Here is a 57,671-nt window from a genome sequence, read left to right on the forward strand (position 1 = left end):
GGCAGGGTATAGGTTTCTCAAAGACAATAAAGGTGAGTTGAAGTTGAGTATTTTTGACCTGCTCAATCAAAACAATGCCATTGGCAGAGCAGTGAATGATGTGGCCATAGAGGATACATTTACAAGGGTGCTTACCAGATACGGGTTGATTTCATTTACCTACATTATTGGCAATTTCAAACAGCAGGAAGAACCTCAGGGAGGAAGACCCTGGAGAGGAGGGGGAGGAAGCAGAACTTGGTAAAAGTAAAAGCCTGGTAAAAATTGCCGGGCTTTTTAATTAAAACTCTGCTTATAATTACAGATCCTTTCCGAAACTTTAAATTTCATGGTTCAAAATGGATTAATTTTAGTCTCCATGAGATTTTTTTTAGGTATTTTTTGGAAAATTCAAAATGAATGAATTAATTGAGGCTATCTTAGTGTAAGTTCTACCTCACCCTATCACCCAACTTAAGGCCAAATGAGCTTATTTCACCTTCAAACCAAAATCGGTCGACAAATTATCAGAGACAATAAAGAATATTTGTATTTCAGTGGTACAGATTATTTAGGAATGGGAACCTCCAAAGAGTTTGAGGACTTGGTTATCCGGGGAATCAAAAATTTGGGTCTTAATCATGGATTAAGCAGAATCAATAATGTTCGACTGAATATATTTGATCAGTTTGAGAACTATTTCGCGGAAAAATCAGGAGCCGATAAGGCCATGGTCTGGAGCAGCGGCTACCTGGCTGGTTATGCTACTGTCAATTACTTGCTGGATTTTACAGATTATATATTTATTGCACCTGATACACATCCGGCGATACTTCCTGAGGAATTGAACCCGGATCCTAATCAGACTTTTGAAGACTGGAAAGAGCATGTCAAGGAAATGTGCGAGACGCTTAAATCGCAGAGGATTCTTATTCTGGCCAATGCTGTAGACCCTTTGAAGCCATCTGTACACGACTTCAGCTGGATTGGTTACCTTCCAAGGAAACATCAATACACTTTTTTGGTCGATGACAGCCATGCTTTCGGTACTGTGGGAGAAGATATATACGGGACTTATAACAGGTGGAAGTTTTTGCCTGTAGAGCTAGTGGTATCAGGGTCACTTGGCAAGGGCCTCGGAATGCCTGCAGGGATCACATTGGGGCCTGTGCAGCAGTTGATAGGTATTGGAAACAGAAAAATATTCCGTTCGGCATCTCCTCCTCCTCAGGCTTATCTATGGGCTTTTTTGCAAGCACAGGATCTCTTTAGGGAACGCTTTCAGACCTTACAGAAAAACAAATCATACTTTAACTCTGTAATCAATAAGATTTCAGGATTAGAAAATGATGCAAACTTTCCTGTATACGCTTTCAAAAATAGGAGGTGGGTCAGTCAGTTAGAAGAGGAAGGGATTATCATCAGTTCTTTCCCATATCCAGAACCTACTGATCCTTGGATCAATAGGATTGTATTGTCTGCCCATCATGAACAGGAGGACTTGGAAAGATTGTATAGAATTTTGGAAAAGATTCAGGGGCAGCTGCAAAAGTCCACTATTCTCACTTGAAATTTAAATAGGTAATTATGCGTTTTCTTGGATTTTTTTCACTTCTACTAGTGTACTTTTTGGTGAGTTGTAATCAAAAAGATGCCGGAATTTTCAAAAACGTTTCTGAAGAATACCCTATTCTGAAGGAAGTTTTGGAAAACGCGGACAAGTATCAGGTACAGATTAAATACACCCAAATAGACCGTAGTGAGAGCAATGACCCTGTTTTTAAGCATTTTGAATTTAACCTTGACGACGGTCGGTATTTTTACCCTGCTTCTACCGTGAAGCTTCCTGTTGCAGTATTGGCTCTTGAGTGGCTTTCCGAGCAAGATGTTTTTGGGCTATCAAAAGAGAGTGCCATGGTCACAGATTCGATAAGGGAATCACAGGTGCCAGCCTTCGCTGATAGTACTTCTGCCAATCTCATGCCCAGCATTGCTCATTATATTAAGAAAATCCTTTTGGTAAGTGATAATGATGCCTATAACAGACTCTATGAGCTTTTGGGTCAGGATTATATCAATCATAAAATGAAGGAAAAAGGTCTGAATCACACAGTGATCAACCATCGTTTGAGTATGCCAATGAGCCCTGAAGAGAACCGTCATTTTAATCCTATAAAGTTTGTGGATTTTGAAGGTCAGGTGATTTTGGAATTGCCGGGCAGGGAAGCATCAAATGCCTATTCTGTAGAAGGGAATCCAAGTATAGGAAAAGCATATGTGAGCGGAGGTGAAAAGGTCTCAGAACCCATGGATTTTACTTTCAAAAACAAGTATGCGCTTTCGGATTTTCATGGCACTGTGATGCGGTTGGTTTTTCCTGAAAAGTTTGATTCGGCACAGCGTTTTCATATCTCGGAAGAGGACAGGCTATTTGTGCTGAAATATATGTCCATGCTTCCCGGAGAAAGTGATTATCCCAAATATGAATTGCCGGAGTTTTATGACAGTTATTCGAAGTTTGTGAAGTTTGGAACCGATAAAAATCCTATTCCTGACAACTTTAGGATCTTCAACAAGACAGGCATGGCTTATGGGCATTTATTGGACGGGGTGTACTTTGTGGACTTCGAAAACAAGGTGGAGTTTTTTGTTTCGGCGGTCATTTATGTCAATGCTAACGAAACCCTCAATGACAACGAGTATGAATTTGAAGAAATAGCATTTCCCTTTTATGCTGAACTGGGAGAATACCTTTATCAGCGGGAGTTGAAAAGAGAAAGAAAGGTAAAACCTGACCTGAGCGAATTTTTATTTTCTTATTGAAAAATATTTTTTCTCCCGCAGATTACGCGGACGGATCCAGAAAAATAGTAAAAAGGTATAAGTTCTCGAGTCTTTGTGATTTTAATAGTATAAAAATTCGACAAAGACCCGAGAACTGAATAGATTGATCAGTTTCCGTGTTCAGCCATGAACTTGTCCAAGTCTTTCAATGTGATTATTCCTTCATAATAGGCCCTACCAAACACCACAGAAGTGACTCCTGCTTCTTTTAGCTTGATGAAATCATCCGTATTTCTCACACCTCCACTAGCTGCCAGACGGATACCCTGAAATTTGTCCACAATTTCCTTGTAAAGATCAAGGTTGGGGCCTTCCATTACCCCATCACGGGTCACATCAGAGCATTTTAGGTACTTTAATCCTCTTTCATAGAAAAATTCTATATGGTCAAAAAGGTCAATTTCGGTTTTTTTCTGCCATCCTCTGACTTTGATTTTGTGGTCGGCAGGATTGGTGTCAGCTGCCATGAAGATTTTTTCACGGCCATAGGACATGATCCACTGGGAGAACCTTTCAGGATATGCAGCAGCTACAGATGCGGCTGTAATGGCATTTGCACCATTTTCCAATGCCTTTAATACGTCACCATCAGTTGAAATACCTCCAGTGAAATCCACTTTGAGGTTGGTATATCCGGTAATGGCTTCCAGGATGTGGTAATTTTTCGGTTCACCTCTCCTTGCACCATCCAGATCCACTAAATGAAGCCAGCGGATTCCATGATCTTCAAAAGCCTGTGCAATTTCTACAGGGTTGTTGGAAATGACTTCCTGTGTCGCAAAGTCGCCTCTTTTGAGACGGACACATTTGCCGTCAATCAGCCATATTGAGGGTATGATATCAAATGTTTCCATTAGGGTAAGATGTGGTCTAGAGTCAAATATAGAGCTGACAATATAACTAAAATAATAAAATCTGTTTTGTCAGGGTACTAAATATAATAGAGAATACGTGGATTTGGTAATTCTCTTCCGAATAGTTTGAAAATTAAAATTTCAAAATAGTGATATTCATGTCAATAACTTAATTTTGAGGAGTTAACTTTTGATGAAGATTCAATAATCAAGTCTTGCAATTTTTCCTTTTGCACCTGAAGCCCAGATGCTACTTTGAGCTTTGTCTCTGAATACTGCATGGAATCCTTCATCTGAAAATTTTTGCCAATTATGTCCTCCATCTTTAGAAAAATCCGATCCGCTTGGACCCACACTGATCAGCCAATGATGAAAAGGAAAATAGGCAACACCAGATTTGTATCCATTAGGTAAATTTCCCTGGGCCAAGTGCCATTCCAACCCTCCGTTTTGAGAAATGACCACGTTTTTTTCTGAAAGGTCTTGCTGAAGATAGTCTCCACCTACTGCAACAAGTACATTACTGCTGATTTTTGCTAAAGAAAATATTCCCTGGGAAGGCTCACCTTGCAAAATCGGAGTGGAAATTTTTCTCCAATGCATTCCTCCATCAGGGGAGAAGTATATGTTGCTTTCTTCTCCGCCTGAGGCAAACCAAATTCTGTTTTCATCTTTGAGTATGGTACTGCCACTGGCCGCAAATGATCCGGCTCCTGATTTAGCTTCCGGGCCCCTTTCACTGACCGTCCAGGTTTCTCCAAGATCATTGGAAGTGATTATTTTCCATGTGTTATTGGCTGGATCTCCTATGAGAACTCCTTTTTTTCTTTGAAAAAACATACCGTCGAAAAAGTCTTCGTCAGTCCCTTCAAATTTTTTCTCCCAGCTTTTCCCTCCATCTTTAGTCTTCAGTATCAACGCAGGCTGACCAGAGGACATGATGATCGCTGTAGAAGCATCTATTCCTTCAATGTCTCTAAAATCTAAAGTGTCAAAACCATTGACTTTTCCGTGTTCCCATGTTTTTCCACCGTCTATAGTCTTTAGCCAAGTGCCTTCTGATCCACTGGCCCAGACCAGGTTTTCAGTCACAGGAGATAGACCTCTCAGAGAAGCTTGCACAGGTGTTTCAAAAACGATCCATCCCTTTGGTGCCTCTATTATGGAGGTTTTTCTGTTTTCCTGACAGGAAAGCAATAAAAACAACATTCCAAGCCAAATCATTTGGATCTTCATAGCCTTTAGGTTTGTATGGTCAAAATATAAACACATACAAATTATGGATTTTTGGAAAGGAAGCCAAAACCTGACAATCTCGACTTATTTATTTGAAGGTTCTAATTTGCTTTTTTATTTAAAACTATCTGCTTTTCTATAGGCTTCTATCAATGCTTTTTCACCTTCTTTGCCTGAGTTGGCAAGACCATGCTCCATTCCCATCACACCTTGGTACCCCTTATTGTGGATAAACTCAAATACCTTTAGGTAATTGATTTCTCCTGTTCCCGGTTCTTTTCTGCCCGGGTTATCTCCGATCTGAATGTAAGCGATTTCTTCCCAGCACTTTTCCATATTAGGGATGATATTGCCTTCATTTCGCTGCATGTGGTATACGTCGTAGAGGATTTTGCAGGAAGGGCTATCCACTGCTTTGCAGACAGCATAGGACTGGTCAGAATGGCGCAAAAACAAATCCGGCGTATCACTCAATGGCTCAAGCACCATGGTCAAGCCGTGTGGTTCAAAGATTTCGGCTCCTCTTTTCAGTGCTTCGATCACATTCCCCGTCTGAATGCCAATCGGGAGGTTTCTTTCAAAAAAGCCCGGCACTACGGTTGCCCATTTGGCATTGACTCTTTTGGCGGCTTCTACCGAAGCCTCGCAGGTCTTGACAAAGGTGTCTACAAATTCTTTCTTCCCGGTAGTCAAAGAGACCTTCCAATTGTCCCCGCCATCTACTACAAATACTCCCATTCTCATCCCCAGCCTTTCAAGCTCCTTACCGATTTTTGTCTGCACTTCTTTGGGCCGGCCAAGAAGTCCATTGTCCTCCAAGGAGCGAAAACCCTGATCTGCCATAAATTTGAGCTGGTCCATCAGGTCATCTCCCGCATGGGCTTTGAACATGCCAAAGTGAGGGGCATAGTCCAAGTTGAAAGTCTTTTCAGGGTTATTTGATAGGGCATAAGCAGAAAGGCTGCTTCCACCTGCAATACTTGCAATGGCTCCGCTTAAGCTAAGATTTTTGATAAAATTCCTTCTTTTCATTTTCAGAATACTTTTGATTTTCCTGGAATTGCATAAGGATAATACCCGTCATCTTTTGGAAGCAATTTTGGGTTGGCGTCCCAAGCCAATGTTTCTGGCATAAGGTCCACTTCAGAATTGATGGCTTCGTCCCAAGTGACGACTTTACCGGAATAGGTGGCATACCTTCCCAAGATAGAGGTCATGGTGCTGTTGGCGGCATTTTCAGCATCGGCAAACTTGTATTCTCCATTTACGATTGCAGCCCAGAGTTCATCATGCTCCACCTGATAAGGGTTTCGGTTGTTTTGTCGGTCATGGTTGTACAGCTCTTTGCCGTTCCGGTCAGTCAGAATACCGTGGTTTCCGGCACTTAGGAATACTGACCCCTTGGTACCCTGAAAACTTTCATCTACTCTGTTTGCTGCTCCCGGGAAGTGCCGGCATTCACTGAAAATCACGGTTCCGTCATCGTAGGTAAAAGTTACAGAATGATGGTCAAAAATTTCTCCATGGTCCTTTCCGGTCCTTACCTGTCTCCCGCCTGTGCCATATGCTTTTACAGGATGGCTTTTTTTGACCCAGTTGGCTACATCAATATTGTGTACGTGTTGTTCTACAATATGGTCTCCGCACAGCCAGTTGAAGTAATACCAGTTTCTCATTTGATATTCCATTTCAGTCTGCCCTGGTTGACGGGCATTGACCCATACTCCTCCGTCATTCCAGTAGACTTGTCCACCTACTATATCTCCGATCTGACCATCATGTATTCTTTTGATGGTCTCCCGATAATTGTCCTGATAGTGTCTTTGAAGCCCGACTACTACATTGAGTTTTTTTCTTTTTGCTTCTTCAGCCGCTGCCAATACTTTCCTGATGCCCACCGCATCGGTTGCTACGGGCTTTTCCATAAAAATCTGCTTGTTTTGTTTTACAGATTCCTCAAAATGAGCAGGTCTGAATCCTGGAGGTGCTGCAAGGATGACCACGTCGGCCATTTTGATTGCTTCTTTGTAAGCATCAAAACCTACGAACTTCCTCTCTTCAGGAACATCTACCTTGTCGGCTCCATATTTATCAAAGATAGGCTGATAGCTTTTGTCAATTCTATCCCGAAAGGCGTCTGCCATAGCCACCAGTTTGATGTTGTGGCCGGTATCGAATGCCTGAAATACAGCTCCTGTACCTCTTCCGCCACATCCAATGACGGCAAGCTTGATTTCATCGGTGCCTGAGGCGTAAGCTCCCGGAATGTTCCAGGGCTGAAGAAAAAGACCTCCTGTAGCCAATGCTGAGGCTTTTAAGAAGTCTCTTCTTTTTTTTGGGTTTTGGTTATTCATGGTTTTGTTGTTATTGGTTAATAATCTGCAATAGGTGCTTTGTTGTAATATGCCCAGATGTCTTGCTCCGAGGGTGTCTTGAGAGGCCTCACTACTCTAAGTCCTACAAAAGGCGCTTCGGGAAACCACCACTGGCTTTTTGGGATCTGGGGATCTATCCTTTTCCACTCAGGAGTGGAAGCAAATCTCTTTGACATTCTCAAGTCTTCAGCTGGACTTTGGTAGTGGCCTCCCCTGATGGAAGAGGGGTACAACTTTTCATGAGGTACAATCGGGTTTACATGGTCAGTCCTATTCTGATAGGCATCTGGAAGGTACTGGTCAGAAGTCCACTCCATTACATTCCCTAATATATCATATAATCCCCAAGGATTGGCTTTTTTTAGTCCGACTTTTTGTGTGGACTGGGCACTGTTTTCAGCATACCAGGCATATTCTGTTAGTTTGCTTTCGTCATTGCCGAAAAAATACTTGGTACTACTGCCCGCTCTGGCAGCGTATTCCCACTCCGCTTCAGTAGGAAGTCTGTAAAATATTCCTGTTTTCAGGTATAGCCATTTACAAAACTGAATGGCGCCATATTGGGTCATTCCTATGGCAGGCATACTTTCTTTGCCCATCCCAAAGGTCATGTCCAGATAAGGGATACTTGGCCGGGTGAGGCCGTCCACACCTTCTGGGAGTGGCTTATCTGCTATTGCTTCTTCATAGTTTTTGTCCAAAAACAGTTCAAAAATATCCCATGTTATTTCATGTGTTCCCATCCAAAAAGGCGAAATTTCAACTGTATGGCTGGGTTTTTCATCATCCAATTCTTCACTGCCCATTATATAGCTACCTGCGGGGATGGGGACCAAGTCGAAACTGACTTCTGAATCAGGTATATGCTGGGTGTAAGGGTCAAAATTGCTGACCATCGTTTTCCATCCGAAAAAAGGGAAGAGAAGTACTCCGATAAAAAGAATAATGCTGAATTTACTTTTGGGTTTCATGTCGGGAATTATTAGACTGAAAAATAGCCCATTCCCAAGAATTTGTAAAGGTTTTACCCCAAATAGAACAAAAAGCCGAGGCTAATGCAAAGAAAGTATGTGATCATGACCCCATTTTTTTCACCACCTCTTTTTTAGGAAATCTAATGCTCCACATACCTCTCAGATCACCCATACTGTGACCGGTTGCCCTGTCTTCCGGATATAACTCATTGATTTTTTCAAGGGTTTTGGGATCGATATCCTGATCTGGTTTCCCATGGCAATTGAGGCAGAGTGCACTTGGGATCTTGATCGCTCTTGAATAAAGCAGTGTTTCCCCATTGTCAAATTTTTGGACGCTTGGTTCGCTTTCTAAGTCATTCTCCATATTGTATACATAAGTGTCCAATATTCCTTCCTCTTCTTCTCTCGGGGCATCCTCCGGATTTCTATAATCAAAAGATACTCTCCTAATCTCAACTTTGTACTTTTCCGACACTTGTTTGAGTATTGGCAAAGCCTCAACATTGCAGAATTCTACCGCTCCGGGGAAGCCTTTTTCAGAGATGGCCTGCTGTAGTGTTCCGATCAACTCTTCCTGGGCTTCTTGGCTTATCTGATTGCCCCATTTGATCGCCGTTTCGATCAGCTCAGCTTCATTGACCTTGGTCACCTTCATGCTTTTGTTGACTTCCTCAAATACCTCTCGGCTTACTCTTTCATTGGAGTTGCATGAGAAAAGGGTGAAAATTACAGGAAATAAGTAAAATATTTTTTTCATGTCCATTTGCTTAGATTCCTAAAAATAAGGCTTAATCAGGAGTTTCTTCAGAGAATTTTGCTCTTTGTAAGATTATTCGGTTAAGTGTTTAGTTTACAATTTCTTCAACTGACAAGAATCAGTTTCATTTTACCTAATTAATCTTATTTTTGTACGTGTCACTCATCTAAACCCATGAAGAAAGCTTTTTGTCTCCTGCTTGTGTTTCTTTTTTTCAAAGAAGTAGTAACGGCTCAATCCTGGAGAAGAGTGGGAGGTTGGGGCAATCAATTTACAGGAATAGTTTGGGTCAATGAAGAGGTCGGGTATATTTCCGGCAATCAGGTTATACTCAAATCCATAGATGGAGGACTCAGCTGGACTGAACAGGAAGCCCCTACCAAAAACAGGATGCTTGCTGTGGATTTTGTCAATGAGACGCTTGGTCTGATGGTTGGTGAAAATGGGCAGGTATACAGGACTACCAATGGGGGCAGCTCATGGCAATTGGTGAATATTGGGACAAGTGTCAGATTGAACAAAGTCAAATTCCTTACTGCAAGTAGGGCATACATTATTGGTGAGGGTGGCGAAACCTACAGATCCACCAATGGCGGGCAATCCTGGGCTAGGCAAAACATAGGCACTAACGCTGACCTTCATGGGCTGTATTTTGCTAATGCCGATACAGGTTATGTAGCTGCCGCAAATGGACAAGTGATCCGGACTTTTAATGGGGGAAATAACTGGTCAAGCAGCAATACCGGTCAAAATATGCCACTGAATGATGTTTATTTTGTAAATGGAAATACCGGGTATGTGGTGGGCAACCAAGGGACCATTCTCAAGACAGTCAATGCCGGCAACAATTGGGAAAGAATCAATTCTGGTACTGAGAGAAACCTGCTTTCTGTGGCATTTAACCGCTCAAACACTAATTTGGGTGTGATTACAGGTGAAAATGCCACGCTGATGAGGACCACCAATGCAGGTCTTACTTTTGATGGTATCAACATCAATAATACCGAAAGTTATGTAGATGTAGCATTTAGGACCAATTCGAATCTTGTTTTTGGGGTAGGGACCAATGGATTTTTGATTTCTTCTACCAATTCAGGACAAAGTTGGTCTCTGAGGCTTTCGGGAAGGGAGATAGATTATACAGGAACTCAATTCAGGACAGCTACTTTAGGTTATATCATAGGGCCAAACGGCAGGGTTTTTTCCACCAACAATGGGGGAAACACTTTGGTGGATAGGTCAAGGCCACTTTCTATTACTTTTAACGGGTTGTTTTTTACCACCAATGCATTCGGTTATATCGCCGGAGACAATGGCAATATCCTGCGTACTACCAATTCTGGCGGCAACTGGACTTCTCTGAATCCAGGTACCAACCAGAATATCAATGGGCTGTTCTTTTTCAACAATAACCTAGGATATGCAGTGGGGAATGCTGGGTTTCTGACGAAAACTGAAAATGCCGGGGTCAATTGGGAAGTCATCAATATTGGAAATACTTCTTTTAATTTTCGTTCTATAGCTTTCTTTGATCAGGAATCCGGCTTACTTACCGGATCGGGTGGTTTTGTGGCCAGAATGGAAAATGACAGCTGGTCGAGGATTGCTTCAGGGACCAATGAAAACCTGAATGCCCTGGCTATTTTGGATGAAACTTCTGCCATCGCAATAGGCAATCGTGGCACCATCATCAAGACTTCTGATAAAGGTGCAAGCTGGAGCAGGATCAATACTTCTTTTAACCAAAATCTCAATGATGTGGAGTTTTTGGACGAATCGGTAGGGTTTATCGCCGGTGAAAGAGGGCTGATTATTCAGACAAAAGATGGTGGAGAAACATGGGAAAGATTGGTGACCTCTACATTTCAGGATTTTACCGGAATCAGCTTCGGTACCTTAAGCAATGGTTTTGCAGTAGGAGAAAAAGGGAGTTTATTCAATTACGACTGTCAGGTTCCGGAGACCCCGACTGTGATTTTTGGTGAAAATAATATATGTCTGAGCCAGCAGGTTTACACAGTACAGGAAGCATTGGAATTGGATACTGAATTTGAGTGGAGAGTAGATGGGGGGAGTATACTTGAGGGCCAGGGAACGTCCAGAATTGTAGTGGAGTGGGATGTCCCGGGAAGAAATGCGGTTTTGGTGAGAGGAAGGAATTTCTGTGGAAATGGAGGCACTACCGGGCTGGAAGTGCTGGTTTCTACAGAGCCAAGAGATATCCCTGAGATTGAAGGGGAAGGAGCCGTATGCTTGGAGAGTTTTATGGAATACAGCGTCCCGGATGTGCCGGGTACCACATTTATCTGGGAAGTCGACGGAGGTCTGATCACCGAGGGGCAGGGCACAAACAGCATCGTAGTGCGATGGATCAATGTCAATCAGCAAAATGTACGGGTTACTCCTTCGAATCCCTGCGGAAACGGAGAAGTTTCGCTCAAAGAAATCATGGTGCAGACTCCGCCTCAGTTGCCTTCTGTCATTGAAGGTCCGGATATGGTAGGATTGACCGAAGAAGTGTATACTGTTACCAATGTAGCGGATGTCAATTATCAGTGGAGAATAAGTGGCCAAGGGGGCAGAATTCTTGATGGCCAAGGAAGCAATTCCATACGGGTGCAATGGGAAAGGGAAGGAGATTTTACGATCACTGTAACACCTGAAAACGGTTGTGACCAAGGGGAGGCACAAACTCTAGCTGTCAACGTCAACTTGATCACTTCTATCATCGAAAGACCAATAGAACAAGCCTCAGTTTCTGTTTACCCCAATCCTTCCAGCGGTGATTTTCACCTTAGTATTAAGGGCATACATGGCGTGAGGAAGATCAGCGTGTACAATGCACTTGGACAGACATTGAATGAAATAAGCCCAAGCGAGGGAGTGGAGCAGTTTAAATTTGAAAATATGCCGAAAGGTCTGCATACCATCAGTATTCAGACCCGTGAGCAGGAGATTTTCAAAAAAATACTTGTAAAATAATTCTCCGTAATTTATTGTACCAAGGGTGGGTTTAAAATCTCCTCAACAGAATAATATACACTATTTTTCTATTATACAGATTAATATTCTGACTAAAAAAAATATAACTAAAGTATTTTAGTCATATTCAAAATTATATTTCACTACTAGTGTTGTTTTAATTTGGGGATTTATGCTGATTTGCAGTATATAAACCCAAATACGATGAACGATAGATATTTTCATCCAGAAAGCCTGATGATGTCGCATGGTTATAAGCCAGCATTGTCAGAAGGGGCAATTAAATGCCCGATATTCCAGACTTCCACTTTTGTATTTAATTCTGCCGAGGAGGGGAAAGCCTTCTTTGAAGTAGCATACGGACAGCGGGAAAAGCAGCCCAATGAGGAATTGGGTTTGATTTATTCCCGCTTGAATAATCCGGATCTTCAGATTTTAGAGGAAAGGCTTTGTCTTTGGGATGAAGCGGATGAGTGTGCTGTATTCGAGAGTGGGATGTCTGCTATTTCTACAGTAATGTTGGAATTCCTACGGCCCGGTGATGTGATTCTCTATAGTAAGCCGGTATATGGAGGGACGGATCATTTTATCAACAAGGTACTTCCCCAGTATGGCATTCAAGGTCATGGTTTTACCAATTCCCAATCTGAGGAGGAAATAGTGGGTGGACTCAAGGAAAAAGGTTGGGATGAAAAAGTAAAACTGGTGTATGTGGAGACTCCGGCCAATCCTACAAATGCACTTTTTGATCTGGATATTTGCAGAAAAGTAGCCAATAGGCTGAGCCATTCTGAAAAGGAAGTCGTGGTCTGTGTGGACAATACTTACATGGGTCCATTATGGCAACATCCACTGAAGCATGGGGCTGATTTGGTAGTTTATTCCGCCACAAAATACATTGGAGGGCATTCTGATCTTATTGCTGGGGCGGTGTTGGGCAAGGCTCCATTTATGCAAAGGGTGAGGACTTTGAGGACATTTCTTGGAAATATGGCCGGTCCTTGGACAGGATGGCTGCTGATGCGGAGCTTGGAGACATTGAAAGTGAGGATGAGCAAGCAGGCTGAAAACACTGTACAAGTGGCTGATTACCTGGCCAAACACCCTAAAGTTGAAAAAGTGTATTACTTGGGCCATCTGGAAGAGGATACAGATCAGTACCGAACATTCAAAAAACAATTGTCCTGTGCAGGTGCCATGCTTTCTTTTGATATTAAAGGAGGAGAAGCTGAGGCTTTCAGATTTTTGAACCACCTCAAGCTTATTAAATTGGCAGTGTCCCTGGGAAGTACGGAGTCATTGGCAGAGCATCCTGCCACCATGACCCATAGTGATGTGTCCAGGGAGGACAAAGAAAGTATTGGAATAACGGAAAAACTGGTCCGCCTTTCTATTGGGGTGGAGCACCCTTCCGATATAATTTGGGATATAGAACAGGCCCTCGAACACTGTTAAAACAAAAAAGGCCCCAAATCAGGGGCCTTGTTTTTTTAGTCAAATTTTTCTACTTCTTCCCTAATGATAACATATTGGAAGAGGTCTCCGACTTTCCCGTTTTTAATGTAACCATGACGGATGATGGCTTCAGGTTCGAAGCCGGCATTTTCCAATACTTTCATACATCCGATGTTGGAGTCATATACTTGCGCATAGATCCTTTTGATCTCCGGGAATTTTTCCAGGGCATACTCTGTAAAAAGGGTAACTGCTTCAGTAGCTATTCCTTTTCCCCAAAAGAGTTCTCCCAACCAGAAGCCAATTTCCATATTGGTCCGGAGTTCATCTTTTCCGATTTCGGAGCCTATTGAGCCTGCCAGCTGACCTTCGTACTCGATCGCAAAATTCTGTGGTGGATTGAACTTTTGATTGTGTTCTATCCAATGCCTTGCATCATGTATGGTGTAGGGTGAAGGGAAGCTGTCGCGGAGATTTTTGGCAATATTGGGGTTGTTTGCCAAGGGATACAAATGATGAAAATGCCCGTCATTCCAAGTGACGAGTTCTATATTTTTTTTTCCGCGTATCTTCATGTAAAAGTTGGATTTATTAACCTTAAGTTAACGTCCTTTTTATGAGAATTCATAAAAATCTCTGTGGTTTTTTATAAAATGCTTCAATCCTCCATTCCGGATGATTTCATTTTTTCGAGATTTTCTGCCAATCTAAGTGCCGAGATAAATTCTTCAATGTTTCCATCCATGACGTCAGGAAGGTTGTAGACCGTTCTATTGATTCTGTGGTCAGTTACCCGGCTCTGAGGATAATTGTATGTTCTGATTTTATCCGACCGGTCTCCCGAGCCTACCATGGACCTGCGTTGTGCGCCTACAGATTCGTTGTGTTTGGCAAGCTCAATTTCGTAAAGTCTGGAGCGAAGTACTTTCAGGGCTTTTTCGAAGTTCTTGATCTGCGACTTTTCATCCTGACAGGTCACAACCAATCCTGATGGATTGTGGGTAAGACGTACTGCAGAATAAGTAGTATTCACCGATTGTCCACCTGGACCGGAGGAGCAGAAAGTATCTTTTCTGATATCATTCATATTGATATCCACCTCGACTTCGTCCATTTCGGGAAGTACTGCCACAGATGCAGCAGAAGTATGTACCCTTCCCTGTGTTTCCGTGGTGGGTACCCTTTGAACCCTGTGTACGCCTGATTCATATTTCATCATGCCATAGACATCCGCTCCGGTGATGGTACTGATGATTTCCTTATATCCTCCCGAGGATCCAAAAGTGAGGTCAAGAACAGTCAATTTCCAACCTTGTTTTTCACAGAACCTCTCATACATTCTGAAAAGGTCCCCAGCAAATATTGCAGCCTCGTCACCTCCGGTTCCTCCTCTTATTTCAAGGATACAATCCTTGGAGTCGTTGGGATCTTTGGGAATAAGTTGTTGCTTAAGCTGCTCCTCAAGTTTTGTCTCTTTTTTCTTCAGTTCATCCAGCTCTGATTTGGCCATCTCCCTGAAGTCCGGGTCTTTTTCTTTTTCAAGGATCTCTTTTGTACTACTGATATTTTCCAGAACCAGTTTGTATTCATCATACAGCTCCACCACTTTTTCCAAATCTTTGTATTCTTTGGTAAGCTTGGTATATTTACTCATGTCCGACATGGCGTCAGGCTGTATGATGAGTTGTCCTACTTCTATAAATCTATCTTTGAGTGCCTGGAGTTTATCAAGCATAATGGTTTAAATTTTAGGTTGGCAAAATTAGCAAAATTTCCGGGAAGGCTGTTTGAGGCCCGGAGAAAAGAAAGTAATGGGAAAAATGTAGCATTCAGTTTGGCATTCACGTCTTAGGGGTAAATTCAATACAAGTGCAATGAAAAAATCAGTGGTATTGTTCGTTTTACTAGCAGGTTTGTGCTTTTCTGCATTTCAATGTGAAGAATTAGAACCAAGGGAAATAGTCGATAATAACTGCATTGATGAATCAAAAATCAATTCTGTAAGATTTTGTTATGATGTGTATCAACCTGTATGCGGTTGCGATGGAAAAACTTATGGGAATGATTGTTATGCCAAGGTAAATGGAGTGTTGAATTTTACGGAAGGGGAGTGCAAATAATTATTGAAGTATCAAAAAATCTTCGTAATTCCTTTCTTCACCCGTAATGATTTCCAACTCTTCCACTTCTGCTTGAGGAGGACCTAAACGCAACCAACTTTGCATTGCCAGGATGGAATGCAAATCTCCCTCAATCTCTACCAGAACGGTACCGTCCGGTTCATTTTTTACCCAGCCCTTCAATCCCAGCTCAAGTGCTTTCTGTTGAGTGCTTTTCCTGAAAAACACCCCCTGCACTTTCCCACACACTCTAATTTGCCGGTTCATTTGGAAATTGATTTTTGTTTAAATGTACTTTATGCAAATAGAATTTGTTTATTACTATACTTATTCGGTAAGTACAATTTATGGACGGGATAAATTCGTTTTGTAACATTGAATCTTAAAGGTTTTGTGGAGGACTCTTTTAGATCATTTACATCAGGAATTGTTACCTGTCCTCGTACCATTTCTCTTCGAAGGTATCTTTTACCTCCACATCAGTTTTAAGCACCTTTATGACCATCCAAATGACAATTGCCGGAGAAATACCAAACATGAACATTACTATTGCCGGATGCAATCCTGCAAAAACTGAGGTCACAAATACGAGCAGAAAGGCAGTTGAAATAGCGACTGGAAATAAGAAACTTTTCATAAACTCAGGTATTTAGTGATATTCAGTAAACCACCTTGGCTGACATATTGTTATGATGCTAATATGAAAGGATTTCGATTTACCAAATACATACCCCCCAAAGATCCGGAGAAAAATACCTTCGAAAACCTGCTTAATATTTTTATGCAGCTGGTCACCATGACAGGTGGAGATGTGGCTGAGGCATTGAGTTGGTTGAGCAATTTGGACAAGCGCTACAATCTCACCAACCCCGGCTATGGAATAGGTGACTTTATAGAAGACCTTAAAGCTAAGGGTTATCTAACTGAAGAGAATGCCAAAGGTGAAATCAAGATTACTGGAAAAGCAGAACAGGCCATAAGGAAAAATGCGCTGGAGGAAATCTTTGGTAAGCTCAAGCGTGGAAAAGGTGGCTCACACAAAACTACCCACTCAGGACCAGGAGATGAAAAGGGCACAGATCGAAGACCTTATGCCTTTGGAGATGGTTTGGATCAGATTGCTCTTACTGATTCTATCCGCAATGCCCAGATCAATCATGGTTTTGGTGGGGACTACCTGCTCACAGAGGATGACCTGGAGGTGGTAGAGAATGAATACAGGACCCAGACTTCCACAGTATTGATGATTGACATCAGCCATTCCATGATCCTATACGGTGAAGATAGGATCACCCCTGCCAAAAAAGTAGCTATGGCTCTGGCAGAGCTGATCAAAACCCGCTATCCGAAAGATACGCTAGATGTGATAGTTTTTGGAAATGATGCATGGCAGATAGAGATCAAGGACCTTCCTTATTTGCAAGTGGGTCCTTATCATACCAATACGGTAGCGGGTCTGGAGCTTGCCATGGACTTGCTGAGGAGGAGAAAAAATCCCAACAAGCAGATTTTCATGATCACTGATGGAAAGCCTACTTGTCTGAAAGTAGGCATTAAATATTACAAAAATGCTTTTGGAATTGATAGTAAAATCCTTTCCGAAACCTTGAAATTGGCTGCACAGTGCAGGAAATTAAAGATTCCGGTAACCACATTTATGATTGCTTCAGACCCATACTTAAAAGAGTTTGTTAAAGAGTTTACCAAAGTCAATAATGGCAACGCCTATTATAGCAGCCTCAAAGGATTAGGGCATTTGATTTTTGAAGATTACAGGAAAAACCGTACTAAAAAATTTTAAACATGAATTACGAAAAGCTGACTACTGAGGAATTGTTGAAAATAAAAAACCTGGGAGAGTTAAAAGAGAGTGGCTACCAGCCCAAAAGCATAAAGGAGGAGCTGCGGCTAAATCTGATCAAAAAAATCAGCCAGAAGCTAAATGTTTTTGAGGGGATATGGGGATTTGAGGAGACCGTAATCCCTGATATAGAAAGGGCGATTTTGTCCCGTCACAATATCAATTTTCTAGGCCTAAGGGGTCAGGCAAAAACCAGAATCGCCAGAATGATGACCAAGCTCCTGGATGAATACATACCAGTGGTTGCCGGTTCAGAACTCAATGATGATCCTTTGGCACCATTGAGCAGCTATGCCAAAGAGCTGATAGCCCAAGAAGGGGACAATACCCCTATCACTTGGTGGCACAGAGATGACAGGTATACGGAAAAATTGGCAACACCTGATGTATCCGTGGCTGACCTGATCGGGGATGTGGATCCGATCAAGGCTGCTACGATGAAGTTGTCTTATAATGACGAAAAAGTGATTCATTATGGCCTGGTACCAAGGTCACACAGATCGATTTTTGTAATCAATGAGTTGCCCGATTTGCAGGCAAGGATACAGGTCGCCCTGTTCAATATTTTACAGGAAGGGGACATTCAGATCCGTGGTTTTAAGCTGAGGCTACCTTTGGATATACAGTTTGTGTTTACGGCCAATCCTGAAGATTATACCAATCGGGGTTCTATTGTGACGCCTTTGAAAGATAGGATTGAGAGCCAGATCATCACACACTATCCAAAATCCATTGAAATAGGGAAAAGAATCACTTCTCAAGAAGCCAGGCTTGAAGGAAAGCCCATTGAAAAAATCCATGTGCCCGAATTGCTAAAAGACCTGATAGAGCAGATCGCAGTGGAAGCCAGAAGCAGTGAGTATGTGGATGAGAAAAGTGGGGTGTCTGCAAGGTTAACTATTTCTGCGTATGAAAATTTGGTTTCTGCTGCTGAAAGGAGGCTTTATCTCAATCAGGAAGAGAATACCGTTGCCCGGATCTCAGATCTCATAGGGGTGATTCCTGCCATTACAGGAAAGGTAGAATTGGTGTATGAAGGAGAGCAGGAAGGGGCTGGATTAGTCGCCTACAATCTGATCGGGAAAGCTATTCGATCGCAATTTGTAAATTACTTTCCTTCTCCTGAGCAAAAGAAGAAGGACAAAGAAGGCAATCCTTATGTTTTGCCTTTGTCCTGGTTTGGGGAAGGAAATGAGCTTGATGTTTTGGCTTCTCAATCTGACAAAGAATTCAAGACAGCACTGCATCAAGTACCGGGCTTGGAGGATTTGGTGACCAAGATGGTCAAAGAATTACCTGAAAAAGAAAGGGAGTTTTTCATGGAATTTTTGCTTCATGGTTTGGCTGAATACAGTCAACTGAGCAAAAAACTGCTGGATACAGGTTTGAAGTTTAAGGACCTGTTCAGCAGTATGTTTGACATGGGCGCTCCGGATGAGGAGGATTTTGATGAGGATGATATGTGATGATTTGTATTTCAGTTATTCCACCAGTTAACAATAAAAAAGTAAGGGTCAGTAGTTTTAGCTGCTGACCCTTTTAATCATATCTGTTAACATTAATTTTTCAGAACTTTTAGGTATTCTCTTTTTTGTCCCCAATGTACTTCTATGACATAGATGCCATTTGGGGAAGTTTGGAGTTTATTGCCAAGTTTTTCGGAAACCTCTTGAATAGTGCTGCCCTCAATCAATACGCTTCCCACCAAAGAAGAAACCAGCCTTGCTGTAATGGGTTCTTCGGAATATTCCTGAGAGTTCACCAAGTCAATGTTTAGCTTATTACCTTTGGTTGGATTGGGGTATGCGCGCCAGATGCCATTGGTAATAGCCATTGATGGTATTCTTACACCAATGATGTCGCTGTAGGAAAAGGATCCTGAAAAGTCTACTTGCTTCAATCTGTAATATGCCATTCCACCATTCAATGGAAGACTTTTGTCATTAAAATTATAATCTGATCTTTCATCGGTGTAGCCAATACCTTCAACTTCACCTATCTTTTCAAAGGATTTCACATTATCAATTGACCTTTCTATTTCAAAGTGAGAGTTTTCCCATTCTTTTGCAATAGCCCAGGCTACGGAAATGTTTCTGCTTTCTTCAGAAAATTCGGCAGATACATGTATAAATTCTACTGGCAGAATTTTAAAAGTTTGGCTGATTATAACAATGCCATTGGCGCCATTTCCACCTCTTGTAGATCCTGCACCTCCGGCAGAACCTGGGGTGGTGCCATTTCCACCTGCGCCAGAATTGTTTCCATTGCCTCCTACACCAGAACCACCAGATCCAGCAGAATTCTGACCATTCCCACCTGTTGCTGTACCCCCACCGCCAGCTGAATAAACTATATTAGTGCCAGAAATTAAATTTGCTATTCCTGGCCCCCCATCTCCTCCAATTGATTGACCCTGACCCTGATTATTTCCAACTGATCCTGGACCTCCCGCTCCACCACCACCTGCTCCCTGAACAGTAGATCCTTGGCTTGATCTTCCATTGCCTCCAATATTTCCTTGAGCAGCTGTTCTGCCACCTCCATTCCCTTCATTACCCTGCCAAGCACCTCCACCACCAGATCCCCCTGGATTACCGTTTCTAGCACCATTATTATTTGATCCACCACCACCGCCACCGACCGCAGTAAAATTTAAAAAACTGGAATTCGTCCCATTCTGACCTCTTGCATTTGTATTTGTGGATCCTGCTCCACCAAAACCTCTTATTACCATTAAAGTGGAACCAAGCGCCAAGACTGTGTCTTTTTCGATTAAGCCTCCAGCACCTCCACCCCCAGCACTAGATCCTATTCCACCACCACCACCACCCGCAACGACAAGGAATTCTACCGCATCTACCAACTCTTCCGTTTCTGTATTATTGGGAACAGTCCAATAAGTACTACACGTGAAAACATACATCCTATCAATAAACTCCTCTCCACCCTGTTGATAAGGGTTATTTTGGCTAGTTGTAACGCAATTTGAGCCATTATTAAAATATCCCCCGGAATTAACCTGTAGATTCCCTGTTATATTATTCACTCCGAAGGAATCGAGATTTCCATTAACAACGAAGTTGCCAGTTTTATTAAATGTTCCTGCACTAACAATTGTTTTATTCGAATTGAGATTTTCGAAATTGACAGTCATTGTACCAAAGTTATACATGACCCAATTTCCATTATAATCTGCTCGAGCCGTAAAAGTCCCTAAGTTATTGAGGGTAGATAAGCTTGAAAGGCTGTTAAAGTCTGCATTGACAGTAACTCCTTCAGCAATGCATACGGTTACATTTTGAGCATTATTAAAATTTATAGCACTTGTTCTGTTTGCATTGATGCAAACAGTGATCCCATTGGCATTATTAGGTATTGCTGGGCTTGGCCCGCCTGTTGCTCCAATGGTATGGTTACATGAATTGCATGTTTGCCCAACGGCCATTCCATAGGAAAAGACAAGAAGAGAGATGAAAAGAAGAGTGTTTGCCTTCAATTGCAATCTAACAAAAGCTAAGTTCATAGTTGAATCAGGGTGATTAGAGGCCTATCTCTCTAAGTAACAGGACAAAAGTACTCCAAAGAATTATTATAAAAAAATATTTATGTTTTTTACATAAAAAAAAATGTATTTTAAATCAATGATTGATATTGGATAAAGTATTTCTAATTATTCATTAATTATTTGTTTTGTTAAAAGGGTAAAATATTATTCTATGGAAACAAAAAAAGCCGAACTTTCGAACGGCTTTTGTGTGCATTTGGAATATCGGGAGTCTATCCATTCATCGATATCAGAAACTCGGTGTTGTCTCTGGTACCTTTCATTCTTTGAAGTAAGAATTCCATGGCCTCCTGTGAAGTCATATCTGACATCAGCTTGCGTAGTATCCATACCCTTTGCATTTCTTCTTTGTCCATCAATAGATCTTCTCTTCTTGTGCCTGATCCAGGTACATCGATGGCAGGGTAAATCCGTCTGTTGGAGAGTTTTCTGTCCAAGGCCAATTCCATGTTGCCTGTACCTTTGAACTCTTCAAAGATCACTTCATCCATTTTGGATCCTGTTTCTACCAAGGCTGTAGCAATGATGGTCAATGAACCTCCGTTTTCTACGTTTCTTGCTGCACCGAAAAATCTTTTCGGCTTGTGAAGGGCATTGGCATCCACACCGCCAGAAAGGATTTTTCCAGAGGATGGTACTACTGTGTTGTAAGCCCTGGCAAGTCTGGTGATTGAATCCAATAGGATGACTACATCATGCCCGCATTCCACCATTCTCTTTGCTTTTTCCAAAACAATCGTAGCTACCTTGACATGACGCTCAGCTTGCTCATCAAAAGTAGAAGAAATCACTTCTGCCTTTACCGAACGGGCCATATCCGTCACTTCTTCAGGTCTTTCATCTACAAGAAGGATCATCAGGTGAACTTCTGGGTGGTTTTCAGCGATGGCATTGGCAATCTGCTGTAATAGAACCGTCTTACCTGTCTTAGGCTGCGCCACGATCATTCCCCTTTGACCTTTTCCTATAGGTGCAAAAAGGTCCAATATCCTGGTGGAGTAATTGTCAGCCTTTGTGGAAAGGTTCAGTCTTTCTTCAGGGAAAAGTGGAGTAAGGTATTCAAATGGAATCCTATCTCTGATTTCTTCGGTAGTTTTTCCGTTGACTGTAATGACTTTGAGAAGGGCAAAATATTTTTCACCTTCTTTTGGAGGACGGATAGATCCTTTGATATGATCACCTGTCTTGAGTCCAAAAAGTTTGATCTGTGAAGGAGAGACATAAATGTCATCCGGTGAAGCAAGGTAATTGTAATCCAAAGACCTCATGAAGCCATATCCTTCAGACATGATTTCCAATACTCCCTCGTTTTCTATTATTCCTTCAAATTCCTTAGGGCTGACATAGGTTTTTTTTCTGGAAGGAACTACCTCAGCTGTTGGAATGTGTGCTTCTTCAGCATCTCTGAAGTTTTTCCTTCTTGGAAGTTCGACTTCCTGCTCCTGAGGTTTTTCCGAAGGGGCTACCGGCTCCACTTCCACTACTTTTCTTCTTGGCCTGATGAATTTCGGTTTTTCTTCGGCTTCAGGTGAATTGGTGTCCTGTTTCTTCTCTTTGACTTCCTTCACTTCTTTTGCTTCAGGTGCTTTGGCCGGTTCTTCTTTTCTTGGATTCGGCTTGCTGGGGTTTTCCCTTTTTCCTTTCGGTGCTTCTTTTGAAGCTGCTTTAGGATTCTCTTTTGGAGTTTCTTTGGATTTTTCTTTAGGGGTTTCTTCCTTTGGCGCTTCTTTAGGCAGTTCTGTCACATTCTGTCTTTTGAATTTGGATTGATTTTCCTGGGATTCTGCCTTGGGTGAAGAAGCTTTTTCCTCTTTGGGCTTTTCTTCTTTTTTTGACTCTTCTTCTGTTACTGAAGGTTTCTTTTTGGGGAGGGCTTGCTCAGGAGTGATGGCTTGCTGATCGAGGATGGCATAGATCAGGTCATCTTTTTTGAGGTTTTTGAAGTTTTTGACTCCCAATTCCTCAGCGATCTCCTTCAACTCTGACAGAAGTCTGATCCTTAATTCTTCTATGTTATACATAAAAAGCTTACGAAATTAATTAATGATAAGATGTAAATTGAAATGATGGTGTATTGATTACTATTGGTCTGAAGTAAAAAGATATTCAGGATAGTCAAAATCCCCGGGGAGAGGATTCGTCAAATACTGCATTGGCACAATATTAATGTTTCAATCCTTAATACGCAAACTTTTGAGCCTTTTACCTACATAAAGGCCATTAATTTTTATAGTTTTCTCAAATTCATTGATTTATGGCTTGATTTTTCAGTGCATAAGCTGCCTAAGCACCTTGACTGATTTCCACTCACCTTGGAAGTCCAAATGTTTGTTGTACAAAATCAACATGTGATCCAAAAGATCCCTACGGATTTTAGCTGGGATCTTTTCACGGCAGCCGAAGGAATCCCTTATGATATGGCCCAGCATCTGCATTTCGATTTCCCAATCTATCTGCATGGTGATGTCCTCCTGAATTTCTTCGAAGAATGAGCGGGCATTGTCAGGTGAGAAGCCCAGGTATTTGGATGTTTCCCAAAGAAAAGCAAGAGGAAAATGGCTGAGAAGTACCTCATCGCTGTCGAGATAGACAAGACTGTGCACCAGAAAATCATAGAGGGATTCATTTTGGTAATTGTCATAAATGGACTTGGATAATACTTCTGCAAGGAAGAGTGCAATCCCTGACTTATAAAAATCAAAAGGGATGCTTTGGTAGGCCTGTGACAATTTGGCTTCAGAAATTCTATTGATATTGGCACTTTCCTTTTCATAAACCACCAAATCCAATATCGTCAAAGGCTGATAAAGGGCCATTTTGCTCTTTGATTTGCTGCTCCTTACTCCGTTGATGATGTAACTTTTCAGGCCCAGATCTTTGGTAAATACCTTGACGATGATGGAGGTATCACGGTACCTCAGGTAGGACAATACTATTCCTTCAGTCTTTACCAGCATCAGATTACTACAAATTTTCCGGAAATTTTCTCTCTACCCGATTCATCGGCCACATATACAAGGTATACGCCCGACTTTACCCGGTCTCCCTGAAGTGTTCTTAAGTTCCAGGTAGCCCTTCCACCCCTTACCTGAGCAGAAAATACTACCCTGCCTGCTGCACTTGTGATTTTTACTTGGGCATAATCGGTCAGGCCCTCGATGCTCAACTCACCGCTAAACTCCGGCCTGACGGGGTTTGGGAATATTTTCAGCGTTTCCAATTCTTCAAATGGAGCTACTGCAGCACTTCTGTAAGTAAATGCAGCAGTCTCCTGGGTTATCAATATCTCCCCCGAAGAATTATCGATATCCAGGCTGATAATTTTGTCAGAAACGAGAGGACTGTTGTTTCTGCCAAATTGATTAAGGAGTTGATCACCGAACTCCGAAAACCTCCAGAGTCCTTCTCTTTCTGTGCCCAGCCATTTGCTCTGATCAGGAGCTACTTTGATGTTTCGGACAGAGATACCTGTCATGAGCGTTCTGCCTTGAAAAATGGGAAAGAGCGCATTCAGTCTGCTATTCTCTTGTATAGTGTGCACATTTGGCAAGTAGGCAACCCCGTTTTCTGTAGCAAGCCAAAGGTTTTGGTCCCCATCCAGATCCATGTCCAAAATCCCCCATTGAGGTAAGTTGCCATTATCAGGACTGGATGTCAAAACCCTGTTGAGTGATGTTTTTTCGTTGTATACCTGAAGTCTCGGATTTCCTGATGGGTTCTGCTGCAATATCCAAAGGTTGGAACTTCTGTCCGATAAAATCTTGTATGGAAATGTCATGCCCGGGACATTGACCACAGAAACCTCACCTCGGGAGTTGATTTTATAAAGATTCGAACTGGAATTGGCCAAACCGATCCAGGTATTGTTGTCAGAGTCTGTATGAAGGGCAAGTATGGGAGTGTTTGTATCGGAATTGGGAAGCGTTACTTTTTCCAGATTGCTTGCGGATTTTTTCCACAGTCCTGTATTGCTTCCAAAGTAAAGCTCATTTCCCATCTGGGTAAAAGATGTGATGTCTTCTATATCAAGAAGTTTCGTCCATTTCCCATTGAAAAGCCTGCTGATAATGGAACTGTCGGCAACAAAACGATTTCCTTTGATGTCTTGAAAAAAGGGGACTCCCAAAATACCCTCTGTACTTGGGAAGAAGCGATTGATCGGACTGGAAGGACCATTTGGTGCATAAATAGTCCCCGTAGCTTCTTTTATCCCCATTTGAGCCACATGTAGAAACGTAGCTTGTTCAGTAATGAGGTAATCAGAAAAGTCATCGGCTTCCGATTCATAAAATAAAGTCCAGGAGCCATTTTCACTGATGGCATAAATTACCCTTTGCGATTGGAAATAAACGCGGTCTCCATAAAGCCGAAGGTTCTTTACCTGACTCAATCCTAAAATCTTTTCTGCCTGGGAATTTTCCAGATCGTACATCCATAAATCCCCGTTTTGAGCTACAATAAAAAGTTTGTTTCCTAGTTTTTCTATTTCCAAAAGTGGAAATGAAAGTGAAGGAACCTTGGTCCAATTTCTAAAATCATTGAGGTTCAATGAAAAGTCTCCTTTTAGCAATCCGCTTTGTGTTGCCAAATAATATGCATTTTCATCCTTAGCCAAATCAAATGCGGGCAAAGTTGATCCGCCTTCACCTAGGTTGGTGTAGGAAAAAATAAATCTCCTCTCTCTTATGTGGATTCCCGTCAGACCGAAGTCTCCGGGTAAGTAAGCTATGTCCTCAAAGATTTTTATGTTGTTGATATTTTTTTGTTGGATTTGGGAATTATTCCGGAGTGCGCTAAGTGTGTGGATATTTTTTTCTCCTACAAGCTGTACAGTCCCGTCAGGATAAGCTATTACAAGCTGTTTGGATTGGGGATCATACTCTGCTGCTGAAAAACTCTGGTCATACAAACCATCCAATACAGAAAGGGTATTTATTTCCTTTGAATTTAAATTCAGGTAAAACAAGGAATGGTCACTTACTGAGAATATGGAAGTTGCTGAACCGGTCAGGAAGCCTTTTTCTAAATAGGAAGGGTGGATTTGCCAGGTTCCCAGGGGGATATTGGATTGAGAAAGGCAATTGAAGGTTACAAAAATGAAAAGAACAAGGGAAATCCAATTGGCTCTTTTCCTAAGATTGAAGCCGTGTAAATATGGGTTTCCCTTGGTTTTCATGTATGGTTATTTTTTGTCTTCAAAGAAGCATTTTCTGCACCTTGCTTCGTAACTGTCTTTCTCTCCCAGCAACACCTTATCTTTGGTAGCGGAGAGTCTAAAAGAGTAGGAAGCCAGGTCTCCGCATTTCATGCAGATAGCATGTACCTTGGTCACATACTCTGCTATGGCAAGCAATTGGGGCATTGGCTCAAAGGGATTTCCTTCAAAATCCATGTCTAGCCCGGCTAGGATGACCCTTTTGCCTGAATTGGCCAAGACAGAGGCTACATGTACGATTCTATTGTCAAAAAACTGTACTTCGTCGATTCCTACTACCTCACAGTTGCCTGCCAGCAGGATAATGTCTTCGGCAAACTGCACCGGTGTCGACCTGATGGCAGTTTCATTGTGGGATACCACATCAAATTCATGGTACCTCTTGTCTATGGAAGGTTTAAAAATCTCCACTTTCTGCTTGGCAATAAGTGCCCGATTGAGCCTTCGGATCAGTTCTTCGGTTTTTCCTGAAAACATTGATCCGCATATTACTTCAATATGGCCTTTTTTCTCTTTTGGGTTGGATTTACCTATGGAAGGTTCGATAAACATATATTATTCGCTGTACACCATGTGTGGGAATTTGTTTTCTTCTGCCACACGAATGATAATTTCTCCTTTTTGCAATTTTGCTTGGCAAGATAATCTTTCGGAATTGTTTAACCTGCCCTTGTTCCTGAAAAATTCCTCTCTTTCTGAATCCGGGCTCAAATTGTCGGTCCCGGATACTACTATCATCTTACAGGTGGTGCATCTGCCTTTTTTGCCACAGGCATGCATCCAGTCAATGTAGTTTTCATGGATTAATTCAATAACTTTACGGTCAGTCTCGGCGGAAATAATTTCCAGATGATTAAGATTCTCAATAATAATTTTAGGCATTATTTTCGTTTCTAATCTGTAAAAACAATTTTAGGAAATGAACGCTAAGTTAAACAGCCCATACGTAGAAAACTACGCCGTACAAATTTCTCAGAAAATCTGCGGTACTTATTTTTCACAGAAAAAGTACATGACAGGGCAGGAAATCCTACAGCTTACACCTGCTTCACAGGTAAACTTTTTTGTGATCAAAACCCTCTTTGAGGCATGGCAGGCAGAGCTGGAAAAAATGAAAAGCAATCCCTACTTCGATTACAGGGACAAGAATGTACATGAAGCCTTGAAGGAGTTTATGAATGTCCTGTCCAGGACCATCAAAATCGAGAAAGAACATTTTTTACCCTTGCTCACTGAGGCAGTCGCCTATTCCATATTGTTGGCAGTGGATCCCGTTGCCTATTTCACCGAGGAATTTGAAAAAACCCCAGAAGATCAATTGCCCCACTATGTCAAAGACAATAAGAAGTATTTCAAATGGCATACTTCGCTGGTAAGTAACTTGGTGGACAGGGCAGGATTGGGTTACTCGGTCAAAGCCTATAAAGCAGCTGTAATCAACAACTACGAACAGCAAAAAGACACTTTGGAGAAGTATGAAAGTCTACTCATTGGACTTCATTCCATTCTTCCCCTTGATTTTGATAAATTGATAGGTAATGAAAAAGCTCTAGCTCAAGCCACTCAGGAGAAAGAAATGGGAAAAACTCCTGACCTTCCTAAAAGAGAAAAAGTGGAAGAGCATGTGGCAAAAGTGGAATCAGTTGAAGTAAAACCTCAAGAAGCAACAATTGAAAAACCTGTGGAAAAGGCTATGGAACCCGTAGAAGCAGAAAAGCCGCAGCCTACCGTCCAGGCCAGCGCAGATTTTGCTCCGGGAAAAGGGATTGATCCTTTGAAGGCCTGGGCCAGATTTGAAAATGAAGAGTACAGTATCATGAAAGGTACTATCAAAGAACTGTCTGAGAGCATAGGGATCAATCAGCGGATCATGTTTACTAAAGAACTTTTTGAAGGCAACCCGGATCTGCTTACCCACGCTTTAAAATCCATCGATAGATGTGAAAACTTTGTGGAAGCTATAGAGCTGATCAATCAGCGGTACGTCATGGAACTCAAGTGGAATAAAGAGTCCGATCAAGTCACGGAATTCCTTCAGCTGGTTTTTAGGAAATTTGATCACAGGGGTTAATCACCCCTTTTTTTATCCCATTCTTCCAAGTAATTGAATCCTATGGGAGTCAAGCTTGATGAAAATAAATAAGAGAATGGTAAATGACCACAAGGAAGAACCTCCGTAGCTGAAAAACGGTAACGGGATTCCGACAACCGGAAACAATCCTATGGTCATGGCGATATTGACCATAAAGTGGAAAAACAGAATAGAAATCACACAGTATCCATAGACTCTGGAGAACCTGTTTTTTTGCCTTTCTGCCAACATTACCAGGCGGATCAATAAGGAGCAGAATAAAATAATAACCACCAGACTTCCTACCCATCCGAATTCTTCACCCAAAGTACAGAAAATAAAATCGGTATGTTGCTCGGGCACGAAGTCAAATTTCGTCTGAGTTCCTTCCAGGTATCCTTTACCAAGGAAGCCACCGGAACCTATGGCAATTTTGGATTGGGTCACATTCCAGCCTGCACCCAAAGGGTCCAGGTCGGGGTTGAAAAGTACCATAATCCTGTTTTGCTGATGTTCTGGAAGTTTGGAAACCACATAATCCAGACTGTAGCTATATGCTATGATTCCAATGCCAAGAACAACTAAGGCAATGATCCTGGAAATTTTCTTTTTGCCGGAGATAATCAATAGCAAGACCAAGGCGACAACACCAATGACGATGTAGAGGTTTTCTTCTATTCCTAAAGCCAAAAGGGAAATGGCGATAAAGGTCAGTGCCAAAACATAATAACGCTGTGGCATCCCTTCCCTGTAAAGCATGATGAAAAAGGCGAAGTAAACCATCGCAGTACCTGTATCAGGCTGAAGCATGATCAGTATAATGGGTATCATGATGATGGTAAGGGCCTGCAACTGATGTTTGAATGTGCTCAGGTCAAAGCTGGGTCTTTCCATAAATTTGGCCAGTGCCAAAGCAGTGGTGAACTTGGCAAATTCTGATGGCTGTATCCTAAAAGAGCCAAAGCCTATAGAGAGTATCTGCCCATTAACTTCCTTTCCGATAAAAGGTGTAATGATCAGCAAGACAAGGAATATGATATACAATATCCAGGCAATATTGTCAAAAACCCTGTAGTCTGCTACCATGATCAGTAGTATGATCAAAAAAGCTGCACCAATACGGACAAGCTGTTGACCTGAATTGATAGAAAGGTCAAAAATGCTTTTGGGAAACTGCTCATCATATACGGCTGCGTAAATATTGAACCAGCCTATGATAACCAATGCCACATAAATACAAATGGAAATCCAGTCTATTTTATTGATATATAAATCGTCCTGCCTCACGTCACATAAATTTTCCTGCTAGGACATATTCTTCCAAAGATGGTCGGGTGATATGCCCCCTCAAGTATTTTTCAATCATCAAACTTGCGGTACTTGCAGCTGCTCTACCTCCCCAACCAGCATTTTCTACATATACAGCAATGGCAATTTTTGGGTCTTCCTTTGGCGCAAATGCTATGAAAACAGAGTGGTCTTCACCTTGAGGGTTTTGTGCGGTACCCGTTTTTCCTGCTATGGCAATATCCTTGATTGCCGCGCGGGCAGCAGTACCGTAAATCGCTTCTGCCATGGCGTCCTGAATCAGATCAAAGTGATGAGGATCGACTCCGACATCCATTTTTGTCCGGTATTTTTCAGGGATCTTTCTCGAATCTCCGTCTATGGCCTTTATCAGGTGAGGAACATAATAATGGCCCTTATTGGCAAAAATTGCTGCAAGATTCGCCATCTGGAGTGGGGTCACTAACATTTCTCCCTGACCAATGGAAAGTGAATAGATGGTAGAGTATTTCCATCTTCCCGGGCCATAGACCCTATCATAAAGCGTACTGGAAGGTATGGAGCCTCCTTTTTCATTGTAAAGATCTATCCCCAAAGGACCGCCCAGGCCGAATTTTAGGATATATTCTCTCCAGGCATTTAGGCCTATCTCTGTATCCTTGAATGTGCTGCTGGAAACTTCCCTGTTGATCATAGCACGGTAAGCCTGATGATAGTAGGGGTTGCAAGAGTTTCGGATGGCTCCAAAAAGATTGACCGGGCTTGGGTGATTGTGGCAGGCTACCAGGGATCTGTTACAGGCATAAGTGGTGTTGGGTGTAAGGACTCCCATCTGCAGACCTACAAGCGACTGAACAATTTTGAAAATGGAACCTGGAGGGTACATGGCCATAATGGGCCTGTTAAACAAGGGCCTGCTTTCATCCCTGTTGAGCAAAAGGTAGTTGCTTCCAAATTTGGAACCAGTCAGCAAATTAGGATCATAGCTTGGAGCGGAAATCATAGAAAGAATTTCCCCTGTCTTGGGTTCGATGGCGACTACGGATCCTCTTTTCCCCTCCATGAGCATTTCACCATATTTTTGAAGTTCAAGGTCTATGGTAGAAGTGAGGTTGTATCCTGCGATGGAGGCTGTGTCAAATTCCCCTCCCTTAAAAGAGCCTTTATCGACTCCTCTTACATTGACCATTTTATATTTTACCCCTTTTACTCCACGCAGGTCTTTTTCATAAAAGCCCTCAATTCCGCTGAGTCCCACATAATCACCCTGTCTGTAGTATTTGACGGTATCTCTTTCCAATTGAGCTGCGCTGATTTCTCCGATATATCCTAGGGCATTTGCGGCACTTTTCTGCGGATAGGACCTTACCGCTCTGGTCATGACAAAGAGTCCGGGATAGTCTATTAGATAATCCTGAATTCTGGCAAACTCAGATGTGGATATCTGTTTTATTAGTGGGGAAGGTTTCACTGATGAATATTTCCTCGCAGATGTATAACCTTCAATGAGGTCTTCCTTACTGATTTGGAAAATCTCGCAAAATCTAGCTGTATCTTTTACAGAGAATTCTTTGGGTATGACCATCAGGTCAAAAATGGGATTGTTGTAGACCATGATGTTGCCATTACGGTCATTCACCAGTCCCCTATAGGGATGGTCCACTACTCTTTGGATGGCATTTCTTTCCGCTCTTTTCAGGAAGCTATCATCAGCTACCTGAATCAAAAATAGTTTGGTCAGGAGTACCACCCCAACCAACGCGATGGCTATTATGATGGTAATCGGCCTCTGATCGTTCATTAAATTCCTCTTCTTCTCCTGTAAAACAACAGTTGAACAATTATACTCATTATAAATACAAAAATACTACTGAATATTATTTTTTGAACGACCGGTAGGAATAAATTAGTGCCTAGATTTTCAATATAAAAAAAGATAAGGTGGTGAAGCAAAAATAAAGGAATGCTGTAAGTCAAAAACCACCCAAAATTCATGTTGAGCATAGATGGCTGTAGGTCATCATCGTATCCTCCAGTTGGGGTCAAAACTTTTAACCATCCTGACCTTACAAATCCTAAAGCTACAGCAGATGCTGCATGAATGCCCAGAGTATCATAGAATAAATCTACTCCAAATCCCAATACAAATGCTATCAACATGGTTGGGACAGTTTTCATATCCACCGGAAGCAAAAGAATGTATAACACATAAAGAAAACAAAAAGCAGAGCCAAATAGTACCAGGTTTTTGAGCAACAATACCTGCACGAAAAAATAAATGATAAAACCGATCACCAATAAAAAAATCCTACTGCTATTCATTATTGACTCCGTTTGATTGGTACAATTCGTTCAATTCCTCCTCCTGATTATTTTCTACGAGATAGACATAGGAAACCCTGCTAAAATCTGCTGCCAACTCTATGGTAATGTCCAGGTAGTTGGTATCCGTTCCCTGACTTACTTCCAAAATGGTACCTATAGGAATACCCTCAGGAAAAACAGCATTGTAACCTGAAGTGACGACTTTATCTCCTTTTTCAATGGTAACATGTCGCGGTACATACAAGAGTTTTGCCTGCTTTGGGTTTTTACCATCCCATTTGGTAGAACCAAACACCTCAGAGGAGGCGATTTTTGATGAAATCAATAGATCGGTATGCAATACAGAAATTACCGTTGCAAAATTTTTGGTAACGCCTTTTACCCTACCTATTGCCCCATCTTCATTAAAAACCCCCATTCCTTCTTTTATTCCATGCTTTGAACCTTTGTTTACAGTGATGAAATTCTGGGAAAGGTTAAGGGAATTGTTGATGACTTTGGCTCCTTTAAACTGAAAGCTGTGCAAAAGAGTACTGTCCAATTCAATGAAAACACTGTCAGCCGGCTTTTTGAATGCTTCAAGCTCAGCCAGCAATTCCGCATTTTTTTCCACTAGGGCTTTATTGACAGAAGCCAAAGAGAAGTATTCCACTACACTATTTTGCGCAGCCAAAACGGATCCACTGACCTGATTGGCACTATTGAAAAATGCAGACCCTTGCGGAGAATTATAGGAGACTATGAGCCAGATGGCGATTCCCTCCAATACCAAAAACAGTAAGAAAGCTCTTAATCGATAGAGAAATAGTAAAATGCGTTGCATCCAGACATCAGGTCATCAAAACGGTTCTGAAATTATGAATATTTTTCAGTGCGGTGCCAGTACCTCTCACCACAGCTCTAAGCGGATCCTCAGCTATGTGGATAGGAAGTTTGGTTTTTTGATGTAATCTTTTGTCCAGACCTTTCAACAAAGCCCCCCCTCCAGTTAGGTGGATCCCATTATCATAAATATCTGCAGAAAGTTCCGGTGGTGCAATTTCCAGGGCTTTTAATACAGCCTCTTCTATTTTAGATACAGATTTATCCAGTGCGAAGGCAATTTCAGAATAAGACACCTTAATTACTTTTGGAATACCTGTCATCAGGTCTCTTCCTCTGATTTCATAATCTTCCGGTGCATCATCCAGTTCGGTCAAAGCCGATCCTATGGCAATTTTGACTTTTTCGGCCGAGCGCTCACCTATCAACAGGTTGTGCTGCCTTCTCATATAATCCAGGATGTCTTTGGTAAAAGTATCCCCAGCTACCCGTATGGATTGGTCAGCTACGATACCAGAAAGGGCAATCAGAGCAATCTCAGTAGTACCACCTCCGATATCCACAATCATGGACCCCATTGGTTTTTCTATGTCTATACCTATACCTATGGCAGCTGCGATAGGCTCATATACCATGTATACCTCTTTGGCACCTGCGTGCTCAGCGGAATCCCTCACTGCTCTTTTTTCCACTTCGGTAATCCCTGAAGGAATACAGATCACCATCCTGTGGGATTTGGGAAACATGCTTTTTTTATGGCCCGGGATCATCTTGATCAGACCCCTGATCATCTGCTCAGCAGCGTAGAAATCAGCAATCACACCATCTTTAAGAGGGCGGATTGTTTTGATATTCTCGTGCGTCTTTTCGTGCATGTTCATCGCATCTTTTCCTACTGCCAAGACCCTATTGGAAGTCCTGTCAATAGCAATGATGGAAGGCTCATCTACGACTATTTTGTCTTTATGTATGATCAGCGTATTAGCTGTACCTAGATCTATGGCAATGTCACTTGAAAAAAAATCGAATAATCCCATTATATTTTTTTGATAGAATTGGTCTTTGATTTAAGAGTCAAACTTAGCACAATCTGTGCAGAACATTCAACGTGGGTCGGCAAAATTATTATCTAATTCTCAATTTATTACAAGAATGCTGTTTTTTTTTGTGGGAATAATTTTGTTACCTTTGTAGCGTATTATCCAAGGTAACAGGAGGGGACATGAGTCCCCTCTTTCGTTTAATGCCCTAATAATGATATGAGTACCAAACAAACCATAGAAGAAATAGCCGCAAAGCATTTGCCTGACGAAAGCCACTTTGTAGTGGAAGTCTCGCTTGTAGACAAGGGAGGCAAATCCTTGGTGAAAATTCTTATAGATTCGGATACAGGTTTAAATATAGATACCTGTGCCAAAGTCAGTAGGTCAGTAGGAGAGGAAATCGAGGCCAAGGAAATATTGGATCAGGCCTATGTGCTGGAAGTATCTTCTCCAGGATTGGATTATCCGCTTTCTTCCAAAAGACAGTACCAAAAGAATATAGGAAGAAAACTTAGAGTAAGTCTGGTGGATGGCAAAGAAGTGGAAGGCGATCTGATCGGTGTTTCTGATTCAGATATTACCCTCAAAGTGAAAGTAAAAGTTAAAGGGAAAAAAGCTACTGAAGAGGAATTGAAGGTAGCTTTGGACCAAATAAAAAAGTCAATTGTGTTAGTCTCTTTTAAATAAAAAAAATGGATGCTAAAGTTCTAATAGAATCATTTGCAGAGTTTGCAAGGTCTAAAAATGTGGATCGCCCTACGATGATCCGAATTCTTGAAGATGTTTTTAGAGCGATGATTCGCAAGAAGTATGAAACCGATGAAAATTTTGATGTAACCATCAATGCGGATAAGGGTGACTTAGAAATCCTGAGAATCAGAGAGATTGTAGATGACAATTCCGAAGATATCTGGGATTTTGACAAAATCAGTCTTTCGGAGGCTCAGAAGATTGAGCCGGATTTTGAAGTCGGTGAAGAGGTGTATGAGAAAATAGAACTGGAAGAGTTTGGCAGAAGAGCTGTCATGATGGCCCGTCAGACGCTGATCCAAAGGATAAAGGACCTAGAAAAAGACCTTCTTTTCAACCAATATGAAGAATTGGTAGGAGAAATCATCTCTGCGGAAGTTTATCAGATCTTAGGAAGAGAAGTGCTTTTGATCGATGGAGAAGGTAATGAACTTATTCTACCCAAAGGCGAACAGATTCCAAAAGACAGATTCAGAAAAGGGGATACCGTAAGGGCTATTGTCCACAAAGTGGAAATGGTCAACGGCAACCCTAAAATCATCCTTTCAAGAACTTCTCCGATTTTCTTGGAGAGATTGTTTGAAAATGAAGTGCCTGAAGTATTTGACGGATTGATTACCATCAGAAAAATCGTCCGTGAACCGGGGGAAAGAGCCAAAGTGGCAGTGGAATCTTATGACGATAGAATCGATCCTGTAGGTGCCTGTGTTGGTATGAAAGGCAGTAGAATCCATGCCATCGTAAGGGAACTGCAAAACGAGAATATTGACGTGATCAATTATACAGATAACCTAGAGCTTTATGTGGCCAGGGCACTTAGTCCGGCCAAAGTGAGTTCTATCAATGCTGATTCAGAAAATAAAAGGCTTTCCGTTTACCTTAAACCGGACCAAGTATCCATGGCCATAGGAAAAGGTGGTTTCAACATCCGCTTGGCATCCAGATTGGTAGGTTATGAAATAGATGTATTCAGAGAGCTAAGTGATGCTGAAGAGGAAGATGTTGACCTGGAAGAATTTGTTGACGAAATTGACAACTGGGTAATTGATGAATTGAAAAAAACAGGTTTGGATACAGCAAAAAGTGTCTTGTCTTTGACCAAAGAGGATTTGTTGAGAAGAACAGAACTTGAGGAAGAGACTATAGATGAAGTATTTAAAATCTTAAAACAGGAATTTGAACAATAATTAAAGGCCGATTTCCATTATAATTGGCCTATATTTGCCAAAACTATATTATAGAGAGTTTTTAGCGTATGTCGGAAGAAAGAACCATGAGATTGGGCCAAGTAGCCAGGAAACTCAACGTAGGTATATCTACGATTGTAGATTCTTTGGCCAAAAAAGGCTTTGATGTAGAAAATAATCCCAACTCCAAAATCAACATGGAGCAGTTTAACATGTTGGCCAAGGAGTTTAAGTCCTCTGCTATGGAAAAAGAAGAGGCGTCCCACCTTTCTATCGGAAAGCGTCACCATGAGACCTTTACAATAGAAGCGGAATCTGATGCAAAAGAAGAAAAGAAATCTGAACCTGCAGCAGAGAGCAAGCCAAAAGAAGAAGCTAAGCCCGAGCCTAAGCCTCAACCAAAGCCTCAACAACCGGCCAAAGAATCCGAACCCGAGGTGGATAAGGTCACGGCTGAAGCACCCAAGCTCCAAGGAATAAAGGTTTTGGGTAAGATTGATCTCAATCCCAAAAAGGAAGCTCCTAAAAAAGAGGAGCCAAAACCTGAAATTAAAGAAGAACCAAAGCCAAAGGTAGAAACTGCTGCACCTGAAGCCAAAAAAGAAGAAAAACCTCAGGCTGTGAAGCCTCAGCCATCTGACGACGCAAAAAAAGAAGTAAAGAAAGAAAATATAGTTGAGAAAAAGGCAGAGACTCCTCCTAAAGAGCAGCCTCCTAAGCAAGAGCCAAAAGCTCCACAGCCAGCCCCTGAAGTAAAAGAGCCGGTGACGCCTGCAGAACCTCAGAACAGAGTTATCGCAGCCAAAGCAGATGCGCTCAAAGGCTTGACTGTCTTGGGTAAGATCGAACTTCCTGACGATAGGTCTAAGAAAAAGGGTAAACCTGTGGCCTCTTCGGATGAGAAAGGCAAGGAGAAAAAGAAAAGACCTCGAAAGAGAATCGATAAAAATACTGGTGGTCCAAACCAACAGAATAGACCTGCAGCAGGTAAACCCGGTCAAGGTGGAGGGCCTAATCAAAATAAGGACCGAAGAAACCAAGGAGGTAAAGGTCGAGGTCAGCAGAATGCCGGTAGGGTACAGAAAGCTGAACCAACACAGAAAGAAATACAAGACCAAATCAAGCAAACACTTGCAAGACTCCAAGGAGGAGGTAAGTCAGGTGGAGGCAAATCAAAAAGAAGAGACAAGAGGGTTGAAAAGTCCAGAGAAGACTTTGAAGGAACAGAAGAAAGCAAAGTACTAAAAGTAACCGAGTTTATTTCTGCCAATGACCTTGCATCTTTGATGGACGTTTCTGTTAATCAGGTGATTTCTGCCTGTATGTCTTTGGGGATGTTCGTATCCATCAATCAAAGGCTTGATGCAGAAGCCATCACCATTATTGCAGATGAATTTGACTACGAAGTAGAATTTACCAAGCCTGATGAGGAGGAAAATATAGTAGAAGAGGAAGACAATCCGGACGATGTAAAACACAGAGCCCCGATTGTCACCATCATGGGTCACGTAGATCATGGTAAGACATCACTTTTGGATTATATCAGAAGATCTAAAGTAACCGATGCGGAAGCAGGAGGTATCACACAGCACATCGGTGCTTATGATGTGACCACCGAAAACGGTGAAAAAATTGCATTCCTTGATACGCCAGGACACGAAGCCTTTACAGCTATGAGGGCCAGAGGTGCCAAAATCACTGACGTTGCCATTATCGTGATTGCAGCTGATGATGACATCATGCCTCAGACCAAAGAAGCCATCAACCACGCACAAGTGGCTGGGGTTCCTATGATATTTGCGATCAACAAGATTGATAAGCCAAATGCCAACCCTAATAAAATCAAGGAACAGCTTGCCAATATGAACCTTCTAGTGGAGGAATGGGGTGGAAAATACCAGTCCCAGGACATCTCTGCCAAGACAGGCGTTGGTGTAGATGACTTGCTGGAAAAAGTACTACTTGAAGCTGAAGTGCTTGAGCTAACGGCCAATGCCAATAAAAATGCTGTAGGTACAGTAGTGGAAGCATCCTTGGATAAAGGTCGAGGTTATGTGACTACGGTGATGGTGCAGGCAGGTACGCTTAGAATTGGAGATGTAATGCTTGCCGGTCAGCATTATGGCAAAGTGAAAGCCATGACAGACCACAAAGGTAAAAAGCTGAGTCAAGCAGGTCCTTCTACCCCTGTACAGGTATTGGGTCTTAGCGGTGCTCCACAAGCAGGCGATACCTTCAAAGTCTATGACAGCGAACGTGAAGCAAGAGAAATAGCCAACTCCAGAGAGCAGATCCTCAGAGAGCAAAGCATGAGGACCAAAAAGCACATTACACTGGATGAAATCGGCCGAAGGCTTGCTATCGGAAGCTTTAAAGAGCTTAATATCATTATCAAAGGTGATGTGGATGGTTCGGTAGAAGCCTTGTCTGATTCCTTGCTGAAACTTTCCAAAGAAGAGGTTTCTGTAAATATCATCCACAAAGGTGTGGGTCAGATTTCTGAATCAGATGTATTACTTGCTTCGGCTTCTGATGCGATCATCTTGGGATTCCAGGTAAGACCTTCTCCAAATGCCAAGAAACTTGCAGAACAGGAAGAAATCGAAATCCGTCACTATTCTATCATTTATGATGCCATCAATCAGATTAAAGATGCCATTGAAGGTATGCTTGAGCCTGAATTCGAAGAAGTCATCACTGGTAATGTACAGGTAAGGGAAGTCTTCAAAATTTCCAAAATCGGTACTGTGGCAGGATGTTACGTGACTGATGGTTATGTGACCAGGAAAAATAAGATCAGGATTATCCGGGATGGAATTGTAATCCATGACGGCGAAATTGATCAGCTGAAGCGTTTCAAAGATGACGTGGCAGAGGTGAAAGCCGGATATGAATGTGGTATTTCTATCAAGAAGTTCAACGATATACTTATCGATGATACCATTGAAGGTTACATGATGCAGGAAATAAAAAAGAAAAAATAATTCTTGATTTATATTGATCTTTCAAAGAGGAACTGTTAATCTGACAGTTCCTCTTTATTTTTGTACGTATGATTTCAGCTTTTCAGATTATTTTCATGGTAGTCTTTTATGTCTCTGTATCTAAGCTGTTGCTTGGAATGATTAAGCCTGTATATGTTTTATGGTTTTTGGACCGATGTAATAGAAAAAAGGTCTTAAAACTTTATGGAGCAATAGCATTACTGTCTTTATTATTCTGGAAAATTTCAGATGGCTTCTGACTGGTTCTGAATATTTTAATGAAAGAAAGAAAGATTGTACTTTTATATTTTTTTGAAACAAAAAAAATGTTTTACATTTCAGGCTGAAATATTCAATTGTGAGGAGATCTATTGCCATATTTTTATTGTGCTGTTTTGCATTGTACCATTTTGGGTATTATGTGGCTTATTTTTCATTTAATCTTCAAATCGAAAAAAACTGGATAGAGAAAATTTACGCAGAGAATCTTGAGCAAGGAGAAGAGCGCCTGCTTGAAATTCCAATGAGCCTTCCCTACATGGCCGATGAGGAAGATTTTCGGACTACCAATACACAGTTTGAAAAAGATGGTAAAATTTACCGTGCGGTAAAGCAAAGGTATTTTCAGGACACCTTGCAGATCATATACGTTCCTGATTCAGCAAAAAGTGCATTGGATCACACCATTAAGCAATGGATCAGTTCATTGGTACAGGATGAAATGCCTGACGGAAAAAGCAATTCATTGTTATCTAAAACATTTATAAAGGATTATGTGCAGCCTGACAATCCCCTTGAATTCGGCTGGATACACGTTGAGCAAAAACAATTGATAGGGTTTATTTTTTCAGCTTATGATAACCAATTTTTGAACATCGATACGCCTCCTCCAGAGTCGGTGTAATTTCTCCATAGGGTTAATTCCGGTAATCAATGCTTTCTTAAAGCATTCAGTAAGCACTATGGGTCCTTACAATGGGAATACTGTATTTGTTTAGGCTTGCTTTAAGCCCAATTACAATACGGAAATGGCCAGAAATTACATCAAACCTAATCTATCAAAAATGAAAAATCTGATTTATGCATCAGGGCTAGCTGTCCTTTTGCAGTTTATTTATATCGCTCCCTCTCAGGGGCAATTGCCATTTGATGAAATTATGATGTCAAATGGGGAAGTTTGCGCAGCACTTATGTTTGAGCACGGCACTTGGAACAGGTATTGGGAGGGGGATTTCCTAAGAGAGAATGCCAATATCGGGACACTTACCAGACAACTGATCATGCCATACGTGGCTGTTGGTATTGGTAAGCATGTGAATTTTATGGCGAGTATTCCTTATGTCCGTACTGAGGCTTCAGGAGGTACTCAAGCTGGACAGGAAGGAATTCAGGATCTCAGCCTTTCTTTTAAAGTAAAATGGTTGGAAAAACGGGCCGGAGCAGGGAATTTTTCTTTACTCACCAATACCAATTTTAATACTCCTGTAGGTCCATACCTGTCCGATTACATGCCATTCAGTATTGGAGCAGGAGCACCTGAGCTTGGCATGCGCGGAATTGTCAGTTATAGGACAGATTTTGGACTCGTTGCCAGAACTTCCATGGCCTATCTATGGAGAGGGCAGACCCAAATAGAAAGGGATTATTATTACGAAAATGGTAGTGTTTACTCTTCTTTTATGAATGTCCCCAATGCGGTAAATTTCCATGCAGCACTGGCTTATTGGCTACTTGATGACCAATTAAGGATAGAAGCCACCTTTCAAAGTCTCAACTGCCTGACCGGTGATGATATCAGGTCTTACAATAGACCACAGCCTACCAATAAAATGGATTTTGCCCAAGTGGGTACTTGGATTCAATACTACATCAAAGGGCGTCAAGGCTTAGGCACAATTGCCTATGTAAATCACACCGTTAGCGGCAGAAACATGGGGAAATTTACCACCGTCGGATTGGGGCTGACTTATCAGTTCCAAGCATTCAACAAATCTTCCAACTGATATGAAAATGAAATTTACTAATAATATATATATCATCATTTTACTTTGGTTTACTTCCGCTTGTTTGGAAGAAACACCGAGGTTTTTAGAATTCGAAAATTACGAATTTGAGGAATTAGATGTAAATGGTGGTAACTGGAAAACCATATTGGTCAGTAATGTAGACCAAATTGAGGTGCCTGCACCAAAGCCTGTCACAAGCAGCGAATATGTGCAAGAGCTTGAAGCTATGAGGCAAAAAATGAACAGTCAGACAGCTGCTGAAAGAGATGCAGTTAGGTATTGGACCAACAACCCAATTCTTCGATGGAATGAAATTGCACTGGAAATGGCTGCAAAATACAACCTGATTCCAGGTCCAAATCCTGATGGTACTTATACCCTTCCCAATCCGGCTAATCCGGATGGTCCGCCTGCTTTCCCTTTTGCCCACCCTCCTTACACCAGTAGGATGCTTGCATACCTAAGTGTAGCCCAATATGATGCCTTGGTAATTGCTTGGAAGCATAAGTTTCAGCACAATAGGACATCGCCTTATTGGGTGGATAGCAGTATAAATCCTGCATACCCCAAAAGCCAATTGCCCTCTTACCCATCCGACGGTGCTGCTGTAGCGATGGTATCCAAAGAAGTTTTAAAAATGATGTTTCCATTGGAACATACTTTTATAGATCAAAAATATGAGGAACATATATCCAGTTTAGAGAATGCGGGAATAAATGTGAAAAGTGATATTGATGCAGGGATTTTGATCGGGAATGAAATTATGAGTTTCGCCAGACAAAGAGCCTCTAAAGATGGAATGGCAAATGCCCAGACGCCTAAGCCTGTGTCAGATTCAATTGCCAATGCGGCTTATGAAAGATTTGGATGGAAATGGCAAAATATGGAAACCCCTCAAAGGCCGGTTGGTCTTACGCCTCTTTTCGGAAAAGTAAGGATGTGGCATGTACCTAATGTTGAAGAAGTAAGGTCAGATCCTCCGCCTGCCCCTGGTTCTGCCCAGTTTGAAGAAGATGTCAAAGAGCTTAAAAAATATGCTGCCCACATGACCTTGGATCAAAGAAGGATTGCCAATTGGTGGGAAGATGGCTTAGGTTCCTATACTCCTCCCGGGCATTGGAATAAATTTGCCAAACTTTCCATAGTCAAAAATAAACTGAATCCATTAAGGACAGCCAAGGTATTTGCCTACATGAATTCGGCTATCATGGACGCAGGTGTGGCATGTTGGGATACCAAATATTACTATCACTATCCCCGTCCAGTGGAGACTATAAAGGGATTCAGGACGATTCTGGGGACTCCTAATTTTCCGGCATACACTTCGGGTCACAGTACCTTCTCTGCCGCTGGTGCTACTGTCCTTTCTTATTTCTTTCCAGATGATGAAGCAGCATTTCAAAATTGGGCGGAAGAAGCTGCTGTATCAAGAATCTATGGGGGAATCCACTATAGGTTTGATGCTACTGAAGGTACAGTACAGGGGAGAAAAGTAGGGCAGTATGCCGTCAATATGGCCAAATCTGACGGAGCATTTTAAATGAAAGCCTATTTCTTTACAGGTTTTATTGGTCTTTCCTTGCTTGAGGTAGCGAGAGTGTATTTTATAATGCCAATGCCAGGGAGTCAACAATGGGACTCCTTGGAATTGGCCTATTTCCTACAATCTTACCGTTGGATTGGAAGATTCCTTTTTGGAGCTATGGTTATTTTAGGGGCCAAATCGGCATTTTCTTCTGCAATATGGATCGCCATTCCCATAAGTTTAGTAGCTATTGCAGTCATTTTTACTTTCAATTTCAAAATGACTGCAGAGAAAATGTTTCAGGAACCGAAAAACCTTACTTTCTCCGGTTTTGACCAAAAATCATTATCCGATAGCAGTTTGGTGCTGGTAACAGCACACAATGGAGGAGCAAAAGCTTACCCTATCCGGTATATTGCCTACCATCATCAGGTGCGGGACAAAATTGCTGGCAAAGACATTTTGGTCACCTATTGTAGTGTTTGTAGATCCGGTCGGATTTTCGAGCCTTTGATCAAAGGGAAAACTGAGAATTTCAGGTTGATAGGCATGGACCATTTCAATGCCATGTTTGAAGATGAAAGTACCAAATCCTGGTGGCAACAGGCCAATGGTGAAGCCATCACCGGGCCCTTAAAAGGGTACCAGCTTCCAGAAGTGTCCTCGAGCCAAATGAGTTTGGGGAAATTCTTCAGCCTATACCCCTATGGGCAAGTGATGGACGCGGACCCCAACTTTCTTTCTAAATTTGACAGTTTGGGCAAATATGAGTTTGGGCTCAGTACTGGCAAACTTACAAAGAGGGACAGTCTTTCCTGGAAAGATAAATCTTGGGTTGTTGGTATTAAGGTGTTGGGAAAGACAAAAGCCTATGATTGGAATGATCTCAAAGCGCAGAAATTAATTCTGGACCAGATAGGGGAAAAACCAATTGCGCTTGTGCTTTCGGAAGACCAAAACAGTTTCAGGGCCTTCTTGAGACCTTCCTCCCAAGAAGAAATCAGTCTTGCTCCAGGAGATAAAATCATTTTTGGTCAGGACACACTGAACTTCAATGGGGAAAATACCAGAACTGGTACATTGGAATTAGTCCCCATCACAGCTTACCAGGAATTCTGGCATAGTTGGAGAACATTCAATCCAGCCACAGAAGTTTATCATTGACAATTGGATAAAAAAATTTTAGAAAAAATGAAAAAATCGTTTTACATAATTCTTGCAACGTTCATAGTACTTGCTATCATAGATCATAAAGGGTATGCCCAAGGCTGCGTCGCCATCCGGCAATTTTCTGGCGTTGGCAATGCCATCGGACAAGGTAACATCCTTGAAAAGGGCGAATGGAACTTCAATGTCAATTACCGGTATTTCCGTTCTTTCAGACACTTCAGTGGTACCACCGAGCATCCTCAAAGGGTAGAAGACAACACTGAAGTGATTAATTGGACACATTTGATGGATATCAATATCAGTTATGCCATTACTGAAAGGGCTTTTGCTGTTGTGTCTATCCCTTTGGCTTACAATGAGCGCAGCTCTCTTTATGAGCACGGGCGCACTGAAAGGCACATGACATATTCCGGTGGTTTGACAGACGTCATAGTGGGAGGTGGCTATTGGCTGCTTTCTGGTGAAAAAGCCAAATCAGGAAATATGGCATTGGGTGGCGGGATCAAAGTCCCAACCGGGGATTATGGTGCTACCAGCAGGTTTTACAATGTAGGTACCAATGGAGAATCGGAAATCAGGCCCGTAGATCAATCGATACAACTTGGTGATGGAGGATGGGGATTTATTATCAATGGGCAGGGAATCTGGAATCTTGGAAGTGCTACCTTTTTGTATTACGACGGGTTCTACATGTTTAACCCTAGAAATACTAATGGGATCCAGACCAACAGGAGAAGGGAAAATGAATCCATCATGAGTGTTCCTGACCAATATGCCTTCAGAACTGGGATTTTCAAGCCAGTAGGCGGATTACATGGATTGGGATTTGGACTGGGAGGAAGAATAGAAGGAGTTCCTGTTAGAGATATTATAGGAAGAAGTGATGGTTTTAGAAGACCGGGATACATCCTATCCATTGAGCCTAGCGCCAGTTATATGATCGGAAATTTCACCGCAACTTTAAATCTGCCCATAGCGCTCTTGAGAAACAGGACGCAAAGCCTTACAGACATCGCCAATTCAACCCCAGAAAATAGAGTTCATGGAGATGCCGCATTTGCTGATTATCTCATCAACGTGGGTTTGGCATATAGATTGACCAAAAAATCCAATTCTATATTCAATGCTTTAGATTGAAGTACTAGTCCCCGGTTTTTAAAGACCGGGGACTATTTTTTGTGTCTGTAAAGATTATGCGGTCAAACCCGTACAGGTTGCTCCATTTCTTTCCGCAGGCTTTTAGCAGCCAGTACTATCAATGCAATGGATAGAATAAAAAGCAAACTGGCGATGATTGCTAAAACATAGACTTCTTTTTGAAGATTTTGCCAGGCAAACAGGCCCAGAGAACTCAAGGTAACTGCAAACATGAAAAACATAGGAATGGTCACAAAGGTGGCTTTGACCTTTTTTCTGATCATCCATACCGCTATTGTCAACAAAGCCAAAGCTGCAAGCAGCTGATTGGCTGATCCAAATATTGGCCAAAGGGTAGAAAATCCTCCTGATGCCAAAAGCAGGACTGACAATACCACCACCACCGATGTGGAGAGAAATCTATTTTGGGCAAGTTGCTTGGATACGGGATGGGAAAATCCTTCAAAATATTCCTGCATGGTAAATCGGGCCAGTCTTGTACAAGTATCCAAGGTGGTCAGCGCAAATGCCGAAACCGTCAGGGCCACAAAGCCTACTGCAAAATTTTCTGAAATACCTAAGGTAGCAATCATGTTGCCGATTCCACTTGCAAATAGTGGAACAGGGCCTTCTTCTCCCAATCTTCCCAAGTATTCAGATCTGCTCAAAACGATAACCGCACCTACTGAAATGATGGCCAGAAAGGACTCGATCAACATTCCCCCAAACCCTACTATTTTGGCATCACTCTCCTTATCCAGCTGCTTGGAAGTGGTACCTGAAGCAACCAGTGAATGAAAACCACTAATGGCGCCACAGGCAATTGTTACAAAAAGTACAGGAAAAAGATACCCAAGGTTGTCAGCATTGACATAGATTTCATTTTCCATTTTGATTTCAGGATTGGCAATGACGATCCCCAAAACCGCAAAAATAATAAGGCCATAAAGCAAAAAACTGTTGAGATAATCTCTTGGCTGCAAAAGCATGGATACCGGTGTCACAGAAGCGATAAAGGCATAAGCAAGAAGAATGTATATCCACAGTTGATAATCAAGTGCAAAAGGAATATTCATGCCCAAATACACAAAATAATACATCAATACTACGCCTATGACGGTGATCAAAACAAAGGCAGTTTTGCTGTTGCCGAAAATTCTATTTATAAATCCAAATCCTACCGCAAGGAGGATGAACAGAATGGATGCAGAGGCCACCCCGGCATTGCTTACAAAAGTTTTGGCAATGATGTCAGCGAATACCCCTATGATAAGTATTAATGTGGAAAAACTGAAAAGAATAAAGAGTTGCTTGCCTTTATTTCCAATGTTGTTCTGAATGATTACTCCTATAGATTTTCCTTGGTTTCTCAAAGAAGCTGCCATACTGCCCAAATCATGTACTGCTCCAAAAAAAATGCCTCCCACCAATATCCAAATGACAGCAGGAATCCAGCCGAAAGTAACCGCTATGATGGGTCCGACAATTGGCCCAGCACCGGCAATCGAGGCAAAATGATGTCCAAGAACCACTATGGGTTTACTTGGGACATAATCTATTCCATCCTTGTAGGTATGTGAAGGTGCCTGCCTTTTGTTGCTGAGCCCGAATTTTTTGTAGACATATTTGCCATAAGTAAAATATGCCGTGGTAAGTATCATGCCTGAGAGGATTAGCAGAAGAGTTAAACTCATGAGAAAATTTGGTTTTACGTCTTCAAGTTGGCTGAAATCAGTAAAAAAACAAATCTTTTTTATTCAGATGATTTGGTGCCAAGGTATTTTTACAGTTTTCCGGAAACAGCTATAATGAATCATCGGACGTTCAGCATTTGATCTTATCCAATCATGTAAGTTCTGGGATCAGATTTTATTTAACCATAAATACCTATAAATTTGTAGTCCCTGTAACAATAGTTGCCGGATTAAACACATTTATATGGCTTGGTTTAAAAGAACAGATAAAGGCATCAAAACTTCCACAGAGGACAAAAAGGATGCTCCTGATGGGCTTTGGTTTAAAACCCCCAAAGGCAATATTATCCATACCAGAGAATTGAAAAACAATTCCTATGTATGCCCAGATGACGATTATCATGTAAAAATCGGATCTAAAGAATACTTTGAAATACTTTTTGATGGGAATAATTTCAAAGAACTGGATACCAACATGAGGTCAGGGGATCCGCTTAAATTTGTAGATAGCAAACCGTACAATGCAAGGATTGAAGCTACAATCAGCAAAACGGAACTGAATGATGCCGTAAGGTCTGCAGTAGGTAAAATGAATGGCTTTGATATAGTGATTTCCTGTATGGATTTTAATTTTATTGGAGGCTCTATGGGGTCGGTAGTTGGAGAGAAAATAGCTAGAGCTATTGACCATTCCCTCAAAAACAAGATACCATTTTTGATGATATCCAAGTCTGGAGGTGCCAGGATGATGGAAGCAGGCTTCAGCTTGATGCAGATGGCCAAAACTTCAGCCAAACTTGCCTTATTGGATAAAGCTGGTATTCCTTATATTTCACTTTTGACTGATCCTACCACGGGTGGTGTTACTGCATCTTATGCTATGCTGGGTGATTTTAATATTGCCGAGCCCGGCGCTTTGATCGGGTTTGCCGGGCCTAGAGTGATCAGAGAAACTATAGGAAAAGACCTCCCCAAAGGTTTTCAGAGTGCAGAGTTTGTACTTGAACACGGATTTCTTGATTTTATCATCGACAGAAGGCAGTTGAAAAATAGGTTGACAACCTTATTGAAATTGCTTAACAATTAAGCGAACATATCGTTATCATTTTGTGATCCAATTAGGGAAAATAAACGTGCTTTATTCCCGGATTAAACTATTTATAAATATATTTGTGAGCCTAAATAGGGCTTGAATACTGAAAATTAAAGTAAAACAAACATTAAATGGGTTCAGTAATTATCACATCGATAGTAGCATTTACAGTAATTCTGTTGCTGCTTGTTTTTATTCTGTTGTTTGCCCAGTCCAAATTAGTTGCATCTGGAGATGTTCAGATTGTCATCAACAATGAAAAGACAATCACTACATCTGCGGGTTCTACTTTGCTGAGTACTTTGGGTAACAACAAAATCTTTCTCCCATCTGCCTGTGGTGGTGGAGGTACTTGCGCCATGTGCAAGTGTATCATCGAAGAAGGTGGCGGTGAAGTATTGCCTACAGAAGAGGGGCATTTGAGCCGTGCTGAAAAGCAATCCCAAGTTCGTCTTACCTGTCAGGTAAAGGTGAAGCAGGATATGAAAATCAGGATTCCGGATGAAATTTTCGGCATCAAAAAGTGGGAATGCGAAGTAATTTCCAATTACAACGTGTCGACATTTATCAAAGAATTTAAAGTGAAGTTGCCTGAAGGAGAAACACTTGATTTTGAATCAGGTGGGTACATTCAGATTGATGTACCTCCGATTACGGTCAACTTTAAAGATATGGACATCACTCCTCACCCAGAGTTGGGGCACCCGGATGATGTGTACAAGAGTGATTGGGATAAGTTTGGACTTTGGGATTTGGTCATGAAAAATGATGAAGAGATCTTCAGAGCATATTCTATGGCCAATCACCCAGCGGAAGGTAACATCATCATGCTTACCATACGTATCGCTACGCCACCATGGGATAGGGCCAATAACAAATGGATGGATGTAAATCCAGGTATTTGTTCTTCTTATGTATTTGGAAGAAAACCAGGCGATAAGGTGACAATTTCCGGTCCTTATGGAGAGTTCCATATCAATCCTACCCAAAGAGAAATGATTTACATTGGTGGTGGTGCTGGTATGGCTCCTTTAAGATCTCATATTTTCCACCTTTTCCATACTGAAAAGACCGATAGAAAAGTATCTTATTGGTATGGTGGACGTTCAAAGAAAGAGTTGTTCTACGTGCCTCATTTCAGAGACATAGAAAAGGATTTTCCTAACTTCAAATTTTACATTGGACTTTCAGAGCCTCTTCCAGAAGATAATTGGAAAATCAAGAGTTCGCTGGATGATGAAGAAGGAGATGGTTACATTGGATTTATCCACCAGGTTCTTTATGACAACTATCTGAAGGACCATCCTGAACCAGATGAAATAGAATATTACCTATGTGGTCCTCCTTTGATGAATGCTGCAGTTCTCAAATTGTTGGACGATATGGGAATTCCTGAAGAAAACATCAGATTTGATGATTTCGGAGGATAATAAAAAATCAAGTCCCGCCCAGGCGGGACTTTTTTATTTTAGCTCTCATTTTTTTCTTTATTTTTGAAATAAGCATTTACAGATACTATGAACCTAAAATCCTATTTTGATCCTATTCAGGAATATATCATTGAGCAAGAATACCCACACAATTCTTTTTTTAATTACATCCATTACTATGGCAATGTATTCCCGGAGATAAAAGGGGCCCAGATAGCATTGGTGGGCCTGAAGGATGCCCGAGGATTTAAAAAAAATGATACTGTGGAAAGGGCAAGTTCAGAGATCCGTGAAAAACTTTTCCATCTCAAAAAAGGAGATGCACTCTACAAAATAGTAGATCTGGGTGATCTGAAAGTAGGTGAAACCAGAAATGAGACCATCCTGTATATGAAAGCAGTAGGTGAATACTTAATGGGAAAGCAAATCCTTCCCATTTTTTTCGGTGGTACTCATGACCTAGATTTTGGACAGTACCTCTCTTTTGAAGGCCTGAAAAAATTGGTATCTATGGTGACGGTGGATTGTAAAATTGACATGGAAGAAGAAGGTCAGCCTATGGAGACCCATTCTCAGGATATTATTTTACACCAGCCTAACTTCCTTTTCAATTATGGTCACATTGGCTATCAGAGTTTTTTGAATGACAAAGACTTGGTCAATGTGATGGAAAAGCTCTATTTCGATCATGTCCGCTTAGGTAACCTCAAAAACAATCTCAAGGATGCGGAGCCCATTATCAGAAATGCAGATCTGCTTAGCTTTGATGTAAGTGCCATCCAGTCCTCTGATGCTCCCGGGGCGGTAGATGCACAGCCATTTGGGCTTACCGGAGAGGATGCCTGTCAGATTTGTAGGTTTGCAGGGATGAATGAAAAACTGTCCTCAATGGGTATTTATGGTTATCAGCCCTATTACGATGATAACAGAAATAAAACAGCTTCTGTGATAGCGACCATGATCTGGTACTTTATTGAGGGATTCTATAACCGTAAGGATAGCCTGTCATTTAAGGGAAGCGATTATGTGAAATATACCGTATCTTTGGATGCAAAGCCCTCAATCATCATTTTTTATAAAAGCAAAAGGAGTGAAAAATGGTGGATGGAAGTGCCGCAGTCCGAACAGGATAAATATGATCGTTCCACGATCATTCCGTGCAGCTACCGTGACTATCAAATGGCCCAATCCGGAGAAATACCGGAAAGGTGGGTCAATGCCCAATTGAAGTTACTTTAAATGAAAGCGTTTACGAGACAACAATTGGCGTTGAGAAATGGACAGGATAAACCTGAAGTTTGGATAGCATACCAAGGAATAATTTATGATGTGTCAGCGTCCAGATTGTGGAAAACAGGCAAACATTATGAGCATTGGGCAGGTCAGGATCTTACACATGAGCTCCCTGATGCACCCCATACCGAATCGGTATTTGAAAAATTTCAACCTATTGGCATTTTAACAGATTGATATGATTTTGATTGCAGATAGTGGAGCCAGTAAAACTGACTGGAGGCTGATCAATGATAGTGGAGAAATCGGTCAGCACAGAGGAATAGGGTTCAACCCCAATTATCAGACTGCCGCAGAAATGATCACTGAGTTGCAGGATGATTTTTTGTTGGATATCCGTGCGGATGTAGAAACCATCCACTATTATGGTGCGGGCTGTACTTCAAGTAAAAATAGACAACAAGTCGAAAATGCTTTAAGAAGCCTTTTCAAACATGCAGAAATCAATATTGACCATGACCTGATGGCAGCAGCCAGAGCGACTTGTGGAAGTAATGCAGGCATTGCCTGCATTCTAGGCACGGGATCCAACAGCTGTGATTATGACGGAGAGCTCATCATTGATAAAAGGCCCGCACCGGGGTACATTCTTGGGGATGAGGGTAGCGGAGCTTATATAGGAAGGAAATTTCTTGCTGATTTTATCCATGAGGAAATGCCCAAAAAAGTGAGGGAAAAGGTGTTGGATACTTTCGCCCTTGATAATGAGGTTATCATTGAGAACGTGTATCAAAGACCATTTCCCGGAAGGTATATGGCAAGCTTTTGTCGGTTTATCACCGAAAATAAAAATGACCCATATTGCTACATGTTGTATTATGAAGCTTTCCAGGAGTTTTTTAAAAAGCATATCATGAAATACGATGGGTACAAAAACAAACCTGTCAATTTTGTAGGCTCTATCGCTTTTTACAACAGTGACATTCTTAGGAGTGCCGCATATGATGTAGATATTACTGTTAATTTGATCATAGAGGGTCCTATTGCAGGACTCACTCTTTACCACCAAAAAAAGTTATGAGCACAACCGAAAGTACTTCCTTATATGACGGGCTGGACGAAATGAGCGTCAAGTCCCTATTGGAGAATATCAACAATGAAGACCAAAAGGTTCCTTTTGCTGTACAAAATGAACTGGATAAAATAGAAGCATTAGTTGCCAAAATTGTTCCTAGGATGGAAAATGGTGGACGGCTATTTTATATTGGAGCAGGGACAAGTGGTAGATTGGGGATTTTGGATGCTTCAGAATGTCCACCTACATATGGTGTTCCCTTTGACTGGGTAGTCGGGATCATTGCAGGTGGAGACAAAGCCATCCGAAAGGCCGTAGAAAATGCCGAAGATGACCCAAATCAAGCATGGTTGGATATTCAGGAATATGGCTGGAATAAGGAAGATACCGTTATTGGAATAGCAGCCTCAGGTACGACGCCATACGTGATCGGCGGGGTCAAAGCAGCCCGTGAAGCTGGATTGCTTACAGGATGTATTACTTGTAACACAGGCTCACCTTTGGCTGCTGCTGTAGAATATCCCATTGAAGTAGTGGTAGGGCCTGAGTTTGTAACAGGAAGCACTAGGATGAAATCAGGAACAGCCCAAAAGTTGGTTTTGAACATGATTTCTACCACTACAATGATCAAGCTCGGAAGAGTCAAAGGAAATAAAATGGTAGATATGCAGCTTTCTAACGAAAAGCTAGTTAAAAGAGGTACAAGAATGATTGTGGAGGCTACCGGGTTAAGTGATGAAGAGGCCAAGGATTTACTGATGACTCAGGGGTCTGTAAGGAAGGCGGTGGAACAGTTTTACAGGAAATGATTTATTTACATAATCTTTCATTACCTTTGCTACCCGTTTTAAATCAGGTGCTTAAGCCTTGACGGGAATTTATAATAATCCAGCAGAGATGTTGCAACAAAATGAGAAAATACAACGACAAAAATTCTGATAAAAGAAAGGGGAAACCTGAAGGATCAGAAAAAAAGGATTTCAAAGGCGGAAAAAGAAATTCCGGAGAATTCAGAAGTAAAGGCATAGGCCAGAAAAATGAAAAGGGACTAAAAGGAGGTAAAAGTGACTTTTCTGAGAGAAAATCAATTGATTCCCGCAAAAGCGGATTCAAAGACGAAAAGGTGAAAAGGGATTTTTCTGAGCAAGATGAAGCCGATTTCAAGAGTGTTTACAAGGGTAGGGGAAAGAACCAAAAACCAATTTTTGAAAAAGTACATAAGTCAGAAATTGAGGATAAAAAGAGACCCAAGAAAAAATTCAAAAATCCATTTGGCAACGAGCCTGTAGAAGATCGTCCTAATTACAACTTTGACAAAATTGAAAAAACAAGAGGGCAAAAGAATCCTTCAGGAGAAACGCGTCTCAATAAATATATAGCTAATGCTGGTGTGTCTTCCAGAAGAGAAGCAGATGCCTTGATTGAAAAAGGGCTGGTTTCTGTAAATGGACAGGTAGTCAAAGAAATGGGATATAAAGTACAAAAGGGAGACAAAGTTAGCTACAAAGGCAAGTTGTTGAATCCTGAAAAGCCTGTTTACTTACTGCTCAATAAGCCCAAAGATTTTATCACCACCACCGACGACCCTATGGAGCGGAAGACTGTGATGAGCCTGATTGAAAATGCATGTGAAGAAAGAGTATTTCCTGTGGGAAGGTTAGATAGGAATACTACTGGATTGCTTTTGTTTACCAATGATGGTGAATTGGCAGCTAAGTTGTCCCATCCTTCCAATCAGATCAAAAAGATATACCAGGTCACCTTGGATAAGCCATTGACACAGAACCATGAAAAGGATATTTTGGATGGTCTCGAGCTGGAAGATGGTGCTGTGTCCGTAGACGATATGCAGGTGCTTTCCAAAGACAGAACCATATTGGGACTTGAAATCCACGTGGGAAGAAACAGGATTGTAAGAAGGATATTTGCCCACTTGGGATATGATGTGGTAGCCTTGGACAGGGTATTGTATGCAGGCTTGGACAAAAAAGACCTTCCAAGAGGTAGATATAGGTTCCTCGCAGAAAAAGAAGTAGTAAGATTGAAATATTTCACTTAAAAAAAAGCCAGTCGGAAATCCGATTGGCTTTTTTTTAGGCAGAGGGGAAGGTGGGTAAACACACTAAACCACTATCCTATATCCTTCCCCCTACCATGAGCATCAGTTTTTTAGTTGATTTTAAATCGGTTTTTGTGACCATCGGCAGTTTGTATGGCAATCTCCAGTTCAGCAGTGGGACTTACCCCTTTAAGTCTGTAAAGTCTTTCCGTTTCTGAAATGTTGGAAAGTTTTTCTTCATGGATAAGCTTGCCGTTTTCATATGCGAAGATCATTAGATCTGTTGGCTCCAAGGCGTTGAACTGCAATTTTACCCTGTTGCCTTCTGAAATTTTCAAATTCGAAAATGCAATAGGTTCATTTTTATTTATTTCATATTGAAAAGGAATCCTTTTGCTGGGTTTTCCATTTTCGATGACTTCAAAAGTGTATGATCCGGGACCAAGGTTAGTGAAGTCATAATACTTTGCAAAGGAGCTACTTTTAAATAGCCTTTGTGCTTTGACAAGACGGTTTTCTGAATTGTAGACTTTTACAACAAGGGGGCTTTCCGGTGCGGACTTATACCTCAAAAGGGCTTTACCTTCCTTTACCATTTTGACTGAGATAGGTGTTTCTACTGGTGCTTCATTATTGGAAAATGAAAATGAAACTGAGCATACTAGCAAAACTAAAGACAGTAAGTATTTCATGGCTAATGAGTTTTGGTTTCAGTCCAATTGCACGAATGATTTTATTTTTTGGTTATAGCCAAGTTTTGGACCGGGGCATTTAGTAGGTTTTGGATGTTGAAATCAGAAAAAATCCTATAAATTTTGAAACCTTTGAAAATTTTTCAGATCAAGATGAAATCAAAATAAAAAATTGTGAAAATTGATGTAAGCGTTTGATAATGTTTAAATAAAATCGGTGTTTGAATAGGATCTGTATAAGTTTTTTAGACGAACTTATTAATCTTTTTTACATTGAATATTAAAAAAATAAAAGAGCCACAGGTGATGTGGCTCTTTAGTAAGGGTTGAGAATGTATTGTAAATCAACACAAAATCCTGAATGATCCCATATTATTTAGTAGCAAGTAGTTTGCTGAAACCATCCTGGGTTTTTACCACGAACTCTACATTTGCACCTGGGCTGAACCTCGCAAAAGTATATAGCTTGTGAAATCCATTTACATTGTCGATGTTTTCCTCATGTACCAAATGTCCATTTTCATAGACCATTATAGAAAGGTCTGTTGGAAGTAGTGAGTTTACCAATAGCTTGTATTGGTTATTGGTCACTTTTTCAACTTTGGAATAGATTACAGGCTCTGCTGATTTAGCTCTAAGGTCTAATTCAAACTTGTCTACTATTTGGTTGTTTTCCAAAACTTCAATGTTGTACTTAGCAGGCGAAAGCAATGAGAAGTCATAATACTTTGCAAATGCTTCTTTTTTGAAAATCCTGTCTTTTTGTACAAGTGTATTAGACTCGTCGTAGATTTTTACCAAAACAGTACCGTTTGGTACCAATCCATAAAGTAGTTGTATTTTGCTGTCTTCTACTTTTCTAATGGATACCGCTGACTTCACTGGCGTGTCAGTCGTTCTTTCTGTTGCAAAGGTACTTGTAGAAATACCTAATGCGATTAACATTGCGATTAACGTTTTCATAATAATGATATTTAATAGGTTAGATTACACTTTTGATTTACCTTCTGCTCGGCTGTACCGAATGTCAAATAATTGAAGGCAGGCTATTGTGGGGTGCGTTGATTTACATTCATTCAACTATACAAATGTACAAATGGTTTCAGTGAATTGCAAATAATTCAACAAATAGCTTTATTTGTTAACAAAATGATAAAAAATAAAAGTAAAAATTAAGGATACAGAAATGAATATTATTTTTCCGCAATCGGTAACGCCAATTATAAAGCTTAAAAAATCACCTTGAAAACAAAATAATATTTTTTTTAATCAATTATTGTAGGTCTATATGAAACTATCGATTGCGATTATCCAAATATTAAAATAAAAAAAGGCAACCCTTCTTTAGGTTACCTTTTATCAGTTCCATTAGGGATTTTATTTATTGGAATAACCTATGTCTGATAGCAGTTTGGAGTCAAAACTTCCCAATAGTTCAAAGACCATGAGTTCTTGCTTTTCATCTTTGACTAAAACAACTACATCAGTTATTGTTTTACCGCCTTTTGTGTAAATCAGCACACCATTCTTTTTTTCATGTGCTTCCAAAAAAACCTCAAAGTTTTCTTTTTTCAAGCCTTTCAATAGAGAATTGTACTCTTCGTTTACTTTGGCACCTGTTACGGGAAGTTTGAACATCTTCATACGCTCCATAGAGTTGACCAATGTTTCTTTCTGATTGCTGTCCAATTGCAAATTGAGGCCTTTTGCAAAATTCATAAAACTGCCGCCCAAGTCCATATGGAAGAAGTTTTCATGTGCTTTATATTTCTGGAACAGGGCGTCTACTGATTTGCTTTGGGCAAAACTGTTTTGTCCAACGAGCAACAATAAGGCTGTGAATAAAATTATGTACTTTTTCATAGTCTGAGTTATTTATTTAATGTGTTTTCTAATTGAAATTGTAGCCTGTCTTTTGCCTTGGTTTTTGGTTTGTATTTGAAATAGAGGAGTTCATACTTTTCTTTGCTGCTTGCTAAAAAATATACTTCTTCTTGCTCTTTGTCTCCATTTGAAAACATGAAAAAGATATCTTCTCCATCTGTTTGCTCAAAAACAGGTTTGAATTCGTCAGAAATAGATTTTTCTAAGGTTTCTGCAAGAATTTTTCCTGAAACTTGGTCCTTAAAATAAATAGCTGATACCATTTCCTCAAAATTCTTAAAATCAATGGCGAGTTCTGACTTGTTCTGATCGTTGAAAGCAAGCCTGTAGGTGGCATTCATTTCAGACATCTTCATTCCCTTTTTTAAATCATTCTCTTCCCAAGGCCAAAGAAGTTTTGACTCTACAGGTGTTTCCAGCCTTTTATTGATTTCTTCATAAGGGTCGGATTGTGCAAAGCCATTTTGAAGAATCAATGCCAAAATGGTTACCGTAAATACTATATAATTTCGTTTCATTACTGTAAAGTTTTAAGCTCTTTAAATATTAATATGATAATCTTTTTTTTCTCCGATAGATGTATTTGAACAAAATTGAACATTTCAATAGAATGGATATCAATAAATGCTTAGTGTCAATTAGTCTTTAATTGGGTAGGGTTTTTTTGTGTTTGTTTACTTCTAAAACTCTGGGTCCACATCTTTCAGAAATATTTCAAACTATAATCTTTTCCTCCATCATCTTTCAAACCTTATCCTTTACTTCCCTTTATTGTATTTATCCATACCTGGGATATTCGTCTTATCGGCCAGAATATTGAGGTCTTGATAACTGAAGTCACCCAGCATACTCAGTAGCGTAAAGCTTTCCTTGGATCCACTGATCATGATCAATTCTTTGACTTTACCTTTTTCTTCCCTTACCATAAACTTGATGTTTGAACCCTTGTCAGCGACATCCATCAAATCCTCATAAAGATTTTTATTTAGGGTGCTCATAGCTTCATTGTAGAGGTTATTTCCGCTTACCTTTTCGGCACTGAGTATTCTTATTCCTTTTACTCTTGAGATGAGCTCTCCCATTTTCTGGGCTTCTTCATCCTTGTTGTCAGTTGATTTAAGAAAACCTCCTGCCATCTGCATCATCTTCGGGCTTATATACACCCTGGAGAAATTATCGTCCTCCATATACTTGGAAAAGAATTTTACTATAGCATCATCTTGTGCCTGAAGGCTTGAGATGATGAAACAAAGTAGAATTGCGCTGATGTATTTTTTCATCTGTTTATTGTTTTTCTTTCGTGGATACATTTTTCTCTTCCATAAAACTATCAGGACGGGAAGAATCTTTTATTTTATTTTGTTTTCCCCTTGCTAAGGGACCAAAGCTGACCGTTTCATGTAGGGTCTATTTCATTAATATTCTGGATCGTCGATATTGAACATTTCATGTGTTGTATTTAGGTATTTCAAATCCTCCATGGCTTCGATTTGAGCCGTTCCTTTTTGAAAATTATCCTGTATAAGCATGAAGGCCTGCATCACCTCTTCGTAGGCTTTTCTTTCTTGGTAAGATTGATAAGAATTATAGGCAACCCAGCTTGAAATAAATAGAATGGCCAATGCTGCAGCATATCTAAGCCAGTTTTTCCATGGGTCCAATGATTTAGGAGCAGGAGTGATGGCTTTGGCAGAAGCTTTCGACAACTTATCCAAACCCAAGAAAAAGGATTTCTCTTGTTCCCTGCCTTCCTCCTGGAGTAAGAGTTTTCTCATCAGGCGTTCTTCCTCTAGGCTGCTGTTACCTTCCCAATATTTATTTAGAAGCTCATTTAGTTTATCGTTCATTATAATTGGCTTTTGTGAGGAATTCCCGTAAAGATTTTCTGCTTCGGTGTAAATTGACTTTTACTTGATCCAGTGAGATTTCCATATATTCAGAAATTTCCTCATATGTCAATCCTTCAACTTCCCTCAAGTGAAAC

General features: G+C 41.1%; 53 protein-coding genes (2 of these 53 cut by a window edge). 24 read left to right on the forward strand and 29 right to left on the reverse strand.

From position 1 onward, the window contains the following. From EGN73_RS07090 to EGN73_RS07100, 3 genes are all read left to right on the forward strand, one after another. Window positions 1-244, forward strand: partial view of an outer membrane beta-barrel protein gene (locus EGN73_RS07090; RefSeq protein ID WP_219287848.1) — the final stretch only. 2,630 nt of this gene lie to the left of the window's left edge; 244 of the gene's 2,874 nt are visible here — the last part of the coding sequence; the start codon falls outside the window, past its left edge; the stop codon is at window positions 242-244. A gap of 219 nt (window positions 245-463) precedes the next feature. Beyond that, the gene (locus tag EGN73_RS07095; protein ID WP_219287849.1) at window positions 464-1,549 is read left to right on the forward strand and encodes an aminotransferase class I/II-fold pyridoxal phosphate-dependent enzyme; all 1,086 of its coding nucleotides are present in this window, start codon (window positions 464-466) and stop codon (window positions 1,547-1,549) included. 17 nt (window positions 1,550-1,566) lie between these two features. Continuing rightward, window positions 1,567-2,802, forward strand: coding sequence for a serine hydrolase (locus EGN73_RS07100; RefSeq protein WP_219287850.1), 1,236 nt, complete (start codon window positions 1,567-1,569; stop codon window positions 2,800-2,802). Between the two features lie 128 nt (window positions 2,803-2,930). On the opposite strand, the gene EGN73_RS07105 is transcribed toward EGN73_RS07100, so the two are convergent. The 6 genes from EGN73_RS07105 to EGN73_RS07130 all read right to left on the reverse strand — a co-directional run bounded on the left by EGN73_RS07105 (window position 2,931) and on the right by EGN73_RS07130 (window position 9,022). Next, a complete protein-coding gene (locus tag EGN73_RS07105) occupies window positions 2,931-3,677 on the reverse strand; it encodes a 1-(5-phosphoribosyl)-5-[(5-phosphoribosylamino)methylideneamino]imidazole-4-carboxamide isomerase (protein WP_219287851.1) in 747 nt (248 codons plus the stop codon). Between the two features lie 201 nt (window positions 3,678-3,878). Next, a complete protein-coding gene (locus EGN73_RS07110) occupies window positions 3,879-4,913 on the reverse strand; it encodes a WD40/YVTN/BNR-like repeat-containing protein (protein WP_219287852.1) in 1,035 nt (344 codons plus the stop codon). A gap of 114 nt (window positions 4,914-5,027) precedes the next feature. Beyond that, a complete protein-coding gene (locus EGN73_RS07115) occupies window positions 5,028-5,945 on the reverse strand; it encodes a hydroxypyruvate isomerase family protein (RefSeq protein ID WP_219287853.1) in 918 nt (305 codons plus the stop codon). 2 nt (window positions 5,946-5,947) lie between these two features. Beyond that, window positions 5,948-7,267 carry a Gfo/Idh/MocA family protein gene (locus EGN73_RS07120; protein ID WP_219287854.1) on the reverse strand — a complete coding sequence of 440 codons (1,320 nt, stop codon included), beginning with the start codon at window positions 7,265-7,267 and terminating at the stop codon, window positions 5,948-5,950. A 17-nt stretch (window positions 7,268-7,284) separates the two neighbouring features. After that, complete coding sequence (locus EGN73_RS07125) at window positions 7,285-8,259, reverse strand: formylglycine-generating enzyme family protein (RefSeq protein ID WP_219287855.1); 975 nt, start codon at window positions 8,257-8,259, stop codon at window positions 7,285-7,287. Between the two features lie 103 nt (window positions 8,260-8,362). After that, the gene (locus EGN73_RS07130) at window positions 8,363-9,022 is read right to left on the reverse strand and encodes a Tll0287-like domain-containing protein (protein WP_219287856.1); all 660 of its coding nucleotides are present in this window, start codon (window positions 9,020-9,022) and stop codon (window positions 8,363-8,365) included. Window positions 9,023-9,196: 174 nt separating this feature from the next. Between EGN73_RS07130 and EGN73_RS07135 the strand changes: the two genes are divergently transcribed. Together EGN73_RS07135 and EGN73_RS07140 are read left to right on the forward strand one after the other, a co-directional pair. Next, window positions 9,197-12,004, forward strand: coding sequence for a YCF48-related protein (locus tag EGN73_RS07135; protein ID WP_219287857.1), 2,808 nt, complete (start codon window positions 9,197-9,199; stop codon window positions 12,002-12,004). Window positions 12,005-12,208: 204 nt separating this feature from the next. Continuing rightward, window positions 12,209-13,459, forward strand: coding sequence for a cystathionine gamma-synthase family protein (locus EGN73_RS07140; protein ID WP_219287858.1), 1,251 nt, complete (start codon window positions 12,209-12,211; stop codon window positions 13,457-13,459). A gap of 35 nt (window positions 13,460-13,494) precedes the next feature. On the opposite strand, the gene EGN73_RS07145 is transcribed toward EGN73_RS07140, so the two are convergent. Both EGN73_RS07145 and prfA read right to left on the reverse strand, forming a co-directional pair. Continuing rightward, window positions 13,495-14,034: a GNAT family N-acetyltransferase gene (locus tag EGN73_RS07145; protein WP_219287859.1), complete on the reverse strand. Its 540-nt coding sequence runs from the start codon at window positions 14,032-14,034 to the stop codon at window positions 13,495-13,497. 83 nt (window positions 14,035-14,117) lie between these two features. Further along, the gene (prfA, locus tag EGN73_RS07150; RefSeq protein WP_219287860.1) at window positions 14,118-15,194 is read right to left on the reverse strand and encodes a peptide chain release factor 1; all 1,077 of its coding nucleotides are present in this window, start codon (window positions 15,192-15,194) and stop codon (window positions 14,118-14,120) included. A gap of 139 nt (window positions 15,195-15,333) precedes the next feature. Here prfA and EGN73_RS07155 point away from each other — a divergent pair, with 139 nt between their 5' ends. Further along, window positions 15,334-15,579 carry a Kazal-type serine protease inhibitor family protein gene (locus EGN73_RS07155; protein ID WP_219287861.1) on the forward strand — a complete coding sequence of 82 codons (246 nt, stop codon included), beginning with the start codon at window positions 15,334-15,336 and terminating at the stop codon, window positions 15,577-15,579. Here EGN73_RS07155 and EGN73_RS07160 read toward each other — a convergent pair whose 3' ends face one another. Together EGN73_RS07160 and EGN73_RS07165 are read right to left on the reverse strand one after the other, a co-directional pair. Then, a complete protein-coding gene (locus EGN73_RS07160; protein ID WP_219287862.1) occupies window positions 15,580-15,846 on the reverse strand; it encodes an acylphosphatase in 267 nt (88 codons plus the stop codon). It lies immediately after the preceding gene. A gap of 163 nt (window positions 15,847-16,009) precedes the next feature. Further along, the gene (locus EGN73_RS07165) at window positions 16,010-16,216 is read right to left on the reverse strand and encodes a hypothetical protein (protein ID WP_219287863.1); all 207 of its coding nucleotides are present in this window, start codon (window positions 16,214-16,216) and stop codon (window positions 16,010-16,012) included. Between the two features lie 63 nt (window positions 16,217-16,279). Here EGN73_RS07165 and EGN73_RS07170 point away from each other — a divergent pair, with 63 nt between their 5' ends. Continuing rightward, a complete protein-coding gene (locus EGN73_RS07170; RefSeq protein WP_219287864.1) occupies window positions 16,280-17,380 on the forward strand; it encodes a vWA domain-containing protein in 1,101 nt (366 codons plus the stop codon). 2 nt (window positions 17,381-17,382) lie between these two features. Next, window positions 17,383-18,906 carry a P-loop NTPase family protein gene (locus EGN73_RS07175; RefSeq protein WP_219287865.1) on the forward strand — a complete coding sequence of 508 codons (1,524 nt, stop codon included), beginning with the start codon at window positions 17,383-17,385 and terminating at the stop codon, window positions 18,904-18,906. Between the two features lie 92 nt (window positions 18,907-18,998). On the opposite strand, the gene EGN73_RS07180 is transcribed toward EGN73_RS07175, so the two are convergent. The 6 genes from EGN73_RS07180 to EGN73_RS07205 form a co-directional block, all read right to left on the reverse strand. Then, complete coding sequence (locus tag EGN73_RS07180; RefSeq protein WP_219287866.1) at window positions 18,999-20,963, reverse strand: glycine-rich domain-containing protein; 1,965 nt, start codon at window positions 20,961-20,963, stop codon at window positions 18,999-19,001. A 254-nt stretch (window positions 20,964-21,217) separates the two neighbouring features. Continuing rightward, window positions 21,218-23,026 (reverse strand): transcription termination factor Rho, encoded by a 1,809-nt coding sequence (gene rho / locus EGN73_RS07185; protein ID WP_219287867.1) that lies wholly within the window; start codon window positions 23,024-23,026, stop codon window positions 21,218-21,220. A gap of 246 nt (window positions 23,027-23,272) precedes the next feature. Then, a complete protein-coding gene (gene recO, locus EGN73_RS07190; protein ID WP_219287868.1) occupies window positions 23,273-23,962 on the reverse strand; it encodes a DNA repair protein RecO in 690 nt (229 codons plus the stop codon). Next, complete coding sequence (porZ, locus tag EGN73_RS07195; RefSeq protein ID WP_219287869.1) at window positions 23,962-26,181, reverse strand: type IX secretion system anionic LPS delivery protein PorZ; 2,220 nt, start codon at window positions 26,179-26,181, stop codon at window positions 23,962-23,964. The genes recO and porZ overlap by 1 nt, the downstream gene beginning before the upstream one ends. Before the next feature lie 6 nt (window positions 26,182-26,187). Next, window positions 26,188-26,772, reverse strand: a complete 585-nt coding sequence (locus EGN73_RS07200; RefSeq protein WP_219287870.1) for a thymidine kinase — start codon at window positions 26,770-26,772, stop codon at window positions 26,188-26,190. Between the two features lie 3 nt (window positions 26,773-26,775). After that, window positions 26,776-27,102 (reverse strand): 2Fe-2S iron-sulfur cluster-binding protein, encoded by a 327-nt coding sequence (locus EGN73_RS07205; RefSeq protein WP_219287871.1) that lies wholly within the window; start codon window positions 27,100-27,102, stop codon window positions 26,776-26,778. Window positions 27,103-27,139: 37 nt separating this feature from the next. Here EGN73_RS07205 and EGN73_RS07210 point away from each other — a divergent pair, with 37 nt between their 5' ends. Continuing rightward, the gene (locus tag EGN73_RS07210; RefSeq protein ID WP_219287872.1) at window positions 27,140-28,291 is read left to right on the forward strand and encodes a hypothetical protein; all 1,152 of its coding nucleotides are present in this window, start codon (window positions 27,140-27,142) and stop codon (window positions 28,289-28,291) included. 12 nt (window positions 28,292-28,303) lie between these two features. Here the strand turns inward: EGN73_RS07210 and rodA are convergent, their stop codons facing one another. Genes rodA through EGN73_RS07235 form a run of 5 tightly spaced genes read right to left on the reverse strand, consistent with a single transcriptional unit; the run spans window position 28,304 to window position 33,762 of the window. Then, complete coding sequence (gene rodA / locus EGN73_RS07215; RefSeq protein ID WP_219287873.1) at window positions 28,304-29,578, reverse strand: rod shape-determining protein RodA; 1,275 nt, start codon at window positions 29,576-29,578, stop codon at window positions 28,304-28,306. Between the two features lies 1 nt (window position 29,579). Further along, on the reverse strand, window positions 29,580-31,379 hold the full coding sequence (mrdA, locus tag EGN73_RS07220) for a penicillin-binding protein 2 (protein WP_219287874.1): 1,800 nt from the start codon (window positions 31,377-31,379) through the stop codon (window positions 29,580-29,582). Further along, window positions 31,379-31,900: a rod shape-determining protein MreD gene (locus EGN73_RS07225; protein WP_219287875.1), complete on the reverse strand. Its 522-nt coding sequence runs from the start codon at window positions 31,898-31,900 to the stop codon at window positions 31,379-31,381. The genes mrdA and EGN73_RS07225 overlap by 1 nt, the downstream gene beginning before the upstream one ends. Beyond that, window positions 31,893-32,726, reverse strand: a complete 834-nt coding sequence (mreC, locus tag EGN73_RS07230) for a rod shape-determining protein MreC (RefSeq protein ID WP_219287876.1) — start codon at window positions 32,724-32,726, stop codon at window positions 31,893-31,895. The genes EGN73_RS07225 and mreC overlap by 8 nt, the downstream gene beginning before the upstream one ends. Window positions 32,727-32,733: 7 nt before the next feature. Beyond that, window positions 32,734-33,762, reverse strand: a complete 1,029-nt coding sequence (locus EGN73_RS07235; protein ID WP_219287877.1) for a rod shape-determining protein — start codon at window positions 33,760-33,762, stop codon at window positions 32,734-32,736. Window positions 33,763-33,984: 222 nt separating this feature from the next. Between EGN73_RS07235 and EGN73_RS07240 the strand changes: the two genes are divergently transcribed. The 8 genes from EGN73_RS07240 (at window position 33,985) to EGN73_RS07275 (ending at window position 44,527) form a co-directional block, all read left to right on the forward strand. Then, window positions 33,985-34,455: a ribosome maturation factor RimP gene (locus tag EGN73_RS07240; protein WP_219287878.1), complete on the forward strand. Its 471-nt coding sequence runs from the start codon at window positions 33,985-33,987 to the stop codon at window positions 34,453-34,455. Window positions 34,456-34,460: 5 nt separating this feature from the next. Beyond that, window positions 34,461-35,705: a transcription termination factor NusA gene (gene nusA / locus EGN73_RS07245; RefSeq protein WP_219287879.1), complete on the forward strand. Its 1,245-nt coding sequence runs from the start codon at window positions 34,461-34,463 to the stop codon at window positions 35,703-35,705. 68 nt (window positions 35,706-35,773) lie between these two features. Next, on the forward strand, window positions 35,774-38,689 hold the full coding sequence (infB, locus tag EGN73_RS07250) for a translation initiation factor IF-2 (RefSeq protein WP_219287880.1): 2,916 nt from the start codon (window positions 35,774-35,776) through the stop codon (window positions 38,687-38,689). A 358-nt stretch (window positions 38,690-39,047) separates the two neighbouring features. After that, entirely contained in the window at window positions 39,048-39,593 is a 546-nt protein-coding gene (locus tag EGN73_RS07255; protein WP_219287881.1) for a hypothetical protein, read from the forward strand. A 160-nt stretch (window positions 39,594-39,753) separates the two neighbouring features. Next, window positions 39,754-40,692 carry an OmpA family protein gene (locus EGN73_RS07260; protein WP_219287882.1) on the forward strand — a complete coding sequence of 313 codons (939 nt, stop codon included), beginning with the start codon at window positions 39,754-39,756 and terminating at the stop codon, window positions 40,690-40,692. Between the two features lie 7 nt (window positions 40,693-40,699). After that, a complete protein-coding gene (locus EGN73_RS07265; RefSeq protein ID WP_246611500.1) occupies window positions 40,700-42,235 on the forward strand; it encodes a vanadium-dependent haloperoxidase in 1,536 nt (511 codons plus the stop codon). Further along, entirely contained in the window at window positions 42,236-43,384 is a 1,149-nt protein-coding gene (locus tag EGN73_RS07270) for a DUF3179 domain-containing (seleno)protein (RefSeq protein WP_219287884.1), read from the forward strand. It begins immediately after the preceding gene. A gap of 27 nt (window positions 43,385-43,411) precedes the next feature. After that, window positions 43,412-44,527 (forward strand): hypothetical protein, encoded by a 1,116-nt coding sequence (locus tag EGN73_RS07275; protein WP_219287885.1) that lies wholly within the window; start codon window positions 43,412-43,414, stop codon window positions 44,525-44,527. A gap of 62 nt (window positions 44,528-44,589) precedes the next feature. Here the strand turns inward: EGN73_RS07275 and EGN73_RS07280 are convergent, their stop codons facing one another. After that, on the reverse strand, window positions 44,590-46,221 hold the full coding sequence (locus EGN73_RS07280) for a carbon starvation CstA family protein (RefSeq protein ID WP_219287886.1): 1,632 nt from the start codon (window positions 46,219-46,221) through the stop codon (window positions 44,590-44,592). 244 nt (window positions 46,222-46,465) lie between these two features. Between EGN73_RS07280 and accD the strand changes: the two genes are divergently transcribed. The 7 genes from accD (at window position 46,466) to EGN73_RS07315 (ending at window position 53,111) form a co-directional block, all read left to right on the forward strand. Continuing rightward, window positions 46,466-47,308: an acetyl-CoA carboxylase, carboxyltransferase subunit beta gene (gene accD / locus EGN73_RS07285; RefSeq protein WP_219287887.1), complete on the forward strand. Its 843-nt coding sequence runs from the start codon at window positions 46,466-46,468 to the stop codon at window positions 47,306-47,308. A 137-nt stretch (window positions 47,309-47,445) separates the two neighbouring features. Further along, window positions 47,446-48,744, forward strand: a complete 1,299-nt coding sequence (gene nqrF / locus EGN73_RS07290) for an NADH:ubiquinone reductase (Na(+)-transporting) subunit F (protein WP_219287888.1) — start codon at window positions 47,446-47,448, stop codon at window positions 48,742-48,744. 87 nt (window positions 48,745-48,831) lie between these two features. Next, window positions 48,832-49,983: a formimidoylglutamase gene (locus EGN73_RS07295; protein ID WP_219287889.1), complete on the forward strand. Its 1,152-nt coding sequence runs from the start codon at window positions 48,832-48,834 to the stop codon at window positions 49,981-49,983. After that, a complete protein-coding gene (locus tag EGN73_RS07300) occupies window positions 49,984-50,214 on the forward strand; it encodes a cytochrome b5 domain-containing protein (protein ID WP_219287890.1) in 231 nt (76 codons plus the stop codon). 1 nt (window position 50,215) lies between these two features. Further along, complete coding sequence (locus EGN73_RS07305; RefSeq protein WP_219287891.1) at window positions 50,216-51,058, forward strand: N-acetylglucosamine kinase; 843 nt, start codon at window positions 50,216-50,218, stop codon at window positions 51,056-51,058. Next, entirely contained in the window at window positions 51,055-51,861 is an 807-nt protein-coding gene (gene murQ / locus EGN73_RS07310; protein ID WP_219287892.1) for an N-acetylmuramic acid 6-phosphate etherase, read from the forward strand. Before EGN73_RS07305 ends, murQ begins: the two co-directional genes overlap by 4 nt. Window positions 51,862-51,962: 101 nt before the next feature. Beyond that, window positions 51,963-53,111, forward strand: coding sequence for a pseudouridine synthase (locus EGN73_RS07315; RefSeq protein WP_219287893.1), 1,149 nt, complete (start codon window positions 51,963-51,965; stop codon window positions 53,109-53,111). A gap of 110 nt (window positions 53,112-53,221) precedes the next feature. Here the strand turns inward: EGN73_RS07315 and EGN73_RS07320 are convergent, their stop codons facing one another. From EGN73_RS07320 to EGN73_RS07350, 7 genes are all read right to left on the reverse strand, one after another. Continuing rightward, a complete protein-coding gene (locus tag EGN73_RS07320) occupies window positions 53,222-53,803 on the reverse strand; it encodes a hypothetical protein (protein WP_219287894.1) in 582 nt (193 codons plus the stop codon). A 372-nt stretch (window positions 53,804-54,175) separates the two neighbouring features. Beyond that, entirely contained in the window at window positions 54,176-54,766 is a 591-nt protein-coding gene (locus EGN73_RS07325) for a hypothetical protein (protein ID WP_219287895.1), read from the reverse strand. Window positions 54,767-55,180: 414 nt separating this feature from the next. Then, window positions 55,181-55,666 (reverse strand): DUF4252 domain-containing protein, encoded by a 486-nt coding sequence (locus tag EGN73_RS07330; protein ID WP_219287896.1) that lies wholly within the window; start codon window positions 55,664-55,666, stop codon window positions 55,181-55,183. 8 nt (window positions 55,667-55,674) lie between these two features. Further along, window positions 55,675-56,205, reverse strand: a complete 531-nt coding sequence (locus EGN73_RS07335) for a hypothetical protein (RefSeq protein WP_219287897.1) — start codon at window positions 56,203-56,205, stop codon at window positions 55,675-55,677. A gap of 240 nt (window positions 56,206-56,445) precedes the next feature. Beyond that, window positions 56,446-56,967 (reverse strand): DUF4252 domain-containing protein, encoded by a 522-nt coding sequence (locus tag EGN73_RS07340; protein ID WP_219287898.1) that lies wholly within the window; start codon window positions 56,965-56,967, stop codon window positions 56,446-56,448. 135 nt (window positions 56,968-57,102) lie between these two features. Then, the gene (locus EGN73_RS07345) at window positions 57,103-57,534 is read right to left on the reverse strand and encodes a hypothetical protein (RefSeq protein WP_219287899.1); all 432 of its coding nucleotides are present in this window, start codon (window positions 57,532-57,534) and stop codon (window positions 57,103-57,105) included. Next, window positions 57,524-57,671, reverse strand: partial view of an RNA polymerase sigma factor gene (locus EGN73_RS07350; protein WP_219287900.1) — the 3' portion only. It continues 347 nt past the right edge of the window; 148 of the gene's 495 nt are visible here — the last part of the coding sequence; its start codon lies off the right edge, out of view; the stop codon is at window positions 57,524-57,526. The genes EGN73_RS07345 and EGN73_RS07350 overlap by 11 nt, the downstream gene beginning before the upstream one ends.

The organism is Arthrospiribacter ruber (assembly GCF_019343195.1).
GTDB classification, from domain to species: Bacteria; Bacteroidota; Bacteroidia; order Cytophagales; family Cyclobacteriaceae; genus Arthrospiribacter; species Arthrospiribacter ruber.

Bases quoted from the DNA above. Each gene is read 5' to 3' on its own strand.
- EGN73_RS07095 (WP_219287849.1), top strand. From the start codon at position 464: ATGAGCTTATTTCACCTTCAAACCAAAATCGGTCGACAAATTATCAGA.
- EGN73_RS07100 (WP_219287850.1), top strand. From the start codon at position 1,567: ATGCGTTTTCTTGGATTTTTTTCACTTCTACTAGTGTACTTTTTGGTG.
- EGN73_RS07105 (WP_219287851.1), bottom strand. From the start codon at position 3,677: ATGGAAACATTTGATATCATACCCTCAATATGGCTGATTGACGGCAAA.
- EGN73_RS07110 (WP_219287852.1), bottom strand. From the start codon at position 4,913: ATGAAGATCCAAATGATTTGGCTTGGAATGTTGTTTTTATTGCTTTCC.
- EGN73_RS07115 (WP_219287853.1), bottom strand. From the start codon at position 5,945: ATGAAAAGAAGGAATTTTATCAAAAATCTTAGCTTAAGCGGAGCCATT.
- EGN73_RS07120 (WP_219287854.1), bottom strand. From the start codon at position 7,267: ATGAATAACCAAAACCCAAAAAAAAGAAGAGACTTCTTAAAAGCCTCA.
- EGN73_RS07125 (WP_219287855.1), bottom strand. From the start codon at position 8,259: ATGAAACCCAAAAGTAAATTCAGCATTATTCTTTTTATCGGAGTACTT.
- EGN73_RS07130 (WP_219287856.1), bottom strand. From the start codon at position 9,022: ATGAAAAAAATATTTTACTTATTTCCTGTAATTTTCACCCTTTTCTCA.
- EGN73_RS07135 (WP_219287857.1), top strand. From the start codon at position 9,197: ATGAAGAAAGCTTTTTGTCTCCTGCTTGTGTTTCTTTTTTTCAAAGAA.
- EGN73_RS07140 (WP_219287858.1), top strand. From the start codon at position 12,209: ATGAACGATAGATATTTTCATCCAGAAAGCCTGATGATGTCGCATGGT.
- EGN73_RS07145 (WP_219287859.1), bottom strand. From the start codon at position 14,034: ATGAAGATACGCGGAAAAAAAAATATAGAACTCGTCACTTGGAATGAC.
- prfA (WP_219287860.1), bottom strand. From the start codon at position 15,194: ATGCTTGATAAACTCCAGGCACTCAAAGATAGATTTATAGAAGTAGGA.
- EGN73_RS07155 (WP_219287861.1), top strand. From the start codon at position 15,334: ATGAAAAAATCAGTGGTATTGTTCGTTTTACTAGCAGGTTTGTGCTTT.
- EGN73_RS07160 (WP_219287862.1), bottom strand. From the start codon at position 15,846: ATGAACCGGCAAATTAGAGTGTGTGGGAAAGTGCAGGGGGTGTTTTTC.
- EGN73_RS07165 (WP_219287863.1), bottom strand. From the start codon at position 16,216: ATGAAAAGTTTCTTATTTCCAGTCGCTATTTCAACTGCCTTTCTGCTC.
- EGN73_RS07170 (WP_219287864.1), top strand. From the start codon at position 16,280: ATGAAAGGATTTCGATTTACCAAATACATACCCCCCAAAGATCCGGAG.
- EGN73_RS07175 (WP_219287865.1), top strand. From the start codon at position 17,383: ATGAATTACGAAAAGCTGACTACTGAGGAATTGTTGAAAATAAAAAAC.
- EGN73_RS07180 (WP_219287866.1), bottom strand. From the start codon at position 20,963: ATGAACTTAGCTTTTGTTAGATTGCAATTGAAGGCAAACACTCTTCTT.
- rho (WP_219287867.1), bottom strand. From the start codon at position 23,026: ATGTATAACATAGAAGAATTAAGGATCAGACTTCTGTCAGAGTTGAAG.
- recO (WP_219287868.1), bottom strand. From the start codon at position 23,962: ATGCTGGTAAAGACTGAAGGAATAGTATTGTCCTACCTGAGGTACCGT.
- porZ (WP_219287869.1), bottom strand. From the start codon at position 26,181: ATGAAAACCAAGGGAAACCCATATTTACACGGCTTCAATCTTAGGAAA.
- EGN73_RS07200 (WP_219287870.1), bottom strand. From the start codon at position 26,772: ATGTTTATCGAACCTTCCATAGGTAAATCCAACCCAAAAGAGAAAAAA.
- EGN73_RS07205 (WP_219287871.1), bottom strand. From the start codon at position 27,102: ATGCCTAAAATTATTATTGAGAATCTTAATCATCTGGAAATTATTTCC.
- EGN73_RS07210 (WP_219287872.1), top strand. From the start codon at position 27,140: ATGAACGCTAAGTTAAACAGCCCATACGTAGAAAACTACGCCGTACAA.
- mrdA (WP_219287874.1), bottom strand. From the start codon at position 31,379: ATGAACGATCAGAGGCCGATTACCATCATAATAGCCATCGCGTTGGTT.
- EGN73_RS07225 (WP_219287875.1), bottom strand. From the start codon at position 31,900: ATGAATAGCAGTAGGATTTTTTTATTGGTGATCGGTTTTATCATTTAT.
- mreC (WP_219287876.1), bottom strand. From the start codon at position 32,726: ATGCAACGCATTTTACTATTTCTCTATCGATTAAGAGCTTTCTTACTG.
- EGN73_RS07235 (WP_219287877.1), bottom strand. From the start codon at position 33,762: ATGGGATTATTCGATTTTTTTTCAAGTGACATTGCCATAGATCTAGGT.
- EGN73_RS07240 (WP_219287878.1), top strand. From the start codon at position 33,985: ATGAGTACCAAACAAACCATAGAAGAAATAGCCGCAAAGCATTTGCCT.
- nusA (WP_219287879.1), top strand. From the start codon at position 34,461: ATGGATGCTAAAGTTCTAATAGAATCATTTGCAGAGTTTGCAAGGTCT.
- infB (WP_219287880.1), top strand. From the start codon at position 35,774: ATGTCGGAAGAAAGAACCATGAGATTGGGCCAAGTAGCCAGGAAACTC.
- EGN73_RS07260 (WP_219287882.1), top strand. From the start codon at position 39,754: ATGAAAAATCTGATTTATGCATCAGGGCTAGCTGTCCTTTTGCAGTTT.
- EGN73_RS07265 (WP_246611500.1), top strand. From the start codon at position 40,700: ATGAAATTTACTAATAATATATATATCATCATTTTACTTTGGTTTACT.
- EGN73_RS07270 (WP_219287884.1), top strand. From the start codon at position 42,236: ATGAAAGCCTATTTCTTTACAGGTTTTATTGGTCTTTCCTTGCTTGAG.
- EGN73_RS07275 (WP_219287885.1), top strand. From the start codon at position 43,412: ATGAAAAAATCGTTTTACATAATTCTTGCAACGTTCATAGTACTTGCT.
- EGN73_RS07280 (WP_219287886.1), bottom strand. From the start codon at position 46,221: ATGAGTTTAACTCTTCTGCTAATCCTCTCAGGCATGATACTTACCACG.
- accD (WP_219287887.1), top strand. From the start codon at position 46,466: ATGGCTTGGTTTAAAAGAACAGATAAAGGCATCAAAACTTCCACAGAG.
- nqrF (WP_219287888.1), top strand. From the start codon at position 47,446: ATGGGTTCAGTAATTATCACATCGATAGTAGCATTTACAGTAATTCTG.
- EGN73_RS07295 (WP_219287889.1), top strand. From the start codon at position 48,832: ATGAACCTAAAATCCTATTTTGATCCTATTCAGGAATATATCATTGAG.
- EGN73_RS07300 (WP_219287890.1), top strand. From the start codon at position 49,984: ATGAAAGCGTTTACGAGACAACAATTGGCGTTGAGAAATGGACAGGAT.
- EGN73_RS07305 (WP_219287891.1), top strand. From the start codon at position 50,216: ATGATTTTGATTGCAGATAGTGGAGCCAGTAAAACTGACTGGAGGCTG.
- murQ (WP_219287892.1), top strand. From the start codon at position 51,055: ATGAGCACAACCGAAAGTACTTCCTTATATGACGGGCTGGACGAAATG.
- EGN73_RS07315 (WP_219287893.1), top strand. From the start codon at position 51,963: ATGAGAAAATACAACGACAAAAATTCTGATAAAAGAAAGGGGAAACCT.
- EGN73_RS07320 (WP_219287894.1), bottom strand. From the start codon at position 53,803: ATGAAATACTTACTGTCTTTAGTTTTGCTAGTATGCTCAGTTTCATTT.
- EGN73_RS07325 (WP_219287895.1), bottom strand. From the start codon at position 54,766: ATGAAAACGTTAATCGCAATGTTAATCGCATTAGGTATTTCTACAAGT.
- EGN73_RS07330 (WP_219287896.1), bottom strand. From the start codon at position 55,666: ATGAAAAAGTACATAATTTTATTCACAGCCTTATTGTTGCTCGTTGGA.
- EGN73_RS07335 (WP_219287897.1), bottom strand. From the start codon at position 56,205: ATGAAACGAAATTATATAGTATTTACGGTAACCATTTTGGCATTGATT.
- EGN73_RS07340 (WP_219287898.1), bottom strand. From the start codon at position 56,967: ATGAAAAAATACATCAGCGCAATTCTACTTTGTTTCATCATCTCAAGC.
- EGN73_RS07345 (WP_219287899.1), bottom strand. From the start codon at position 57,534: ATGAACGATAAACTAAATGAGCTTCTAAATAAATATTGGGAAGGTAAC.